Here is a 56,328-nt window from a genome sequence, read left to right as displayed (position 1 = left end):
CCAAAAAGCTATAATTTCTGCCACAATGGAAGCATGCTCAAATCAGTGGCAGTGATCGTTGTTCCCAACTTTTCCATCTTTGAGTTCGGTACCGCGTTCGAGGTGTTCGGCATCGACAGGTCGGCCCGGGGGACCGGTGTGCCGGCTTTCGACTTCCGCGTCTGCACGCCGGAACCGGGCGATATCCGGCTCAAGTCCGGGCTGTCCATGCACGTCGACCTGGGGCTGGAAGCGGCCGCCGATGCCGATCTGGTGATCATGGCTCCCTACGGCCACGACCAGGATGTCCCGGAAGAAGTGCTGGACGCACTTCGGGCGGCCCATACCCGAGGCGCCTGGGTGATGTCCATCTGTTCCGGCGCTTTCGCCCTCGCGCGTGCGGGCCTGCTCGACGGCCGGCGATGCACCACGCACTGGCACTATTCCCCGGAACTGGCCAGCCGCTACCCGGCGGCACTGGTGGACGAGAACGTCCTGTACGTCCAGGACGGCCGCATCATCACCAGCGCTGGCACCGCGGCCGGCATCGATGCCTGCCTTCACCTGGTGAGGGTGGAACTCGGAGCCGGCGTGGCGGCCAGCATCGCCCGCGACATGGTGGTTCCGCCCCATCGCGACGGCGGGCAGGCCCAGTTCATCGACCGTCCGATACCGGCCTGCGGCTCACAGCCCATGGAGGAACTGCTGCAGTGGATGGTCCGGAACCTGGAACAGGACCACACCGTCAACGAACTCGCCGCGCGGGTCCACATGTCGCCGCGGACGTTCGCGCGCCGCTTCCGGTCCGAAACGGGTGCCACCCCCGCAGCCTGGCTCAACTCCCAGCGCGTGCTGCGGGCGCAGGAGCTCCTGGAATCCACCGAGCTCAACATTGACGAGATTGCCCGCGAGTCAGGGTTCGGACACTCCGTGCTGCTCCGCCACCACTTCGGCAAAGTGCTGGCCACGAGCCCGCAATCCTACCGGCGGGCGTTCCGGGGCCACCTCGAACCTGCGGTCTAGCGCCCCGGGTCCGCCACGCCGTCCCGGGCGGCTTCGGCCGCTGCCCGGGTGTTGTCGACGAGGACCCGCCACGGGCCGGTGACGGCCTGCTCCGGAAGGGTGGCGCGGTGCTGCCCGGCCCTGATGGAATACATGAACCTGTCCGGCTGGCCGACGGCCTCCGCGGAGCGCGGAACGGCATCCCAAGGGCACGCCTCAACGAGCGGCCCCCAGCGGCTCTTGTCCGTCGGGGTGGTGGCCTGGACGCTCCATACCCTCTTGAGCGCAGCAATCCCGCCGCTGCGCTGGACAGTGATCTTCATGGCCTGGTTCCTGTGCTTCCGCTACTGCCTGGCCGCCGGCTGACCCCTCCGGCGGCGTTCCAGTTACAGCTTTACCTTCACAGTTTCCCACGCCGTCCGGACGGCGTCATGTTCCGGTGAAGCCGCACCAAACAGTTCCGCCGCCGATGCCGCCGTGGCCTTGGCGAACTTGGTGAACGTGGCGTTGGCCGGGAGGGAACCGCCGGTGAGCGTGTCATACCAAATGCGGCCCGGGGTCTCCCAGGCATTGCCGCCAAGAGCCGAGGCTACGAGGTAGAACGCCCGGTTGGGGATGCCGGAGTTGATGTGCACCCCGCCGTTGTCCGCGCTCGTACGGACATACGAGTCCATCGAGTCCGGCTGGGGGTCCTTGCCCAGCACGTCGTCGTCATAGGCGGTGCCGGGAGCCTTCAGCGACCTCAGGGCTGCGCCTTGCACCTGGTCCGTGAACAGGCCTTCGCCGATCAGCCAGCTGGCCTCCGCAGCCGTCTGCTGCGCGACGTATTGCTCCACGAGTGCGCCGAACACATCCGAAAGCGATTCGTTGATGGCACCGGCCTGGTTCCGGTAGACGAGCCCGGCGGAGTGCTGCGTGACGCCGTGTGCCAACTCGTGGCCGATGACACTCAGCGAGCGGGTGAAGCGCTGGAATATTTCGCCGTCGCCGTCGCCGAACACCATCTGGTGTCCGTCCCAGAAGGCATTGTCGTAGAGCTTGCCGAAGTGGACAGTGGCATCAAGCGGCAGTCCCTGGGCGTCAATCGAATTCCGTCCGAAGGCCTCGGCATAGAGCCGGTGGGTGTGGCCCAGGCCGTCGTAAGCCTCGTCCGCCGACGAGTCGCCCGTGGCGGGTTCCCCCTCCTTGCGCACCAGCTGCCCGGGCAGGGACTCGGAGGTCTTCGCGTCATACACCGTGCGGTTCGGCGGGCCGGGCTGGAGCTGCCGGACTCCGGACGGAACCGCGGGGAGCGGAAGCGCGCGGGTTGCCTGGATGGACCTGACATGGAGCAGTGCTTCCTTCGCCGCCCGGGCCACCTTTGACAGGCGGGGTTCGTGCTGAGCCGCAAGGCGCCGCAGCATGTAGGGCGGAATGATGGAGCAGTACATAAAATGTCCCCTTTACTCGTCGGCGATGGAAACAGCCTACGAGGGGGTGCCGACATTGCGGCGGGACACGCCTTAAACAGGAAACCCCGCCAGCTGGGCTGGCGGGGTTTGTCTGTGCCCTCGATAGGATTCGAACCTACGACCTTCTGCTCCGGAGGCAGACGCTCTATCCCCTGAGCTACGAGGGCAGTCAGGGTTCCTGCCGTTGCCGGCGGGACGTCCTAGAGCTTAGCAGGAAGGTGGCCCCCAAAGGAAAATCGGGTCGAAATCGGCACTCAGTAGCCCGCGAACGAGTCCGTGCGGATGCGGCGGGCGCCGGCACTGCGGGCGGCGGACCGCAGTGAGCGGACGCTGGCAGGCGAGCCGGACACGAACACTTCGCGCGAGGCAATGTCCGGAACAAGTTCCTTGAGAGCTGCGCCGTCGAGCGGCTCCGGCGGACGGGAAACTTTGCCGGCGTCTTCCATGAACGACGGCGGCGCGGAGCCGTCGGAGAGCCTGGCTATGACCCGTGCGCCGGACTGCTCCAGCGCATCCGCGTAGGCGAGTTCCGCAGTCGACTTCGCAAGGTACAGCAGGACCACGTCGCGGTTCCTTGCCGCGCCTGCGGCGAGCTGCGCGAGGTAGGGCGTAACGCCGATTCCGGCCGCAATCAGCAGGACCGGCCCGGTCCGGCCCCGGGGCAGCACGAAGTCGCCGCCCACCGCCGTGGCGGTCACGGAGTCGCCGGGCCGCAGGGCGAGCAGGGCGCGCTTGGCGGCGGACACCGGCTCGGCAGTACCGACGCCGATGGTCACGTCCCGGGCATCCGGGGCGCTGGTCAGGCTGAAGACCCGGCGCCTGCCCTTGCCGTCGGACGTGGCATGCGGCAGGTGCAGTTCCATATATTGTCCCGGCGCGAACCTGACCGCACGTTCGGGCCGGAAGCTGAATTCCGTCGTCGTCGGCGTGAGGGGCCGCGATTCCTGGAAGTTGAGGCGGATGCCGCCGCGCTGTCCGGCCAGGAAGGCAAGCAGGTTCCCTGCCAGCAGGGCCAGTTCGGGAGAGTTGGCCACGAAGCCCAGGTTGTAGGGGACGGCAAAGATCACGCCGACGACGGCGGCGAGCGCCAGCTGCTGCCAGCGCCGGGGCGGCAGGGTCAGCGGCTCGGTCAGCATGAAGCCCACGAAGAACAGCACGGGGCGCTGTGCGAGGGGCTGCCACAGGGCCTGGCCCGTGGACATTCCGGCCCGGAGGAGCTCAGTGGCCACGATGGATACGGAGACCGCCGTGAACACGGCCCCCATCAGTATCTTCCGGGTGCGGTAGAGGACCAGCACGATGCCGGGGACGATGAGGAAAAGCATGGCGGGAGTGGCAGCCCACCACGTGGCGATGTTGAGGCCGGTCAGTCCGGCCGCAAATGCCCCAGCGGCTGCCGGGTTGAAGATATGCCGGCCGCGCCAGGCCAGGGCGTATTTCGAGGCCGATGCCAGGACGCAGGCGATCGCGACGCCGGCAACATCCAGCGCCTTGAAACTGGGCCAGAACAGGAAGTACAGCAGCAGGCCGGTGATCAGCGAGGATTCGGAATGCGGCCGGACGTGGAAAAGGGCCGCCAGCCCGCGGTTCGAGGCGTAGGTGAGTCCCAGGCAGAGCGCCAGATGGGTGAGCATCTCCGGGATGCCGAAGGTGAGCCAGCCCAGGACATTAAGCAGCAGGCTGTACGCGGCCAGCACCGCAAGCACCCACAGCACCAGGCGGTACATAGTGAAGCGGTTCAGGGACGTGTCCACCCGCTGGATCATGGAACTCATTCGAACAGCACTCCTTCGAAACCTGCTGAGTAGGCGGCACTTCCGTCCGAGAAAACCGTAAGCCAGGAAAACGCAAAATCCTGCTGAAGCGCCTTCCCTGAGACGAAGAACAGGGCAGTGGCCAAGGCATCGGCCGTCATGGCGTCCTCGGCCAGCGCCCAGGTGGCCACCACGGTTCTGACCGGTGCCCCGGTGGTGCCGTCCAGCACGTGATGCAGCCCGTCGCCCCACGCCCGGCGGTTTGCTGCCGAGGCGCACAAGGCGCCCGTGCCCAGGCTGAGGGTGCCGATGGCCCGGCCGGGATCGTACGGATGTTCCAGTGCCACGGCCACCGGTACCGGTCCGGAATTGAGGAGGTCGCCGCTGGCGTCGATGAAGTATTCGCCTGCTCCCAGGGACCGGAGTTCCGCTGCGAGCAGATCGGCCAACTGGCCCTTGCCGGCAGCCCCGACGTCAAGTACCACGGGAGCCGTGGTGGTCAGCACGGCGTCATTCCAGTCCAGGACGTCATCCCACCGCGGAGCGGGAACCGGTGTCCCGCGGGGCCGGAGCGAATAGTCCGGGCCGTACCCCAGCTGTTCCAGGCTGCCGCCGATCAGCGGCGTCATGGCACCGTCAGTCAGCCGGTAGAGGTTCCGGTACAGGCGGCCCAGCGCGCCTGCACCGTCCGGCATCCGTAAGCGGCCGGGCTCCCTGGCCGCCTGCGCGACGATCGAGTCCGCCCTGAAACGGGACCACGCGGCGTCGTACGTCTCCACCACGTCGAGCAGCCGGCGGCGCTGGCCGCCGTCCAGGGGGCCCGGCGTTGAAATCTCCCAGCTGGTTCCGATTCCGTCGAAACTGAACGCTGCCCAGCCCGGGTGCGGCACGTTATCTCCTCTTGACGCGGTGAACGGCGGATACTGCGCCGTTCGTGCAGGCGCGGCCTACCGGGCCTCGGATTTGATCTTCTCCACGGCCTGGTTGAAGCCGCCGCTGGTGAGCGATGAGCCGGCTACTTTTGAAACATTCAGTTCGTCCAGGCTCTTGCCCACTATCTGCGCCGCGATACCGCCGGCGAACTCGCCCTGGAACTTCCGGGTATTGGGGTTGGAAGGATGCTGGGTGATGTTCACGCCGGACACTGTGCCGCCGGAAAGCGTCAGCTCAACGCCCACAGTTTCAGTGCCGTTGGGGGACACATAGTTTCCGTCGGCGCTGTAGGTGCCGTCCTTGTAGCCGGACGCGGCAGCAGGGGCGCTGCTGGTTGCGGAGCCGGCGGACGCGGCAGTGGACTGGGCTGCCGCGGATTGGGCTGCCGGTGCCTGGGCGGACGGCGCGCAACCGGCCACGGTTCCGATCAGGGACATGCCGGCGATGCCGACGAAGACGCTCTTTCGTACCGGGAAGCTCATACGGGGCTCGTTTCGTATAGTTGCGGGCAGCTGCGTGCCGGACAGGTCCCGGCACCGCTGGGACAGGATCCAGTCAGGCAGTTACAGGATGGACAACGTTGGAATCAGCGTAATGGTTCAGCCTGTGACGAACCCGATTCAATTCTGTGAGGCTTTCTATTCCTGTGCCCCTTCACAGCGTCATGGCGTTGCTGAGGATTCCGCGGGTTTCGCGGGCCACCGGTAGGCTAGATGCGTGACTCCCGAAGAACTCTCCCTCGCCATATCCGCCTGCCTGAAAGACGCCGTCGCCGCCGGCGAAATCACTCTTTCCGCATCAGCCGTGCCGGACGAGGTGCGCGTGGAGCGGCCAAAGAACCGGGACCACGGCGACTGGGCCACCAACATTGCCCTCCAGCTGTCCAAGCAGGCCGGCGTTAATCCCCGGGAATTCGCCACTATCCTCAGCGCACGGCTCAAGGGCATTGACGGCGTTTCGGCCGTGGATATCGCCGGTCCGGGCTTCCTGAACATCACGGTGGACGCCGCGGCTGCAGGCGCCCTGGCCAAGGCCATCGTCGAAGCGGGGCCGGCGTACGGCACCAACTCGGCGCTCGCCGGACACGTGGTCAACATGGAATTCGTCTCTGCCAACCCCACCGGCCCGCTGCACATCGGCCACACGCGCTGGGCCGCGCTGGGCGACTCGATCGCCCGCGTCCTCCGGGCCTCCGGCGCGACGGTCACCGCCGAGTACTACATCAACGACGCCGGGTCGCAGATGAACGTCTTCGCCCATTCCGTGCTGTCCCGGCTGCACGGCCGTGGCGTGCCGGAGGGCGGTTACCCCGGCCAGTACATTTCCGACCTGGGCCACCATGTCCTGGCGGACCACCCGGACATCCGGGAACTGACCGACGTCGCGGCGCTGCCGGTCATCCGGAGTGCGGCGTACAAGGCGCAGATGAAGGACATCAAGGACACCCTTGCCGACTTCGGCGTCGCCTTCGACGTCTACTTTTCCGAGCAGGAACTGCACGACGCCGGCGCCATCGAAAGTGCCGTCGCGCGCCTTCGCGAGCAGGGCCACGTGTTCGACGACGGCGGCGCCGTCTGGCTGCGCACCACGGACTTCGGGGACGACAAGGACCGCGTGATGATCCGCGCGAACGGCGAACCGACCTACTTCGCCGCCGACGCCGCCTACTACCTGTCCAAGAAGGACCGTGGCTTCGACCAGAAGATCTACCTGCTGGGAGCGGACCACCACGGCTACATCCACCGGCTCAAGGCCATCGCGGCAGCGGCCGGCGACGACCCCGAGGCCAACATCGAGGTGCTGATCGGCCAGCTCGTGTCGGTGAACGGTGCCAAGCTGTCCAAGCGCGCGGGCAACATCATCGAGCTCAAGGACCTTATTTCCTGGCTGGGCAAGGATGCCGTCCGTTATTCGCTGGCGCGTTTCCCGGCGGACTCCCCGCTCACTCTGGACCCCGATCTCCTGAAGAAGCACAGCAACGAGAACCCGGTCTTCTACGTCCAGTACGCGCACGCACGGTCCCGCGGCACTGCCCGCAACGCCGTGGCAGCCGGAGTGGAGCGCAGTGTTGACGGGAAGGACGTGTTCGACGCCGCCCTCCTGGACCACGCCACCGAGAACGAACTGCTGTCCTACCTGGGCAGCTACCCCTCCATCGTGGCCAAGGCCGCCGAGTTGCGCGAACCGCACCGCGTGGCCCGCCACCTGGAAGTTATCGCCGGCGCCTACCACCGCTGGTATGACGCCTGCCGCGTGGCGCCGCAGGGCGATGAGCCCATCACGGACGTCAACCGCACCCGCCTGTGGCTCAACGACGCCACCAGCCAGGTGCTGGCCAACGGACTGGAACTGCTTGGCGTTTCGGCGCCGGAACGGATGTGACGCAATGACAGGGAATTCTTTGAACCACGCATCCCCCCTGGCACCGGAGTGGCTTGCCGTCCCGGCAGACCTCAATAGGCTCCACGAGCCCCTCTGGGCGGCCGGCGTTGCCCGGAACGACGCCGGTGAACTCGCCATTGACGGCATTCCGGTCAGTGAGCTCCAGCGCCAGTTCGGCACGCCGCTGTTCGTGATGAGCGAAAACGACTTCAGGGCACGTGCCCGGGCCTTCAGCGACGCCTTCAACGACGCTTTCGCCGACATCTGCGGGGGAGTGGATGTCTACTACGCCGGCAAGTCGTTCCTGTGCACCGCCGTGGTCCGCTGGGTGGAGGAAGAAGGGCTGCGCCTGGACACCGCTTCCGGCGGGGAACTTGCCGTCGCGGACCGCGCCGGCATACCGGGCGCCGATGTCGCCCTGCACGGCAACAACAAGTCCGACGCCGAGATCCACCGTGCGCTGGACATGAAGCTGGGCCGGATTGTGGTGGACAGCCTTGTCGAGCTGGAGCGCGTCGCCAAGATCGCGTCCGAACGCGGCGAAACCGCCAAGGTGATGCTGCGGCTGACACCCGGAGTGCATGCGCACACCCACGAGTTCATTGCCACCGCCCATGAGGACCAGAAGTTCGGCCTGTCCATGGCGGAGGACACCACGGACCAGGCAGGCCTGTCCGCGGCCGAGGAAGCCGTGGCCGCCGCCACGAGTTACCACAGCATTGAGCTCCTTGGCCTGCACTGCCACATCGGCTCGCAGATCTTCGAACCGGACGGCTTCGCGCTGGCCGCAGTGAAACTGCTCAATTTCCTTGCGGCCATGCAGGAGAAATACTCCATTGTCCTGCCCGAACTGGACCTCGGCGGCGGATACGGCATCGCGTATACGCCAGTGGACACACCGCGCCCGCCGGCGGAGATCGCGCAGGCGATGGCCGCCGTCGTGCGTTCCACCTGCGCCGAGCTGGGCATCACGTCTCCCCGGATCTCGATTGAGCCGGGACGCGCCATCGTAGGCAGCACCACGTTCACCCTTTACGAGGTGGGAACCCTCAAGACCGTCCGCGTGGACGCTGCCGCCGCTGAAAATGCAGGGAATGCCGGGGAAAACGTTACGTACCCGCGCCGCTATGTGTCGGTGGACGGCGGCATGAGCGACAACGCCCGCCCGGTGCTCTACGACGCGGATTATTCGGCGATTGTGGCGTCGCGGACCTCTGAGGCCGCACCGCAGCTGTCCCGCGTAGTGGGCAAACATTGCGAGAGCGGCGACATAGTTGTTAGAGATGTATATCTGCCCGAGGACGTGGCAGCCGGTGATCTGCTCGCTGTACCGGGGACCGGCGCCTACTGCTGGGCCCTCTCCAGCAACTACAACTATCTGGCCCGGCCGGGCGTTGTCGCTGTGCGCGACGGATCAGCCCGGCTGATTGTCCGCGGGGAAACCGAACAAGATCTGCTGAACCGCGACATGGGAGTCTGAATGACTGAATTGCGAACCCTGAAAGTAGCCCTGTTGGGCTGTGGCAACGTTGGGGCTCAGGTGGCGCGGATTCTGATTGATGACGCCGAAGCACTGGCCGCCCGCGCCGGAGCCCGCCTGGAGCTGACCGGCATCGCCGTGCGCACCATCGATGCGCCGCGTGACGTCGAGCTGCCGCGGGAACTGTTCACCACGGATGCCGACACCCTCGTCAAGGACGCCGACCTCGTCATCGAACTGATGGGCGGCATCGAACCTGCCCGTACCCTGATCCTCGCCGCCATCCAGAACGGCGCCTCTGTGGTCACCGGAAACAAGGCGCTCCTGGCCCAGGATGGCCCCACCCTCTACGCAGCAGCGGACAAGGCCGGCGTCCAGCTATCCTACGAGGCAGCCGTGGCCGGCGCGATCCCCATCCTGCGCCCCATCCGCGACAGCCTTTCCGGGGACCGCATCACCCGGGTGCTGGGCATCGTGAACGGCACCACCAACTTCATCCTCGACCAGATGGACACCACGGGTGCTCAGTTTGAGGACGCCCTCGCCGAGGCGCAGCGCCTTGGCTACGCAGAGGCTGACCCCACTGCCGACGTCGGAGGCCTTGATGCCGCGGCCAAGGCGACCATCCTCGCCTCGCTGTCCTTCCACACGCGCTTCGACCTGGAGAACGTCCACTGCGAAGGCATCACCGGAGTCAGTGCTGCGGACATCGCCGCAGCGAAGGACGCCGGGTTCGTCATCAAGCTGCTGGCCATCGCCGAGAAACTGACCGCCGCAGACGGCAGCGAGGGCGTGTCCGTCCGCGTACACCCCACTCTGCTGCCCCGCGAGCACCCGCTGGCCGCCGTCCACGGCGCCTTCAACGCCGTGTTCATCGAAGCCGAGAACGCCGGCGAGCTGATGTTCTACGGCCAGGGCGCCGGCGGAACCCCCACGGCATCGGCCGTCCTGGGCGACCTCGTCTCCGCCGCACGCCGGATCGTCCTGGGTGGCCCCGCGCAGACCGAGACCACCAACGGCCAGGTGCCCGCGCTGCCCATCGACGCCGTCAACACCAGCTACTACATCGGCCTCGACGTTGCCGACCAGCCCGGCGTGCTTGCCAAGATCGCCCAGCTGTTCGCTGAGCACGGCGTGTCCATCGAGATCATGCGTCAGACTATCCACCGTGACGCCGACTCCAATGTGGAATCTGCCGAACTGCGGATCGTCACCCACCGCGCAACCGAAGCTGCACTGGCAGCGACCGTCCGGGCCGTGAAGGGCCTGGACGTCATCAATTCAGTTACATCCGTACTGCGGGTAGAAGGAGTCTAAGTGGCTCACCAATGGCGCGGTGTCATCCGCGAATACGCTGATCGTTTGCCCGTAACGGAAAGCACGAAGGTCATTACCCTCGGTGAGGGCGGTACGCCGCTGGTCCACGCGCAGAAGCTCTCCGAGCTGACCGGGTCCACCGTGTACCTGAAGGTCGAAGGCATGAACCCCACCGGCTCCTTCAAGGACCGGGGCATGACTATGGCCATGACGGCCGCAGTGGCCTCGGGTGCCAAGGCAGTGGTGTGCGCCTCCACCGGCAACACGTCAGCGTCCGCAGCGGCCTACGCCACGGCAGCCGGCCTCCAGTGCGCCGTGCTGGTGCCGGAGGGCAAGATCTCCATGGGCAAGCTGAGCCAGGCGATCGCCCACGGCGCCACCCTCCTGCAGGTGGACGGGAACTTCGACAACTGCCTCGACATCGCCCGGAAGCTGGGGGAGTCCTACCCCGTGTTCCTGGTGAACTCTGTCAACCCGGCCAGGATCCAGGGGCAGAAAACCGGTGCCTTCGAAGTTGTGGATGCGCTCGGCGACGCCCCGGACATCCACGTCCTCCCGGTAGGCAATGCCGGTAACATCACCGCGTACTGGAAGGGCTACAAGGAGTACTCCGCCCCGTTCGAGTCCGAGACCGCCGGCACGCTGCCCGCCGTGTCCACCAGGACCCCGCAGATGTGGGGCTTCCAGGCCGCCGGCGCTGCGCCGTTCGTCGCGGGCCACCCCATCACGGAGCCGGACACCATCGCCACGGCAATCCGGATCGGAAACCCGGCCTCCTGGGACGGTGCCATCGCCGCCCGTGACGAGTCCGGCGGATTCATCGACGCCGTGACGGACGATGAGATCCTCGCGGCGCACCGCTGGCTTTCCGCCAAGGAGGGCGTCTTCGTGGAACCCGGTTCCGCCGCAGGCGTCGCGGGCCTGATCAAGAAGCACGCCGCGGGGCAGGTTCCCACCGGCAAGATTATCGTGATCACCGTGACCGGCCATGGCCTGAAGGACCCGCAGTGGGCGCTGCGCACCGAAGACGGCAGCGAAGTCCAGCCCGTCAAGGTGTCCAACGACGTGGTCACCGTGGCTGCCGAACTTGGCCTGGAAGAAAAATAGCCTTGGAAACCACCCTCACCGTCCCGGCTGAGTCAGCTGCCGGCGCGCCGGCGGTTCCGGCCGGGCAGCTGGTGACCATCCGCGTGCCCGCCACCAGCGCCAACCTCGGCCCCGGCTATGACAGCCTGGGACTCGCACTCTCGCTGCACGACACGCTGACCGTTGAAACCCTGGGCAGCGGCGAGCTCGAGTTCGAACTGAGCGGCGAGGGTGCGGAGACGCTTCCGCGCGACGCGAGCCACCTGGTGGTCAAGGCCATCACCGAGGCCCTGCACCGGCTGGGCTTCCGGCATCAGGGCCTGAAGATCACGGCCGACAACGTCAACCCCCACGGACGCGGCCTAGGTTCTTCGGCCTCGGCCGTGGTGGCCGCGGTTACGGCCGCGAATGCGCTCGTGCCGGAGCCGTCCCGCCGCGGCAAGGACTGGATCCTGCAGCTGACCAGCGAAATGGAAGGCCATCCTGACAACGTGGCACCGGCCATATTCGGCGGTCTGGCGCTGTCATGGCAGGACAGTGACCAGTACAGCAGCACCTGCGCCACGGTGTCGGATTCGGTGATTCCAGTCGTCGCCGTACCTGACTATGAGCTGTCCACCGAAGCGGCACGCGCACTCCTGCCGGCATCGGTGGGCCATCATGCTGCCGCCATGAACTCCGGCCGGGCCGCGCTGCTCATCCATGCCCTCACCAGCAAGCCGGAATTCCTGCTCGCCGGCACGGAGGACTACCTCCACCAGAGCTATCGCGCGGAGGCCATGCGCCCCAGCGCGGACCTGATCCGTGCGCTGCGCTATGCAGGACACGCTGCCGTTGTATCCGGCGCCGGGCCAACTGTCCTGGTGCTCGCCAACGGGGAAGAAGAGGCAGCCGCAGTGGTGGGTTTCATCGAGGCCTACACCCGGGCCAACACGCCGGATGTCGGATGGCGTGTGATGAAGCTGGCGGTGGACGTTGAAGGTGCTAAAGTGGGAGTGCACCGGCGGTAATCCCGCAGGCAGTCAAAACGAACCCGATGTTGGCCATGGCGCCTGTCTAATCGTTTGCTGCTCTGAACTTCAACTGCGCAATAGTCTCCGGTGCCGCCTGCTTTGGTCTGTCGCAGGAATCTGCAGAATCGCTCTGCACCCCTGAACCGTCAGTCCGCCATTCCGTTCTCTTCCTGGAATGTTCGAGGCGTATCAGTATCCGGCCCTGCTGGCCGAATTCCATCCGGCAAGGCCGAAATCCGGCTGCAGATCTGAACTGCAGCCCAGATCAAATCATCGCGTCCAGCTCCCAGTCTGGACGCCGTCGAGGGGGAAGGATCCTTCGTGACCGAAACCACTGAGCTGTCTCCAGCTGTGGACATATCTTCTGCTACCGACTTGTCGGCAGCACCCGCCAAGAGCAGCGGCCTTGCCGGCCTTAAGCTCGCCCAGCTGCAGGCTCTCGCCAGCCAGCTCGGTATCTCCGGCGGATCCCGCATGCGCAAGGGCGATCTGGTGACCGCCATTTCCGCCCACCGCGCAGGCACTTCAGCCACCAAGGCTCCGGCCAAGGGCGCTGATAAGACCGGCGAAAACATCTCGGCACGGGCAACCGCGCCGGCAGCTGCCGCCCCTGCTGCTGAAGCTGCAGAGGCTCCCGCCGCGGAAGGCACCCGTGCCCGCCGTGGTCGCAGCCGCCGTGCCGGCAGCGACGGCGTTGTCACCGCTCCCGCCACCGAGGCACCCGCCCCGGAAGCCGCACCCAGCGAAGCGCCCGCGGCTCCTGAAGCCGCTCAGGCCGCCGTGTCCGAAGGTGCTGCACCGGAAGCTGCGGAGCGCCGCCAGCCCCGCACCCGCAACCGCCGCCGCGGTGAAGCAGCCGCCCAGGCGACGGCCCCCGCCGCCGAGGGTGAGGCCCCGGCGCAGGCGCCGGCGCCGGCCGAGCAGCGTGTTTCTGAACAGCGCGTCTCCGAACAGCGTGTTTCCGAGCAGCGCACGGAACAGCGTGGCGGTGAGCAGCGTGAACAGCGCGGCGCAGACCAGGCCGGCGAAGCAGCCGAAGCCGGTCAGCGCAACGAGCGCCAGACAACCCGCACCCGTGGCGGCCGCGACGGCGGCGAAACCGCCGGTACGCGTGAAACAACCCGTCGGGACGACACCCGCGAAAGCGACGATGCGGACGGCGGAAGCCGCCGTAACCGCCGCAACCGCCGTGACCGCAACGACAGGACGGGAGGCCAGGACAACAGCCGGGACAACCGGGATAACTCTCGCAACGACCGCTTCCGCGACCGTAACGATCGCCGTCGTGGACGCGCCCAGGGTCCGGACGTCGACGACGTCGAGGTCACCGAGGACGATGTCCTGCTGCCCGTCGCCGGCATCCTGGACGTGCTGGAGAACTACGCGTTCATCCGCACCTCCGGCTACCTGCCGGGTCCGAACGACGTCTACGTGTCCCTCGCCCAGGTCAAGAAGTACAACCTGCGCAAGGGCGACGCCGTGGTCGGCGCCATCCGCGCACCCCGTGAAGGCGAAGACCGCAGCCAGCAGTCCGCCCGCCAGAAGTTCAACGCCCTGGTCCGCGTCACCTCCGTCAACGGCAAGACCCCCGAGGAACTCAAGGACCGGGTCGAATTCGCGAAGCTCGTCCCGCTGTACCCCTCGGAGCGCCTGCGCCTCGAGACGGACCCCAAGAAGATCGGCCCCCGCGTCATCGACCTGGTTGCCCCGATCGGCAAGGGCCAGCGCGGCCTGATCGTTTCGCCGCCGAAGGCCGGCAAGACGCTTATCCTGCAGTCCATCGCCAACGCCATCACCACCAACAATCCTGAGGTCCACCTCATGATGGTGCTCGTTGACGAACGTCCCGAAGAAGTCACGGACATGCAGCGCACCGTGAAGGGCGAGGTCATTGCCTCCACCTTCGACCGTCCCGCCGACGACCACACCACCGTGGCCGAGCTCTCCATCGAACGCGCCAAGCGCCTCGTGGAAATGGGCATGGACGTTGTGGTGCTCCTCGACTCCATGACCCGCCTGGGCCGTGCCTACAACCTGGCAGCACCGGCTTCCGGCCGTATCCTGTCCGGTGGCGTCGACTCCGCAGCGCTGTACCCGCCGAAGCGCTTCTTCGGTGCAGCCCGCAACATCGAAAACGGCGGCTCACTCACCATCCTGGCCACCGCGCTCGTTGAGACCGGTTCCAAGATGGACGAGGTCATCTTCGAAGAGTTCAAGGGCACCGGCAACATGGAACTGCGCCTGTCCCGCCAGCTCGCGGACAAGCGCATCTTCCCGGCAGTGGACGTCAACGCGTCCGGCACCCGCCGCGAAGAAAACCTGCTTTCCCCCGAGGAAGTCAAGATCATGTGGAAGCTGCGCCGTGTCCTTTCCGGACTCGAAACGCAGCAGAGCCTTGAGCTGCTGACCAACAAGATCCGGGAGACCCAGAGCAACGTCGAGTTCCTCATGCAGGTTCAGAAGACGACGCTTGGTGCGAAGTCGGATAACGACAAATAGTTTCACCAGGGGCGGGGCCGACGCATTTTGCCGGCCCCGCCTTTGTCGTTCGGATTTTGCCGCCCCCGCCCCTACGCTGGGCGGCTTCGATCTTCGATCGTTCGCCGCCCGGCTCCGGCAGGCCCGATGCCACTCCCGGGGCGGCAAAATCCGAACGCCATGCAGTTATCTCACCAAATGCGGGCTAGCGCCCGGACGTGCGGTCAGTCTCCGCATGGCAGTCATTAGACTTGTACAAGTCGAAAGAGGTTTTGAAAATGTTTGAGTCCGTACAGGGCCTGCTTGATGAGCATGATGCCATCCAGGCACAGCTGGGGGATCCCGCTGTTTATGCTGACCAGCGGCTTGCCCGGAAGCTGGGGCGGCGGTCTGCTCAGTTGAATGGCATTGTTGAGGCCTACCACCGCTGGGAGGCCATCCGTGATGACCTCGCGGCTGCCAAGGAAATGGCGGACGAGGACCCCGAGTTTGCCGCGGAGGTGCCCGAGCTGGAGGCTTCGCTGGAGACCGCGGCCGCCAAATTGCGCCGGCTCCTGATCCCGCGGGACCCGGACGATGCACGCAACGTGATTCTCGAGGTCAAGGGCGGCGAAGGCGGCGACGAGGCCGCGCTGTTCGCTGCGGACCTGCTGCGCATGTACACCCGCTACGCGGAATCACGAGGCTGGAAGACCGAACTCATTTCGGCCACAGAATCGGACCTGGGCGGCTACAAGGACGTCCAGATGGCCGTCAAGGGCAGCTCGAACGATCCCGCCGAGGGCGTTTACGCGCGGCTTAAGTTCGAAGGCGGCGTGCACCGTGTGCAGCGTGTCCCCGTGACGGAATCCCAGGGCCGGATCCACACCTCGGCCGCCGGCGTGCTGGTGCTTCCCGAAGTTGACGAGCCCGAAGAGCTCGAGATCAACCAGAATGACCTCAAGATCGACGTCTACCGGTCCTCAGGGCCGGGCGGCCAGTCGGTCAACACCACCGACTCCGCGGTCCGCATCACCCACCTTCCCACCGGGATCGTGGTGGCCATGCAGAACGAGAAGTCCCAGCTGCAAAACCGTGAAGCCGGCATGCGCGTGCTTCGGGCCCGCATCCTGGCGCACCAGCAGGAACAGATCGACGCCGAGAACTCGGCCCAGCGCAAGTCCCAGATCCGCACCATGGACCGTTCCGAGCGCATCCGCACCTACAACTACCCGGAAAACCGCATCGCGGACCACCGGACCGGTTACAAGGCCTACAACCTGGACCAGGTCATGAACGGCGACCTGGAGCCCGTGATCCAGTCGGCCATCGAGATGGACGAACAGGCCCGCCTGGACGCCATCGGCGAATAGGCTTCGGCGGCACGCACGATGACACTCGGAACAGGGCTGAGCCTGGCGGAAGCCGTCCGCGAGGCGACCGCCATCCTTCGCGACGCCGGGGTTCCCAGCCCTCGCGTGGATGCGGAGCTGCTGGCGGACCACCTCCTGGGCGTCGGCCTGGGTAGGCTGCGGGCCATGCTCCTGGCGGATTCGTCTCCGGAGCCGGACGGCTATGCCGAACTGGTGGCCGAACGCGCACAGCGGGTGCCGCTGCAGCACATTACCGGTGTGGCCCACTTCCGCTACCTGCAGCTGGCCGTGGGGCCCGGAGTCTTCATTCCCCGGCCGGAGACCGAGTCCGTGGTCCAGCTGGTCATCGACCGGCTCAAGGATCCGGCCCAAGGCACGCGCCGTGCCAAGGTGGTGGACCTGGGCACGGGCTCGGGAGCCATCGCCGGCTCCATCGCCCTCGAAGTCCCCGGCGCGGACGTCTACGCCGTGGAGTTCAGCGAATTTGCCCATGCCTGGGCCGAACGCAACCTTCGGCCGCTCGGCGTCACGCTGCTCCGCGGAGACCTCCGCGACGCACTGCCGGAACTCAACGGCACGTTCGACGTCGTTGTTTCAAATCCGCCGTACATTCCCGCTGAGGCGATTCCCAACGAACCTGAAGTGGCCTTGCACGATCCGCCTGAAGCGCTGTACGGCGGGGGAGCGGACGGCATGGAACTTCCGACGGCGGCAGCGGCGTCCGCCGCCCGGCTGCTGGTTTCCGGCGGCTACTTCGTTATGGAACACGCCGAAGTCCAGGCAACATGGATCGCAGCCATGCTGAAGACCTCGGGCCTCTGGTCCGACGTGATGACGCACCTGGACCTCAACGGCAAGGAGCGCGCCACGAGTGCAGTCCTTGCCGCACCGTCGGACCGTTAAACCGATCAGCCCCTGAAGTGATGAAAGAATAGGCCAGTGACCACAACCTACGACTGCACGGCAGCTGACCAGCGGGCTGAAGGGCTGGAGAATGCCCAGCGGGCCATCCGCCAACACAAATGCGTGGTATTCCCGACCGACACGGTGTACGGGATCGGTGCTGACGCGTTCTCACCCCAGGCTGTCAATATGCTGCTGGCGTCCAAGGGCCGCAGCCGGAAGATGCCGCCGCCGGTCCTCATTCCGCGGCTCAACGCCCTGGACGGGCTGGCAACCGACGTCCCGGCAGAGGCACGCAAGCTTGCCGAGGCCTTCTGGCCGGGCGGCCTCACCATGATCTTCCATGCGCAGCCGTCGCTCGACTGGGACCTGGGCGAGACCAAGGGCACCGTGGCGTTGCGGATGCCGGCCGACGACGTCGCCCAGGACCTGTTGACACTGACCGGGCCCCTCGCGGTGTCGTCAGCAAACCGCACCGGCCAGCCGGCAGCCAGGACGGCCGCCGAGGCCTTGACCCAGCTCGCCGAATCCGTTGAGGTCTACCTCGAGGGGGGACTGCGTCCGGAGGGCGGCACGGACATGGATGCCCTGCCCTCAACCATTATCGACGCCACTGCACTGCCCCTCAGGGTGGTGCGCCAGGGTGCCCTCGCCCTCGAAAAACTGCGCGAGGTTGTTCCCGGACTTCTGGACATTGACGGCAATGCCGCCGACGTGCCGGCTGCTGACGCCCGGACTGCCGATGTCCCGGCCGCTGACGCCCGGCCAGCCGGACCGGCAGCCGGGGACGGATCCGTGACGGGACCCGGCGTCGAATGATTCTCACCCGGCAGCACATCCCTGTCCTCGGTGTCGACGCGACGCCACTGACAGTTCAGGGGATGACAGCCACCCTCAACCGCTTTGTCGCCGAAGGCAGCACCCGCACGGTGGTAGGCCACAACCTGCACAGTGTGACGCTCTTCCACTCCGATCCGGAATTCCGGGCCCTCTACGAAAACAGCGATGTTGTGCTGCTCGACGGCGCCCCGGTGCTGTGGCTGTGGGGACGATCGGGGGATGCGGACGGGCCCGTCATGGACTACCGTCTGGGTTCCACCGACTGGATCCCTGCCCTCGGCAATGTGGAAGGCCTTGAGCGAATTGCCGTGCTCGGCGCCGGAGCGGAAGCCAACGCCAAGGCTGTGACGCGGCTGGCCGGGATCGTGCCGGGTGCGAAAGTGGCCGGCATGCCGGGCGAAGGCTGGAACGGCGCCCTTGAAAATGAAGCTGTCGCCTGGCTGCAGGAGCTGCGTCCGCAGCTGGTGCTGCTGGGACTCGGCATGCCATTGCAGGAAATGGTCCTCCGCCGGAGGCTGGACTCCCTTCCCCCTGCCGTGTATTGCGCGGTGGGCGGTGCCATCGAACAGATCGCCGGAATCCAGAAGCTTGCTCCGCGCTGGCTGGGACGGCTGGGCCTGGAATGGGCCTGGCGGCTCATGCTGCATCCCCGCAGGGTGGCCTATCGCGTCTTCGGTGAGCCGTGGGTGCTGCTGGCCCTCCTGGTCCGGAGACGACTCAGGCAGGACGGCTAGGACCCGCCGTCCTCCAGGCTAGAACTTCTGGTCCTTCAGGGGACCGAAGCCCTTGCCGCGGAGACCGGTGGAAAACGCCCGGAACCAATCCGCCAGGCCGCGGAAGTCGCCGCGTCGCAGGAAGTAGCCGAGATAGCCGCCAACGTCCGCCACCAGCGACTTCGCCCGGAAGTGGCGGCGGATCAGGTAGCCGCGGTTCCGGTAGTAGTAGTAGCGCTTGAACGCCGTCTCGGGAACAATCACGTGCCATCTGGCGCCGAAAACGTGCTGTGTCTCGGCAAAAGCGTGCGGATGCGTGATGGCGGTGGTGGTCACCGTGCCAAAGCGGATGCCCGCCTTCCGGAGCCTGATGGTGAAGTCCACCTCGTCGCCGCGGATGAAAAGCCGCATGTCGGGCAGGCCCACTTTGAAGAAGACGTCCGAACGGATCAGCGCTCCGTTGAAGAAGTGGCCGTCGTCGGGCAGGAAACCGAGCTTCTCCACTTCCGCACGGTCGTGCGTTACTTTGCCGTCGAGGCGGAAGAAAAAGGACAGCCGGTCCGGGTGGCCCGGCGCGGCAACCAGCGGGACCACGGCATCCAGGCCGCGCGCTTCGGCTTCCCGGAGCAGCGTGGCGAGGCACTCCGGGTCCCCGGGCTCGGCGTCGTCGTCCATCATCCAGATCCAGTCAGCGCCGCTGGCAACCGCCTTCAGGATGGCCAGGGAGAATCCGCCGGCGCCGCCAAGGTTCGCTTCCGACCGGACGTAGTCCACGTTGGCGTGCTGGTCCGCCACCTCTTTGGCGGGCACGGTGCCGCTGTCCACGAGGCAAATGGAATGGACCGGAGAGCTCTGCCGGTTGATGGCATTCAGCAGGACGGCGAGCTCGCGGGGACGGTCAAACGTCACGGCGGCAACTGCAACCGAGGGGGACATCGCTGGTTCCTTTCAACACGGCCGCCGGTGGATTTCCCGCCGGCAATGGGCCGTGTGACGCGAAGCCAGCCAGCCGTTGGCATTAGTATCTTGACTAGAGTCCACTGTAATACAGCCCTGTCAGGCACCAAGCACTGCCTGCCGCGCGCACGGCGACGGAGAAGTTTCATTTATCGAAAGTCAGTTCCACAGCAATCGAACCCTAGCTATCCCTGCCGCCGGGCACTGACCGGGCAGCAGGGATACACACTGTCGAGGGTTGGTTCCGTCAACAGCGCGGGGAAGGTGGCTTCCCCATGATCATGTACCTGCTGATGATGCTGACGGCCGCAGGCGTATCCTTCGCCGCCACCTGGGGTGCACGGCTGATCGGCAACAGGCTTGAGCTTTTCTCGCCGATCCGCAGCCGCGACACCCACTCCCACAAAGTCTCCAGGCTGGGAGGCCTGGGCATTTACGCGGGATTCCTGGTGGCCCTGATCGTTGCGAGCCAGTCTTTCTTCGTCAAGGACATCTTCCGCGGCAACGCCTCGCCCTGGGGGGTCCTCGCCGGCGCCACGCTGATCGTCATCGTGGGTCTCGCCGATGACCTCCTGGACCTGCGGTGGTGGGTGAAACTGATCGGCCAGAGCGCTGCGGCCATGGTGGTGGCCATCTGGGGCGTGAGGATGAGCATCCTGCCGTTGATACCCGAGCCGATCCTGCTTGAGAATGAGGTCGTCCGCATCGTCCTCACCGCCGGGCTGATCGTCACCACCATGAACGCCTTCAACTTCATCGACGGGCTGGACGGGCTCGCCGCCGGCGTGGCCATCATCGGCGGCGCGGCGTTCTTCCTGACTGCCTACTGGGTGCACCGGTCGGCAGTCCTGCTCGACTATTCGGATCTCGCCACGCTGCTCACCGCAGTAGTGGTTGGAAGCTGCGCCGGCTTCCTGCCGCACAACTGGTTTCCTTCGAAGATCTTCATGGGGGACTCCGGCGCCATGCTGATCGGACTCCTCCTGGCCTCCGCCGGCATTGTCTCAACGGGCCAGATCACCTCCGGGCTCTACGACCGGGCCAACGGTATACCGACGATCATCCCCATCCTCCTGCCGTTCGCGGTGCTGTTCCTGCCGTTGCTGGACCTCTGCCTGGCGGTCGTGCGGCGGACGGCGCTGGGGCGTTCGCCCTGGTCCGCGGACCGCGGACACCTGCACCACAAGCTGATGGACATTGGCTACTCCCACCGCGCCTCCGTCATCCTGATGTACGCCTGGACCTGTGTGCTGGCCTTCGGGGGCCTGGCCTTCGCCATCTTCCCGTGGCAGCTTGTGCTGGCTGCGGACGTCGCAGCGGCCGCCGTTATGGCCGTGGTCACGGCATGGCCGTACCTTCGCGACAAGGCACCCGGACCGGGGCCACGGTCGGAAGCGGAGTACGAGGCCGAGGCGGAAGCGGCGGGGCAGGAGTGAGCCTTGGACACCCTTTTCCGAATAATTTCTATCTCATGTAGAATTTCAGTGCAGCTCTTCGCCGCACCCTCCTTTGCCAGCCCGCAGTACACGACGATTGGGATCTGATGACCTCCAACGCCGAACCCGGACACAGATCCGGTAACGGACCCGTTGGTGTCTCCGGCCCCACAAAGTCACTGTGGCTGGGGCTCCTGAAGTTGAGCGCAGGTGCGGCCCTGGCCGGCCTCGTGCTCGCCGGAATACCGGCCGCGATCCTCAACGGCGGCGGGGGAGCGCTCTCTAGCACTTTCGGCGGCCTCCTTGTTATGGCGTTCTTCGGAATTAGCCTCCTTGTGGGCCATTTTGTCGGACGGAACAATCCCTCCGGCGCCATCGGGGTCTTTGTTGTCACCTACTTCGTCAAAGTTGTGGGATTCGCCGTGGTGCTTTTCGTTATCGGAGCACCCGAATGGCTCCACGCCCGCTGGTTCCTGATCGGCGCCGTCACCGCCGTCGTGTTCTGGCAGGCGGCCGAGATCTACGGATTCAGCAAGGCCCGCCTCCGTATCTATAACGACCCCGAACCCGTGAAGGACGGCAACCATGAACAGCCGTAATTCGAAGCGAAAAAACATGCGGGAAATCCCCAAATCCACCCACGGTTCCGTAGGCGTATCTTCCGACGGCGGGGACGGCGGATACAACGCCGGCATCGCCGTCTTTAGCTACATAATTGGCGGAATCATCGTCTGGAGTTTGATAGGGTGGGGTCTGGATTATCTGTGGGGAACCCGCTGGATTGTGCTCCTAGGCGCTCTGCTTGGAGCTGCGGGAGGGTTCTATCTTTCTCATATGCACGGACTCACCAGTAACAGAACGTCACCTGGTGAAGACAGTGCAGCCAGCGGCCCGTCCAAGGACGAGGAACAGTAATGCCTAACAATTTCACAAGGGGAAGGGCGGACATGAAGATCGCCGGACCCTCACCAACGCCCAATGATGGACACTGCAGAGAGGAAACGCGTTGATCGCGCTTGCGCTCCCGGCCCAAGATTCAGGAGAGTTCAACCCTCCTGGAATTGAAGAAATGCACCTGCCGGCAATCCTGCCGTGGGGTGCGGCAGACGGATTCTCCAAGCAGATGCTGCTGGTTATCCTGTCGGTCGTCATTATCGCTACATTCTTTCTGCTAGCTGCGCGGAAGCAGCAGCTTGTTCCCGGCAAACTGCAGTTTGCAGGTGAAGCTGCCTACGGCTTCGTCCGCAACAGCATCGCCAAGGACATCATTGGCGGCAAGGACTTTATTAAGTACGTCCCGCTGTTGTTCAGCCTCTTCTTCTTCATCCTGGTGAACAACATCTACGGCGCCATCCCGCTGATCCAGCTTCCGAGCTTCTCGCACGTCGGCGGCGCCTATGTGCTGGCAGCCATCGTCTACCTGACCTGGATCGGCATCGGCGTCAAGAAGAACGGTCTCAAGTACTTCAAGCTGGCCACCGTTCCCTCGGGCGTGCCGGTGTACATCCTCCCGATCGTTATTCCGATCGAGATCATTTCCAACTTCCTGGTCCGCCCTGTCACCCACAGCCTCCGTCTGTTTGCCACCATGCTGGCCGGACACTTGATTGTGATGATTGCCGGATCCGGCATCGAGTACCTGGTCATGCAGGAGAACATCCTCCTGAAGGGCACCTCGGTACTGGTTCTCGTCGGCGCCATCGCCATGTACATGCTGGAAGCGCTGATCATGGCGCTGCAGGCTTACGTTTTCACGCTGCTGACTGCCATCTACATTGAAGGCGCTCTGCACGCGGACAGCCACTAGGCACCCACATACTTCCCCTTCGCGGGGATGAAGCAACCCAAACAACCTGCCACACGGGTGGCATCTTGAAAGGAAGAAAAATGGAAGGCTCCATCAACGGCTCCCTCAACCTCATCGGCTACGGCCTCTCCGCTATCGGCGGTGGTATCGGTGTGGGTCTCGTGTTCGCGGCTTACATCAATGGTGTGGCACGTCAGCCGGAAGCCCAGCGCGTCCTGCAGCCGATCGCATTCCTCGGCCTTGCGCTGACTGAAGCACTCGCCATCCTCGGCCTGGTCTTCGCTTTCGTTCTCTCCTAAGCGTTAGAACTTAGCGAACATCCAGAAACCGAGTAGATAAGGACGGGTGAAATATGAATCAGACGATCATCTCAGCCGCCACCGAAGGCACTAATCCGCTCGTTCCCAACCCTTGGGAAATGGGCGTAGTCCTGGCCGGCTTTGCTGTCCTCTTTTACATCGTGGTCAAGTTCGTTGTCCCGATGTTCGAGAAGACGTTCGCGGAGCGTGCCGAGGCTATTGAAGGTGGCATCGCCAAGGCTGAAAAGGCCCAGGCAGAGGCTTCTGCTGCACTCGAAGAGTACAAGCAGCAGCTCACCGACGCCCGTGCAGAAGCCAACCGCATCCGCGAGGAAGCCCGTGCCGAAGGCGCCCAGATCCTCGCGGACCTGAAGGAAAAGGCAGCTGCAGAGTCTGCCCGCATCACCGCGCACGCCCACGCTCAGATCGAATCCGAGCGTCAGGCGGCCGTTGTGTCGCTGCGCGCCGAAGTCGGCACGCTGGCCACCACGCTGGCAAGCCGCATCGTCGGCGAGTCACTGAGCGATGATGCACGTGCAGCCCGCGTGGTTGACCGTTTCCTGGCAGATCTGGAGAACCAGAACGCAGGTGCAGCTAAGTAATGGCAGGTGTATCGAGCGAATCGCTGACCGCGGCGCTGGTGGCATTGGAAGCCAAGCTTCCCTTCGCTTCGCTGCAGTTGGCAAAGGAACTCTTCGGAATCCTGGGAACGGTGGACAGCTCGGCTGGCTTGCGCCGTGCCCTGACTGACCCGTCCCGCAGCGGTGACGAAAAGTCGGCACTGGTCAAGCAGCTCTTCGGTGGAAAAGTCTCCACTGATGCTGCGGAAATCGCGAGCGGACTGGCCAGTTCACGCTGGGCGTCGGCTCGGGATATCGGCGATGCACTCGAGACTCTTGCCGCTTCGGTGGTAATTGCCGTTGCTGAGAACAAGTCGGCCGTCTCTGCCTCAGGGATCAACGGACTGGAAACGCTGGAGAACGATCTGTTCTCCTTCAACCAGGCCGTCGGTTCCAGCCACGAGGTACAGCGTGCTCTGTCCGAGCCGCAGGCGAGCCCGGCTGCCAAGATTGCCCTCGCCGAGAAGCTCGTTCCCCACGCAAGCGAGGAAGCGAAAGTCCTTATCGGACAGGCAGTTTCGCAGCCGCGCGGTCTCAAGGTGACCAACCTTGTGCGCCGTTTCGCAGAGCTTGCAGCCAAGCGCCAGCAGCGCTGGATCGCAACGGTCAGCGTCACCCGTCCGCTGACGGAGACGCAGACCAGCCGGCTTCAGGCAGCGCTGAACGCGCTGTACGGGCGCGAGCTCAAGATCAACATGAACGTTGACCCGGCACTGATTGGTGGTATCCGGATCCAGGTCGGTGATGAAGTGGTAGACGCTTCTGTACTGAACCGCCTGGGCCAGCTCCAGCGTCAGCTTGCCGGCTAACCGGACAAGCACAACTTAACTGATAGAAACCCCGGTCATCGTGACAACGATGATCACGAAAACAGGAGAGCAGGGACTGCAGATGGCCGAATTGACCATCAACGCCGACGACGTCCGTATTGCGTTGAACGAGTTCGCGGCGTCCTACGAACCCGGAAACGCAGAGCGCGTAGAGGTCGGCCGTGTGACCACCGCAGGTGACGGCATCGCCCGTGTTGAGGGCCTTCCCTCGGTCATGGCGAACGAGTTGCTTCGTTTCGAAGACGGCACGCTGGGCCTGGCCCAGAACCTCGACGTCCGCGAAATCGGTGTCATTATCCTCGGTGACTTCACCGGAATCGAAGAAGGCCAGGAAGTCCACCGCACGGGACAGGTTCTGTCCGTGCCGGTTGGCGATGCCTTCCTCGGCCGCGTGGTTGACCCGCTGGGCCAGCCGATCGACGACCTCGGCGAAATCAAGGCTGAAACCACCCGTGCACTGGAACTCCAGGCGCCCGGCGTGACCCAGCGCAAGTCGGTGCACGAGCCGATGCAGACCGGTCTGAAGGCTATCGACGCCATGATCCCGATCGGCCGCGGCCAGCGTCAGCTGATCATTGGTGACCGCCAGACCGGCAAGTCGGCAATCGCCATCGACACGATCATCAACCAGAAGGCCAACTGGGCTTCCGGAGATGTCACCAAGCAGGTGCGCTGCATCTACGTGGCCATCGGCCAGAAGGCGTCCACCATCGCGGCTGTTCGCCAGACGCTCGAGGACAACGGCGCACTGGAATACACCACCATTGTGGCTTCCCCCGCGTCCGACCCCGCAGGCTTCAAGTACCTTGCTCCTTACGCCGGTTCGGCCATCGGCCAGCACTGGATGTACGGCGGCAAGCACGTCCTCATCGTGTTCGATGACCTTTCCAAGCAGGCCGAGGCCTACCGTGCAGTGTCGCTGCTGCTCCGCCGCCCGCCGGGACGCGAAGCCTACCCGGGCGACGTCTTCTACTTGCACTCCCGCCTCCTGGAGCGTTGTGCCAAGCTCTCCGACGAGCTGGGCGCCGGCTCGATGACCGGCCTGCCGCTCATCGAGACCAAGGCAAACGACGTCTCCGCCTACATCCCGACCAACGTGATCTCCATTACCGATGGCCAGATCTTCCTGCAGTCGGACCTCTTCAACGCCAACCAGCGTCCCGCCGTCGACGTGGGTGTCTCCGTTTCCCGCGTGGGTGGCGCAGCGCAGGTCAAGTCCATGAAGAAGGTCTCCGGTACCTTGAAGCTGGAATTGGCCCAGTACCGCGACATGCAGGCATTCGCAATGTTCGCGTCGGACCTCGACGCCGCATCGCGCCAGCAGCTGACCCGTGGCGCACGCCTGATGGAACTGCTCAAGCAGGGCCAGTACTCGCCGTTCCCGGTCGAGAACCAGGTTGTGTCCATCTGGGCCGGTACCAACGGCTACCTGGACGACGTTCCGGTTGAGGACATCAACCGCTTCGAGACTGAGTTCCTGGAGCACCTGAAGCACAAGTCCTCCATCCTGACGACGCTGGCACAGACCAACGTCATGGACGATGACACCGCAGAAGCACTGAAGACCTCGATCGTGGCCTTCAAGAAGGGCTTCTTCGGCGAGGGCGACAGCCTCCTGGTTGGTGCAGGGCACGAGGAGCACGCCCCCATCGACGAGGCGCAGGTCGACCAGGAAAAAATCGTCAAGCAGAAGCGCTAGTTTCGCTGGCAGGGACTGCCGGGACCCCGACGGGTTCCGGCAGTCCCGGCCACCGGGATCTTAGGAAAGGATAAGTATGGGAGCCCAGATTCGGGTCTACCGCCAGAAGATCAGCTCGACGACGTCGATGCGCAAGATCTTCAAGGCGATGGAACTGATCGCTACCTCGCGCATCGGCAAGGCCCGCGCACGCGTAGCGGCTTCACTGCCTTACGCAAACGCGATTACGCGTGCCGTTTCTGCTGTCGCTAGCCAGAGTGAAATCGACCACCCGCTGGTCACCGAGCCCGAGCAGATCCGCCGTGCCGCCGTCCTGGTCATCACCTCGGACCGTGGCCTTGCAGGTTCCTACTCGGCAAGTGTGCTCAAGCAGGCGGAAGGCCTCACGGAGCTGCTTCATGAGGAAGGTAAGGAAGTCAAGACGTACGTTGTCGGCCGCAAGGCCCAGGCGTACTTCGACTTCCGCAACCGTCCTTACGCACGGGTATGGACCGGCAACACGGATTCACCGGAGTTTGCGACCGCGCAGGAAATCGGCGCAGCGCTGCTGGAGGATTTTGCCACCGCGTACGAAGAGGATGGCGTGGACGAGATCCACGTCGTCTACACACGCTTCAAGTCCATGGTGACGCAGGAACCTACGGTCATCCGACTGCTTCCCCTCGAGGTCGTCGAAGAGCAGGCACAGTCCGAATCGGACCTCCTGCCGCTCTATGAGTTCGAGCCGGAAACGGAGCAGGTGCTTGATGCACTGCTGCCGCGCTACATCGAATCACGTATCTTCGCCGCCATGTTGCAGGCAGCAGCTTCCGAGCTTGCAGCCCGTCAGCGGGCGATGAAGTCTGCCGGTGACAACGCCACGGACCTCATCAAGAAGTACACGCGTCTGCGCAACACTGCCCGCCAGGCTGAAATTACGCAGGAGCTTTCCGAAATCGTGGCCGGTGCCGACGCCTTGAGTGCGTCCTAGCCAGCACGGTTCCGGATCCAGCTGTACCTGCACCAAAAGATAAACTTAACCCCCACGCCATCTACTGAGTGAAGTGAGAGAGATGACTGCCACCGCTACCGAACACGTAGCCGCAACGTCCGGTGCTACCGGCCGTATTGCACGTGTTATTGGCCCGGTTGTCGACGTCGAATTCCCGGCTGACGCAATCCCCTCGATTTACAACGCACTCACCACGGAGATTACTCTCAACGGTGAGACCAAGACCATCACGTTCGAGGTTGCCCTCCACCTGGGTGACAACCTCATTCGCGCCATCTCCCTGCAGGCTACTGACGGACTCGTCCGCGGTACCAACGTTGTGGACACCGGCTCGCCCATCACCGTGCCTGTCGGCGACGGCGTCAAGGGTCACATCTTCAACGTCCTCGGCAAGCCGCTTGACGTTGACGAGTCCGAGATCCAGGCTTCGGACCACTGGGCCATCCACCGCAAGGCTCCCGCCTTCGCGACCCTCGAGGGCTCCACCGAGATGCTGGAAACCGGCATCAAGGTCATCGACCTCCTCACCCCGTACATCAAGGGTGGAAAGATCGGCCTCTTCGGTGGTGCCGGTGTCGGCAAGACCGTGCTGATCCAGGAAATGATCACCCGTGTTGCCCGCAACTTTGGTGGCACCTCGGTGTTCGCCGGCGTCGGCGAGCGTACCCGTGAAGGCAACGACCTCTGGGTTGAAATGGAAGAGGCAGGCGTCCTCAAGGACACCGCCCTTGTATTCGGCCAGATGGATGAGCCGCCGGGAACGCGTCTGCGCGTTGCGCTGTCCGCACTGACCATGGCGGAGTACTTCCGCGATGTGCAGAACCAGGACGTGCTGCTCTTCATCGACAACATCTTCCGCTTCACGCAGGCAGGTTCCGAGGTTTCCACCCTTCTCGGCCGCATGCCGTCCGCCGTGGGTTACCAGCCGAACCTTGCTGACGAGATGGGTCTCCTCCAGGAGCGCATCACGTCCACCAAGGGCCACTCCATCACCTCGATGCAGGCCATCTACGTTCCCGCGGATGACTACACCGACCCGGCACCGGCCACCACGTTCGCACACCTCGACGCGACCACGGAACTTTCCCGTGAAATCGCTTCGCGTGGTCTGTACCCGGCCGTGGATCCGCTGACGTCGACTTCCCGTATCCTGGACCCCCAGTACATCGGCAAGGACCACTACAACACGGCTGTCCGTGTGAAGCAGATCCTGCAGAAGAACAAGGAACTCCAAGACATCATCGCCATCCTCGGTGTTGACGAACTGTCTGAAGAGGACAAGATCGTCGTGTCGCGTGCACGCCGCATCCAGCAGTTCCTCTCCCAGAACACCTACACCGCCAAGCAGTTCACCGGCGTCGAAGGCTCCACCGTTTCCATCAAGGACACGGTTGAAGGCTTCACCGCCATCTGCGACGGCGAGCTTGACCACGTTGCAGAGCAGGCGTTCTTCAACGTCGGTGGCCTGGACGACGTTGAGCGCCAGTGGGCCAAGATCCAGGAACAGACCAAGTAATATGGCTGAGCTTGAGGTTGAGATTGTCGCAGCGGATCACTTCGTGTGGTCCGGAGCGGCCAAGATGGTCAAGGCCCGCACCAGCGATGGTGAAATCGGAATCCTGCCCGGCCACTCGCCCCTGCTGGCGATTCTGGCCGAAGGTGAACTGGCCATTGAGCCTGTTTCCGGTGAGCGCATTGCTGTGGTTGTCGACGGCGGATTCTTCTCCGTCGACAACAACAGGGTGGTCATAGTTGCTGACAACGCCCAAATGGGTGAAGCGGCTACCGCGGGGATCCGCTAGCACTACCTTGATGAACGATCCTGGTTTTCCGTTCATCGCGTTGGCAACAGTCTTTGCGTTGCTGATTTTTGCACTGTGCCTGTCCGGGGTGCGCCGCTTTAACCTGCGGCGTGCCCTGGGCACAGTGGACGCCTCCATTTGCACGGCTGGAAAAAGCTGGCAGATGGGGGTTTGTCGTTATCAGGACAACGACCTTGAGTGGTTCAAGCTGCTCTCGCTCAGTGTCCGACCCAAATACACTTTCCGGCGCAGCTCGCTGGAACTGGTGGGCCGCCGCCAGCCCACCGAGGCGGAACTCGTGAAGGTCCAGCCCGACTCCGTCATCGTGGAACTCCACTACGAAGGCCAGGAAGTCCTGCTCGCCATGAAGTTCGATGCCTACACAGGACTGTCCTCGTGGCTTGAAGCCGGGCCGGTCATCGGTGTGGGCACCTGGCGTTAACGCCGGTGGACCTTATCGCTGACGTCCATCTGACCGATGGGCCCCTGCTCTGGGTTGCCTGGACCGCCGGTGCTGTCGGCCTCGGATGGCTGCTGTGGGCCCGCGGACGCCGCTGGGTCCTGAGTGCCGGAGCCGCCCTCCTGCTGGCCGCCGGCGCCGTCGCCGTGGTGCACTGGCTGCTTTTGTACACGTTTTCGACCCTGCCCGAGAGCCTCCCGCGCGAAGTGCTCGCGTGGTTTGTGGCTATGGTCTTTGCCCTTTTCCTGTGGGTGCTCCGGCTGTGGAAACTCCGGCAGCCTTCCCCTTTGAAGAGCCGCGGTGCGTGGCGGGGGAGGACCACCGCAACGGCAGCCATGCTCGGCGTCTGCCTGCTCGGCGCTGTCCAGATCAACGCCTACTTCGGCCTCAACCATACGGTCAGTGACCTCATGGGCACCGCCGTGGCGAGGATCCAGCCACTCGAAGCCGGACTGAAGCGCCAGCCTGTGGCCGCTGCCCCCGTCGCCCTCAACGCCTGGCAGCCACCGGAGGGAATGCCGTCGGACGGCGCCGTGAGGAAAGCCGTCATCCCGGGCACCGATTCGGGTTTCAGCAGCCGCGAGGCCTACATCTACCTCCCCCCCGCCTACCAGGCCACACCCCGTCCCGCCCTTCCGGTGCTCGTCCTCTTTTCCGGGCAGCCCGGCGGGCCTTCGGACTGGCTCACAGGAGGGGCCCTGCGCAGCCGGATGGACCGCTTCGCAGAGGACCACGAGGGTGTGGCCCCGGTTGTGGTGGTAGTGGATCCGAACGGTACCGCGTCGGCCAATACCCTCTGCATGGACAGCCGCATTGCCAACGCCGACACGTTTCTTGCCCGGGATGTTCCCCGTTGGATCGAGCAGACCCTTGATGTTGATCCGGACCACCGGCAGTGGGCTGCCGGGGGCTTTTCCTTCGGGGCTACCTGCGCCCTGCAGATGGGCACCCGCCATCCCGACGTCTACGCCTCGGTCCTCGCTTTTTCCAGCGAACGTGAGCCCGCACTGGCCAAGGAGCGGCAGAAGACTGTTGACGCGGCGTTCGGGGGCGACGTGGCAACCTTCGACCGACTGACTCCCTTGAGCATCATGCAGAATACGCGGTTTGAGGGTCATGCCATATATTTCGGCGCAGGTTCCCGGGATCCGGAATTCCTTGCCTACATGGATGAACTTTCGGCTGCGGCCGGCCGGGCCGGCTTCACTGTGCAGGCGCAACCGGTGGTCAACACGGGCCATTCCTGGGAGGCCGCTTCCAAGGGCCTTCCTGCTGCCCTCGACTTCGTGGCGGCCCGCTGGGGAATCCGGCCATGACGAACCAGCGGGAGGCCGTCCCGGAAACAGGCAGGAACGCTTCCGCGGCAGCCGGCAGCGTCACCTGGACTGACGTCATAATGGCGGCGCTGCGCCGCGTGCGGCAGCATTTCAAAGCCGTGCCCTTCACCCTCGTTGTCCTGGGCCTTTTCCTTGGGGCGGGTGCGGCCACCAACAGCTTCCTGTCCGGTCCGCCGGAGGCCCTCCTTGACGTCGCATCCGTGCACGTCGGCGCCCTGAAGGACGGCCGCTGGTGGTCCATGTTCACCTCGCTGTTTTTCGCCACGAACCCTGCGGCCTATCTCACTGCCGGACTCATGATTCTGTTGTTGCTGGGGCTCGCCGAACGCAGGCTGGGCACGCTGCGGACGGCCTGGTTCTTCTTCGGCGGCCAGTTCGCGGCTGTCTCGCTGTTTCTGCTGCTCACGCAGCTCGCCCGCTATGCCGGCGACGGATGGCTGGGGCTCATGGTGGACGCCCGGCTCATCGGGCCGTACGCCGCTGTCCTCGCCGCAGTCCTTGGGGCAAGCGGGCTCCTGGCTACCCTCTGGCAGCGGCGCCTTCGCACGGGCATAGTTTCAGCCTCGCTGCTGCTTGTCCTCTATGTAGGGCATCCGGAGACAGTGGTCGGATTCCTGGGTGCGCTGGCCGGACTTGCCGCCGGCTGGTGGATCCAGAGCGACCACGGAACCCTCCACCGGCACCGTTCCACCGGCCGCGAGACGCGCAACCTCCTGTCCCTGATCGTCGGTATTTTCGCCGTCGGGCCCATTCTGACGGCCGCCGTCCGCAGCCCAACCGGGCCGCTGGCGCTGCTGCGGGACGTCGTCCTGAATCCGTTGCCCACCCTCAGCCAGCTGGAGCAAAACTGCGGCGGCACGGTGGACGTGAACTGCCTGGAGATCGGGCGGACGGGATTCGCGGGACCGCTGGGCCTTGCCCTGGCAGTGGTGCCCGTGCTGCTCCTGCTGATCTGCGCGGACGGGCTGCGCCGCGGACGCCGGCTTGCCTGGCGGATCACGATCGGAGTCCAGCTGGCCGTCACCGCGTTGTCCGCCGTCTACCTCACCCTGTTTGCCCGCATCCCGCACTACCCGCAGCGGCCGCACACGGCCGTCATGGGCTCAGGGTTCGTCCACGTCCTCCCGCTCGTGGCAGTTCCGCTGCTGCTCGTGGTGCTGCTGTGGATCAACAGGCGGCAGTTCCGCGTGGAAACGTCGGTAGGGGCACGGCGCAATCTGACCAGGGTGCTGGCAGGGACCTGGGCGGCACTTGCCGGCAGCTACACGGTCGCCTGGCTGGGAGCCGGCGGAATGGCGCGCGACGGCGGACTGTCCGGTCTGGCGGCCGAACTGGCACGCCAGTACCTGCCGGTGCCCATCCCCAGCCTGTACAACCGGATCTTCCAGGACCGGCAATCGGTTGAGGCCTTCCTGTTTGCCTACTCCGGCATTGTGTTCTGGGCCGTCGCACTGGCCGGCGTGTGGGTGGTGCTCCTGGGGCAGCACCACGGTGCCGGTGCCGGCGCTGAGGCGAGGGACGTGGCCCGCCGCCTGGTGCGGCGGGGCGGCGACTCCCTGTCCTGGATGGCGCTCTGGGAACCGAACAAATACTGGTTCACCCCCGCCCTGGACGCAGGGGTTGCCTACCAGCAACATGGCAGCGTGGCCTTGACGCTGGGCGGCCCATTCGGTGATGCCGCGTTGCGGGAAGAAGCCGCTGCCGGCTTCATGCGGTACTGCGCCGAGCACGCGATGGTTCCCTGCTTCTATTCCTGCACTGACGGGCTGTGGCCCCTGCTCCAGTCGCGGGGGTTCAGCCGGGTGGCTGTGGCGCAGGAGACCCGGCTGGCGGTCAGGGAGCTTGAATTCAAGGGCAAGGAGTGGCAGAACGTCCGGACTGCGCTGAACCGTGCACGGAAGACCGGCGTCACGGCGGTCTGGGGACGGTACAGCGACTTTCCTGCGGCCCTGCGGGCCCAGCTGCTGGAAGTATCCGAGGAATGGGCTGCGCAGAAATCCGTTCCGGAGATGGGCTTTACGCTCGGCGGCATGGACGAACTGATGGACGACGACGTGCTGTGCTGCGTCGCCGTCGATGCCGGCGGCCTGGTGCACGGCGTCACCAGTTGGCTCCCGGTATTTGATGAGGGGCGCGTGGTCAGCTGGACGCTCGACTTCATGCGCCGGCGGGAGGACGGATTCCCCGGTGCCATGGAGTTCCTCATTGCCTCCGCCGTGCTTGAGCTGCGCAGCTCGGTTGAAGTCATTTCCCTGTCCGGCTCGCCGCTGGCCAAGGAGCCTGCTGACGGGGCGGCGTCCGGCGCAGCGCAGGATCCGTCGGAGGGCCCGGGCAGTGAAGCCGAACGGGAGCCAGCGCGGGAGCCCGACGCCCTCACGTCCATCCTTGACGTGGTGGGACGGGCACTGGAGCCGGTGTACGGATTCCGCTCCCTGGCCACCTTCAAATCACGGTTCAAACCCGATTACCGCACGCTCTACCTCTATTACCAGGACCCCCTGCAGCTGCCTGCCATTGGCCGGGCGCTGAGCCGCGCCTACCTGCCCGGCCTCTCGGTTCGCCAGAGCGCCCGGCTCCTGAGGACCTTGGTCGGCTAATTGCGCACGGCGGCGTAACTATTATCGGCGCCATGTTTTCAGATTCAGAAAACATTTGTGACAAGCAACAATGCGTCGTCGGATGAATGGATACAAAAAAATGATCCCCGGCACTAATGCCGGGGATCATTGATTCGCAGGACGCCGCCGGCAGGCGGCGATCCGAAGCGGGACTAGACCAGAGTTACGCCGGTAGCCTGGGGACCCTTGGCGCCCTGGCCGATCTCGAACTGAACGCGCTGGTTCTCGTCGAGAGTCTTGAACCCACCGGTCTGGATCTCCGAGTAGTGAACGAAGACATCGCCATCGGAGTCGTCCGGGGTGATGAAGCCGAAGCCCTTTTCAGCGTTGAACCACTTGACGGTTCCCTGTGCCATGTATATCTCCTCATTGTGGAACTTGCTTAAGCCCGGCACACTTCGTGCCGCACTTGGTCACTCCGCGAGAAGAATCCTGGCTTGCCGCCCGGTGGAACCGGACACTAGCTGACGAAGCTTCGCGCTCGCAACATGTCTTGCGAGCATGAAAAACACCTACACAAAGACTCAGATAAGAATTTCATGTGGGGTGCGTCAGGTCAACGGGTAAAAGGGGGAATTCGATAAATTTTGCGTAAAGCCGACGTGAACCGCTTCGTTATGGCCGTGCACCCGGCTATTGACCGGACTGCTTATTTGGAAGGGCCCGTCAGAAGAGGCGTGATTCGCTGTCGTCAACGCCGCGCATGGCGTCGTAGTCCAGGGTGACGCAGTCGATCCCGCGGTCGTTGGCCAGGACCTTGGCCTGCGGCTTGATCTGCTGGGCGGCAAAGATGCCCCGGACGGGTGCCAGCAGGGGATCCCGGTTGAGCAGCTCCAAGTAGCGGGTCAGCTGTTCGACGCCGTCGATGTCGCCCCGCCTTTTGAGCTCGATGGCCACCGTGGCGCCGTCGGCATCCCTGGCCAGGATGTCCACCGGACCGATGGCGGTGAAGTACTCGCGCCGGATCAGGGAAAAGCCGGTGCCGAGGCGTTCGATCTGGTCGGCCAGCAGCCGTTGCAGGTCAGCTTCCACACCGTCCTTGATGAGGCCGGGATCCTGGCCGAGCTCATGGGAAGTGTCGTGCAGCTGCTCGTGGATATTGATGATGAGCCGGTCATCGGTCTTGGCGGACTGGACGGTCCACTGCTCGGTGACGCCGAGCTCCAGGTCCACTTCATCCGGCAGGGAAACCCGAAGGCTGGCCGGCGGGCTCATCCAGTTCAGCGGCTTGTAGGAGCCGCCGTCGGAGTGCACCAGGACGGACCCGTCAGCCTTGACCAGCAGGAGCCTGGTGGCAAGGGGGAGATGGGCCTTGAGACGGCCTACATAATCAACAGAACATCGGGCTATGACTAAACGCACCCGGTAAACACTACCGTCTGGGCGCAAGGCAGGAACAGCGCGGCGCCTGAGCCTGGGGCAGAATGGAGGCATGCCCCGTTCCAACCGCCCCCGCCGTGCCGCCTCCGGAAAACTGGGACAGGCCAGCCGCAAGCACGCCGGCGGCCCCGTGCCGGAACTGGACCTGGAGCGGGCGAGGTCGGGGATTTCACGGCGGGAGAGCGCCCCCGACGGCGAGTGGATGGTGCGCACCATGACGGCTAAGCGGGCCGAAAAGTCCTACATCTGCCCGGGCTGCTCGACGGCGGTCCTGCCCGGCGTCGAACACCTGGTGGTCTGGTCCGAGGACCACCTGTTCGGTGCGGCCGCGGGACTGTCGGAGCGGAGGCACTGGCATTCCAACTGCTGGACGTCACGCACGTACCGCTATCGCTAAGCTGTTAGTCATGACTTTTGACCCGGCGTCGTTCGTTTTCAGCCAGTCTTCCGAAGCCACCGCTATCCGGGCTTCAACAGTCCTGCCGGCGCGCCGGGAGAACGTGGAAATACAAACGGAGGACGGCTGCGTCCTCGTCGGCGAACTCGCCGTGCCGGAATCGGGCGAAATCGCCGCCACGCTGATCACGCTCCACCCGCTGCCCACCCACGGCGGTTTCATGGATTCGCATGTGTACCGCAAGGCTTCCTTCCGATTGCCCGCCCTCGCCGGCGTCGCCGTCCTCAGGTTCAACACCAGGGGGACCACCTCGCCGCGCGGCACCAGCGGCGGCCGTTTCGAAGAGGGCATCGGCGAGCGGCTGGACGTCGAGGCGGCCGTCCGCTTCGCGGCATCCCGGAACCTTCCCAACCGCTGGCTGGTGGGGTGGTCGTTCGGCACGGAGCTGGCGCTCATGTACGGGGCGACGGAGCCGGTCGCCTCCGAAGTGGAGGGCGCCGTCCTCCTGTCACCCCCGCTGCACCGTGCCACGGACGCGCACCTGCTGGAGTGGGCCGCCTCAGGAAAGCCGCTGAAGGTGCTGGTTCCCGAACACGACGACTACCTCCGGCCGGAGGCCGCCGCCGAGCGCTTCGGTCTGGTGCCGCAGGCTGACGTTGTGGGCGTCGACGGCGCCAAGCACCTTTGGGTGGGGGAGAAGTACGCCGCCCGGGTGCTCAACGAAATCGTCGATGAGATCACGGCGCAGGGGGCGGGCCCCGAGGGCCTGCCCCAGGACTGGAACGGACCCGTGGCCTCCGCGGCCCCCTAAGGGCGCTGGTCCGGTAGCAGCCCGGTTCGCTAGTGCTTGTCCTGGCGGACGATGAAGATTTCCTTCACCAGCAGCATGACCGCCGCTGCGGTGGGTATGGCGATGAGCGCTCCGAGGACACCCAGGAGGCTGCCGCCTGCGATCACGGAGATAACGGCCACGGCGCCGGGCACGGCCACGGCCTTCTGCATGATGCGGGGCGAGATGAAGTACGCCTCGAACTGCAGGTAGGCAAAGTAGCAAATGCCGTACACCAGGGCGGTCTGCCAGCCCGCGGTGAGGGCGATCAGCGTCACCAGCACACCCGCGATCATGCCCCCGACCAGGGGGATGAAGGCGAGGAGCGCCACGACGAACGCCAGCAGAACGGCAAAGGGGACTCCGACAATCGACATCACGATGAACGCAAAGGTCGCGTTGAGCAGGGCCACGCAGGCCTGGCCGATGACGTAGTTGCCCACGGAGCCGGTGATCTCCTCCGACAGGGCTTCAACCCGGACACGGCGCGAACGCGGTGCCAGCCGGTAGCCCCACTTTTTCATGGCGGGAAGGGCAGCGAGGAAGTAAAGGCTGAGCACGAGGACTATCAGGGTTCCGAAGAGCCCGTTGGCCACCGTGGATCCGAAGCCGACGACCCCTCCGAAGATGCCGCCCATGGCATCCGGATTGTTGACGAACTTTTCCAGCTCCTGCGTGATGCGTTCCCGGACGCCGAACTGGTCGTCCACGCTGCGGAAGAAGTCCGAATCGATGAAGTCCTGGATCCAGCGGGGTGCTTCCTGCACGACCTGGGTGACCTGCTGGACGATGGTGGGGATCAGCGTGGCAAAGAATCCGGCAACAGCCGAGACGAGGACCGTGACGGAGACCAGGATGCCGACGGGCCGCGGAAGCTTGCGTCCTTCCAGCCAGCGCACCACCGGGTCCAGGCCCAGGGCGATGAAGAGTGCAGTCACGATCCAGAGCAGGAGCTGCGTGGTGTTGGAACCGATCCAATAGACGAGCAGGGCAAGGCCCACGCCCACGGTGCCCATAAAGCCCATATATAAGGGATGCTGGGACGACATGCGCGGTCCGGGATGTCCAAAGCGGGTGCTGGTCTCGGTCGCAGGCTCGGCGGAGTCCTCGGCGGATTCGGGGGGCATCTCGAAGCGGAGCCTGGGCTGTGCGCCGGGAAGGGGCGTCCGGAGCCTGCGCACCACCGCCGCGGCCAGGCCCGGCAACAGCGGTTTGTGTTCGTGCCGCGTACCGGCCGGTACACTTTCCTGGGCACCGGATCCGGTCGAGTCGTTATGTCCTGGGGCGGACGAATCCGTGTGTTCAGTCACTGCGTTTTGAGGCCCTTTACCTTCTGTGGCGCCGCTGCTGCGGACCATGTGATGATCATCGCAAACACTATCAGCCGGCTTGTCAGTGCCCGGTTTTACTCCCGGCGCGGCCGGTTGCCCTAGGCTGTGATCCGGGTCCCGACCTGACTCATTGGTAACAAAATGGTTACTATTGAAAGTAAACCCCCGCTGATGATAGGTATCCCTTTGCGTTTCAAGACTGCAGTTGCACTAGTGCTGCTCGGCCTCCTGACACTGCTGGCCGGCGTAGGACAGAAGACCATCTGGGCCCCGGCCGAGACATTTACGGCCACGGCGCCCGCCGACGGCACCGCCGCACCACTGACCGTTATCGACCAGAAGTTGCGGACCCTTCACGGGGGTACGGTCAAGATCAATGTCAAGGGCGAAGGCAGCTTCATGCTGGCAGCAGGCCGCCCTGATGACGTGGACGCCTGGGTTGGCAAGACGGCCCACAACACGGTCTCCGGAGTTTCCGAAGACAATAAGTCGCTGCAGCTCGCGCACGCGGAGGGCGAAGCCGCCGCTCCCTCGCCGGCCGGTTCCGATCTCTGGGTTACCACCGAGAATGCCAGCGGTGAACTGAACTACACCTGGAGCGCCCCGGCGGACGGCGAATGGTCGCTCCTGCTGGCCTCGGACGGCACCAAGCCGGCGCCGTCGTCCATCTCCATGACGTTCCCCAACGACACGTCCACACCGTGGGCCGTGCCGTTCATGGTGCTGGGCGGCCTGCTCATGCTGGCCGGACTGGCCCTGCTGGTGCTCAAGCCCAAGAGCGGCCAGCCCGGAGTCGGCGGGGACGATACCGGCGAGTCCATCACGGACGAATCCATGAAGGACAAGCTGATCCGCCGTGCCCGAGCAGTCCGTCCGGCCGACAAGCCGGCGCCTGCCGCTCCCGTGCAGCCGCCCGTTGAAAAGCGGCCCGGGACTTCCGCCTTCACCGCGACGGTAACCGCAAAGCGGGCGGGCGTGGCCATGGTTGCGCTCGCCGCCACGATCGTGGCCGGAACGGGTGTGGCTGCGCAGGCGGCCACGACGCCCGCTCCGTCGCCGTCAAGCAGTGAAACCGCCGGGGCCGACACCGCCCCCGATTCACCGGTGCTCCTGGACGCCCAGTTCCGCCGGATCCTGGAACAGGTTTCCAGCACGGTGGACGCCGGCGACGCCGCCAAGGATGCCGCGAAGCTCAAGTCCCGGGTGGACCGCACCGAACTTGAGGTCCGAACGCAGAACTACAAGATCCGCTCACAGGTGGGCGCCTACGAGGCGCGCATGCCGGTCCGCGCCACCAAGCTGCTGACCACGGTTGTCACCAGCAAGCGCGCCTGGCCGCGTTCGGTGATGGCCGTTACCCAGGGCGAAGGCAATGTTGTGCCCCAGCTCCTGACCCTCGTGCAGAAGTCGCCCCGCGAGAACTACAAGCTGGTGCAGACCACGCCGCTGCAGCCGGGCACCACGTTCCCGGCCATCGGACGCACCGGAACGGAAACCCTGGCCGCAGACGACAAGTCAGGCTTGCTCTACAGCGGGGCGGAAGCCCTGGCCGGGCTGGGGGACCGCCTGACGAAAGCCGATTCGACTTTCAAGGACAAACTCGTGGAGGGCCAGTCGTCGCCGTACATCGCCGACACGCTGGCGTACCAGGCCGATGTGGCCAAGACCGGCGTGAACGGCAACTTCAGCTTCACGCATAAGGTGTCCCCCGAGGACACCGTGGTGTTCCGCACCGCCGACGGTGGCGCCTTGGTCATGGGCAAGTTGAACTTCGCCTTCGACGGCACGCCCAAGGCCGAGGGCGACAAGCTGGCCATCGGGGACGACGCAGCCGTGCTGGCCGGCGGCAAGGAAACGAGCACGGGCATGGTGCTCAACTTCGCCGAGTCCATGGCGGTCTACATCCCGCCGACCGGCTCGAAGGATCCGATGAAGCTCGTTGCCGCCACCCGCGGACTCGTGGGAGCCAGCTTCAAGTAGCCCGCTCCGCGTATGACCGGCAGCGGCCTGAGTGGCTAGAGTGGAGGCTATGAGTTCGCCAGCCTCCCGTCCAGTCCCTCCGGCCGCTGCCAGCCAGCTTAACCTGCGCGGCGCCGTCGACCTTTCCAGCCTGAAACAGCGCACGGCGCCACCGGCCGGGCAGTCCTCTGCAGCCCCAACTGCCGGGCCGGCGGGCGCAGCCCCGCCGTCAGCAATGGCCCAAGGGGCCCCGGAGACGGGCGGCCAGCCGCTCCGGGTCGAGGTCACCGAGGCCAACTTCCAGCAGCTCGTTGAGCTTTCGGCGCAGGTGCCCGTGGTGTTCGGCCTGTGGGCCAGCTACTCGCCCGCTTCAGGCGAGCTGCTCAACGTCCTCGAAGACATCATCAACAGCTACGGCGGACGCCTGGTCTTGGGCGCCGCGGACATCGACGCCTTCCCGCAGCTTGCGCAGGCGTTCCAGGTACAGGCTGTTCCCACCGCGGTGGCAGTGGTGAAGGGCCAGCCGGTGCCCCTGTTCCAGGGCGGAGCCGACGAACAGCAGGTGCGCAGCCTGCTGGATGAACTGCTGAAGGTCGCCGCAGCCAACGGAGTCACCGGGAGCCTGGGTGGCGCCGGAAACGCCCCCGCCGAGGCCGAGCCGGCCCCGCTGCCGCCGCTGCACCAGGCCGCCTACGACGCCATCGAAGCAGGAGACTTCGCCGCCGCGGCCGCGGCCTACCGGCAGGCCCTGCTGGAGATGCCCGCGGATGCCGAGGCCAAGGCCGGACTCGCCCAGGTGGAGCTGATGGACCGGCTGCAGGCCCTGACCGGTCCCGACGGTGAAGCGCTGCGCCAGCTCGCCGCCGAGCAGCCGGACAACCTTGATGCCCAGCTGGGCGTGGCGGACCTGGACATCGCCGGCGGCCACATTGACGACGCCCTGGGCCGGATCGTCGGCTTCATCGGCCGGAACTTCGGCCCGGAACGAGAGACTGCCCGGGTACGGCTGCTGGAGCTCTTCGAGGTGGTGGGCCCGTCCGACGAACGCGTCGCCAAGGCGCGGCAGGGGCTGGCACGGGTGCTGTTTTAATGTCGTCGGCGCTTTTCTCGCCGCTGGAGCTGCGCTCACTGACGCTCCGCCACCGCGGCTGGGTTTCCCCCATGTGCCAGTACAGCTGCGGCCCGGACACCGGGGAAGGCGTTCCGCACGACTGGCACCTCATGCACCTGGGTTCCTTCGCCACCGGCGGAGCCGCGCTGATCCTCACCGAGGCGGCCGCAGTGAATGCGGCCGGCCGGATCAGCCCGCTCGACGCCGGTCTCTACAACGACGAGCAGGCCGCAGCCTGGGAGCGGATCACGGTGTTTGTGCACCGCTACGGCGCCGCTGACGCCAAGATCGGCACCCAGCTGGCGCACGCCGGCCGGAAGGCTTCGACGTACTGGCCCTTCTCGGGGAAACGCGGGTCAGTGCCGGCGTCCGACGGCGGCTGGCAGACCATGGGTCCCGGCACCGGCGCGTTCGACGGCTATGCGGCACCCGCCGCCATGACCGAGGCGGAGATTGACGGCGTGATTGCCGACTTCGCAGCGGCCGCCGTCCGGGCGGTCGACGCAGGGTTCGACACGATCGAAATCCACGGTGCGCACGGCTACCTGCTCCACCAGTTCCAGAGCCCGCTCATTAACGACCGGACGGACGCCTGGGGAGGGGACGAAACCGGACGGAACCGGCTCACCCTGGCCGTGGTGGACGCCGTTCGCAACGTCATTCCCGACTCCATGCCGCTGCTGTTGCGGATCTCCGCCTCGGACTGGGCCGACGGCGGGATCGACGCCGCCGCCTCCGTCCGGCTGGCCAGCGCCGCCGCCGAGCACGGGGTGGACCTGGTGGACGTCTCCAGCGGCGGCGCCGTGGCGCACCAGCAGATTCCGGCCGGTCCCGGCTACCAGACCGGGTTCGCAGCCCGGATCAAGCGCGAGGCGGGCATCCGCACCGGCACCGTGGGACTCCTGACCTCGGCCGGGCAGGCGGAACACGCCGTAGCCACGGGACAGGCTGACGCAGTCTTCATTGCGCGGGCCGCGCTCCGCGACCCGCATTGGTGGCTGCGCGCGGCCTTCCAACTCGGCCACGAGATGCCATGGGTCCCGCAGTATGAGCGTGCGGTTCCCCGCCATTCGTTCTAGGAAGTAACCCCTACGGACGATCCTCCCCGCGCGGACGGGAGGCTACGCTGGCACCATGACTGAACCGCAACCCGGTCTGCGTCCGTCCGCCGGCCCCCAGGACCACCCTGTTCCGGCGCTGTCCATCCGCGGCCTCGCCAAACGCTTCGGCGGGAAGATCGCTGTGGACGGCCTCAGCCTCGACGTGCCGGCAGGGTCCTTCTACGGGATCGTGGGTCCCAACGGCGCCGGGAAGACCACCACGCTGTCCATGGCCACGGGGCTGCTCCGGCCGGACTTCGGCACGGCCCTGGTGCACGGCACCGACGTCTGGGCACGGCCGCTCGAAGCCAAGAAGCTCATGGGCATCCTCACCGACGGCGTGCGGCTGTTTGACCGGCTGACCGGGGAGCAGCTGGTGAGCTACGCGGGCCTGCTGCGTGGGATGGACAAGGACGTCGTGTCCGCCAGGGTGGCGGAACTCCTGGCGGCGCTTGATCTGAGTGCCGACGCCGGAACCCTCGTTGTGGACTATTCGGCCGGCATGACCAAAAAGATCGCCCTCGCATCAGCACTCATCCACGCGCCCAGGCTGCTGGTGCTGGATGAACCCTTCGAATCGGTGGACCCGGTTTCCGCGGCGAATATCAGGGACATCCTGGACCGCTACGTGGGTTCCGGCGGAACGGTGATCGTCTCCAGCCATGTCATGGACCTCGTGCAGCGGATGTGCGACCACGTGGCGGTTGTTGCTGCGGGCAGGCTGCTGGCGGCCGGCACGGTGGAGGAAGTCCGGGCCGGCGCCTCGCTGGAGGACCGCTTTGTCCAGCTAGTGGGGGGCCGGAGCCAGACGGAGGGGCTGGAATGGTTGCGCACCTTCTAAGGCTCAAGCTGACGCTTCTGCGCAACAGCCTCCGGCGGAGCCCGTGGCAGCTCCTGGGACTGATCATCGGCGGGCTGTATGCCCTGGGAATTGCCGGCTTCTTTGGAGTGGCGCTCGTCCTGCTCCGGAGGGCCGACCTGGAGCTCGCCCAGACCGTGGTGGTGCTGGGCGGTTCCGCGGCGGTCCTGGGCTGGGGAGTGGTCCCCGTCATTGCGTCCTCGGCGGACATGACCCTGGACCCGGCACGCTTCACCACGGCGGCAGTCCCCATGCCGCAGCTGCTCACCGGCCTGGCCCTCGGCGGACTGATCGGGATCCCCGGCATCGCCACGGCGCTGGTGGCGCTTGCCACGGTGGGCACGTGGAGCAGGGGAGCGCCGGCCGTTGCGGCCGCCATAGCGGGCGCCGTGCTCGGCGTGCTGACGTGCATTGTCCTTTCCAAAGTGGTGACGACGGCGACTGCCGGCCTGGCATCCTCCCGGCGGTTCAAGGATGTCAGCGCGCTCGCCTTTATGGTGCCCCTGATGCTCATGGGACCGATCGTGGCCTTCGTGGCCCAGGGAGCCGCAGGCTCCGCCGGATTCCTGACTGATCTGGCCCGTTTCCTGGCGTGGACGCCTGCCGGTGCCGCATGGTCACTCGGCGGCGACGCGGCGGCGGCCCGGTATGGACCGGCCGGGCTCAAGTTCCTGATCGCGCTGGCAACACTGGCAGGCCTCGCCTGGTGCTGGAAGGTGCTCCTGCAGCGTGCCCTGGTCACGCCGCCGTACGCAGCGGGCAGCAGGAAGCGCGGCGGCCGGATGGGCCTCTTCGGTGTGCTGCCGGCCACGCCCGTCGGCGCTATTACGGCCAGGGCCCTCACGTATTGGATCAGGGACCCCCGTTATTCGGGGTCGCTGGTGGTCATCCCGCTCCTGCCCGTCCTGATGTTCTTCCAGGCGAGCCAGACCGGTGATTACGGAGTGCTGGCGATCATCGGTCCGCTGGCGGCTTTCCTGCTGGCATGGTCGATTTCAGCGGACGTGTCCTACGACAACACAGCGTTTGCCCTCCATTTGTCCAGCGGCGTCCGCGGCGTCCACGACAGGCTGGGGCGCGCCCTGGCCTGCCTGGCGTTTGCGCTACCCATCGTGCTGGTTTTCAGCGTCGGCCCGTTCTTCTTCACCGGGAACTGGGAGTGGCTGCCGGCGCTGCTGGGCCTCGCCCTGGGGGTCCTGTTCACCGGGCTCGGCCTGGCATCCGTGATCTCGGCACGGTACACGGTGGCGGTACCCCTCCCCGGCGACAGTCCGTTCAAGAAGCCGCCCGGAAACGTTGCCCAGACCATGGCGGTCCAGTTCGGCGGGATGGGCGTGCTGATGGTGCTGGTGCTGCCGGAGGCGGCCCTGGTCATCACGCAGTCCGTGACAGGCAGCATGGTGCCCGGCTGGATCAACCTGGTGCTCGGCCCGGTGCTGGGCCTCGTCCTCTTTGCGGCAGGGGTCCGCCTTGGCGGGAAATGGCTCGACGCCCGCGGCCCGGAACTTCTGGCACAGCTTTCAGTCAACCGCTAGGCCGGTTGGGCCATGATTAGTAGTACTGGATGCGGAAAGGCGGTACGCCATGGAAGTGGTTATTCTTCCGGGGAGCAAACAGATCGGGTCCCTTGCGGCCGACGCCGTCGAGGCCCTGCTGCGCCGTAAGCCCGACGCGGTGCTCGGTCTGGCAACGGGGGTGTCCCCGTTGCCCGTCTATGACGAACTCGCCCGCCGTCATGACGACGGCGGCCTCGACTTCAGCCGTGCCCGCGCTTTTGCACTGGACGAATACGTGGGCCTGGAGCAGGGGCATCCCCAGTCCTACCGGGAGGTCATCCGCCGGGAGTTCACGGACCGGGTGAACATTGCACCGGAAAACGTACACACTCCCGACGGCCTGGCGGCTGACATCCCGGCGGCCTGCCAGGCCTACGAGGACGCCATCAGGGCAGCCGGCGGGGTGGACCTCCAGCTACTGGGTGTAGGCACCGACGGTCACATCGGATTCAACGAGCCCGGCTCGTCGCTGGCGTCCAGGACGAGGATCAAGAGCCTCATCGAGCAGACACGCCGGGACAACGCCAGGTTCTTCACCAGCATCCATGATGTTCCCCACCATGTGATCACCCAGGGGCTGGGCACCATCATGGAGGCCCGCCATGTGATCTTGATAGCCACCGGTGCCCAAAAAGCGCAGGCTGTCCGGGACTTCGTTGAAGGGCCGGTGGCTGCCATCTGCGCCGCGTCCGTCCTGCAAATGCACCCCCACGTCACCGTCCTGGTGGACGAGGCCGCCGCGTCATCGCTCAGGCTGGCCGATTACTACCGCCACACGTATGACAACAAGCCCGCTTGGCAGGGCCTGTAGTTCGGAGGTCCGGTTTTTTGTCCGGCACAACGGCTAAGATGGATGCCATGACTAGCATGACGGACCCCCTCGAAAACGACCCGATGCGCGAGCTTTCCGGACCAGGAACGTCCACGGCCACTATCGAGCGCGAGGAAGTGCGCGAGGAAGTTGAACCCGGTGACCGGGAACGGTTCTCCCACTACGTGCGCAAAGAGAAGATCATGGAATCAGCCATGACGGGCGAGCCGGTCATCGCACTGTGCGGCAAGGTGTGGACTCCCGGCCGCGATCCGCAGAAGTTCCCGGTCTGCCCGGAGTGCAAGGAGGTCTATGAAGGCCTGCGTCCCGGCAAGGACGGCGGCAAGGGCTCCGACGGCGATTCCGGCAAATAGGGCCGTTCACCGGTCATCTGGCTTAGGCCAGTGACCGGCCCGCCCGGCCGGGGCGGGGCAAGACAACCATGGGGCGCAATCTCTGCTGCGCAAGTCCCGTGACCACGATGATTTTGATGACCGGAGCAGTGCGGCTCCTCCGGAACAGATTGGTGTTTATGTTTATGTGTCTTTCGCTCACGGCTGCCGCAATGCGGGGAATTGAGGGCTCTGCGTGACCGAGACACTCTTTGGCGGGCCAACTCTGCCGCCGGCCTATCCCGAGCGGGCGGCGTGGGGGACCGCGCAGAAGCTCCGTGCGTGGCAGCAGGAAGCGCTCGACCGCTATTTTGCCACCGGCCCCAGGGACTTCCTGGCGGTGGCAACGCCCGGCGCAGGCAAGACCACCTTCGCCCTGCGTGTGGCGTCGATGCTGATCGAGGCCGGCACTGTGAACCGTGTGACCATCGTGGCGCCCACGGACCACCTCAAACGGCAGTGGGCTGACGCAGCGGCCCGCGTGGGCATCGCGATCGACCCCAACTTCAAGAATGCGGACGGGCAGCACGGCCGCGGCTTCATCGGCGTGGCCGTGACTTATGCCCAGGTTGCCAGCAAGCCCATGCTGCACCGCGCGAAGACCGAGGCAGCCCGTACCTTGGTGATCCTGGACGAGATCCACCACGGCGGCGAAGCCCTGTCCTGGGGTGACGGCCTCCGCGAGGCCTTCGATCCGGCCGCACGCCGGCTTTCACTCACGGGTACTCCCTTCCGCTCCGACACTTCGCCCATTCCGTTCGTGGAGTACGCCGAGGACCGGGACGGCATCCGCCGCTCCAAGGCTGACTACACCTACGGCTACGGCAACGCCCTGCGCGACCACGTGGTCCGTCCTGTCATGTTCATGGCCTACTCGGGCCAGATGCGCTGGCGCACCAGCGGCGGCGAGGAGATGGCGGCGTCCCTTGGCGAGTCGGCCGTCACCAAGGACATCATTTCGCAGGCTTGGAGGACAGCGCTCAACCCCGCAGGCGAATGGATCCCGGCCGTGCTGGCTGGAGCGGACAAACGCCTGAGCGAGGTCCGCCGGACCGTACCCGATGCCGGCGGCCTGGTGATTGCCACCGACCACGAGGACGCACGCGCCTACGCCGGCCAGCTGAAGAAGATCACGGGTGAATCACCCACCGTGATCCTTTCCGATGACGTCAAGGCATCCAGCAAAATCGAGGAATTCACTGCCAGCGATAAGCGCTGGATGGTGGCGGTCCGCATGGTGTCCGAAGGCGTGGACGTTCCCCGGCTGTCGGTGGGCGTCTATGCCACGTCCACGTCCACGCCGCTGTTCTTCGCCCAGGCCGTCGGCCGCTTTGTCCGCGCCCGGAAGCGCGGCGAAACGGCGTCGGTGTTCCTGCCGTCGGTTCCGCAACTGACCGCGCTGGCGAACTCGATGGAGGCTGAACGCGACCACGCCCTGGACCGGCCGGAGAAAGAAGACCCGGACGGCCTGTTCAATCCCGAGGACTCGCTCATGGACGAGGCCAACAGGGAGGACAAGGCATCCGACAGCCTCACCAAGGGCAAATTTGAGGCCCTCGACTCGCAGGCATCATTCGACCGCGTGCTGTTCGACGGCGGCGAGTTCGGCACCGGCGGCGACATCGGATCCGACGACGAACTGGACTTCCTGGGCATTCCGGGACTTCTGGACGCCGAACAGGTGGGTACGCTGCTGCGCCAGCGCCAGCATGAACAGCAGAGCCGGAAAAAGCTCCGGTCGGTTGAATCTGCTGCCTCGCAGGCGGCCCCCGCCGTACCCGATCACCGGATGCTTATGGACCTGCGCAACGAACTGGCCAAGAACGTGGCCGCATGGTCCGCGCGGACCGGAACCCCGCACGGGGTGGTGCATACGAAACTCCGAACTGTGTGCGGCGGCCCGCCGGTGGCGCAGGCCAACGAGGAACAGTTGCAGGCCAGGCTGCGGAAGCTTCAGGACTGGTTCATCGGCCGGAAATAGCGCCCGGACCAGCTAAGCCCGGCACCCGCCGGCAACGCGGACGCGGCTCAGGCCACGTGCACGCCAAGGGAAGTCCACGTCAGGCCAGGTCCACTCCGCCGAGTTCCATCTCGGCGTAGGCGTCGTCGAGGTCGGCTGCGATTCCTGCCGTGAGGTTCCGGACCACCGTCACGGAATAGCCGGCCTGGACGGCGTCCAGGGCCGTGGCCATAACGCAGTAGTCGGTGGCGATGCCCACGATCACCACATCCTCTACATCGTGGCTCTGCAGCCAGTCGTCCAGGCCGATGGCGTCCTCGTCGGCGAATGAACTGGCGGTGAATGCCTCCGTGTCCTCCGGCAACGGCAGGGCGCCGGGATTCCGGTCACCTGTGGGAACCGCGTCCTCGGGGGCAAGAATGCCTTCAAAGCCGGAGTAGGCGGCAGTGAACTGGCCTTTGCGGAAATAGGCCTGGATGTACTCCGTGTCCAGGTCCGGGTGCAGTTCCGCCCCGCGCGTCCCGGCAACGCAGTGCGGCGGCCACGAGTCAATGAAGTCGGGGCTCTCCGCGAAGTGGGCGCCGGGCTCGATGTGCCAGTCCTGGGTGGCCACGATGTGGTCGAACTGGCCGTGGTGGGCGTCCACGTATTCGCTGATGGCCCCCGCTACGTCCGCCCCGCCTTTGACAGCCAGCGAGCCGCCTTCGCAGAAATCGTTCTGCACATCAACAATGATCAGGGCGCGTGACATCAGTTCTCCTCGTAGACGGTGGGGATGGCCGGCTCGCCGCGTTGCAGGCGGTTGACGACCGCCGGAAGTTCCGCCATGGAGTCAATGTGCCGCTGGCGGGCGCGGAACACGCCCTCGGTGCCGGTCCAGCCAGGGAGCAGTTCGCCGTTCTTGATGAACTGCTGCAGCAACTGGCGGTCATTGCCGTCGTCCCCGGGCGCGTGGCCCACTCCCACCATCTCGTGGGTGGCGACGCCCCGTTCGTTGAGCCTGCGCAGCGCGTATTTCCGGCCGCCCTTGCTCGTCTTGTTCTTGGCAGCTTTGGCTACTGACACGAATTCCCCGGAGTCGTCGGTTCGGCTGACGAGTTTGTAGACCATGCTTGCGGTGGGGGCGCCGGACCCGGTGACCAGCGAGGTGCCCACGCCGTAGGAGTCAACCGGTGCGGATTGCAGCGCCGCGATGGCGTATTCATCCAGGTCCGAGGTGACCACGATCTTGGTGTTCTCGTTGCCGAGTTCGTCCAGCAACCGGCGGACCCACTGGGCCTGCGCCACGAGGTCTCCGGAGTCGAGCCGGACTGCCCCCAACTTGGGACCCGCGAGGTCCACAGCCGTGCGGACGGCCGCTTCGACGTCGTACGTGTCCACCAGCAGCGACGTTCCGGCGCCGAGCGAGGCGATCTGCGCCTCAAAGGCTTCCCGTTCAGTGTCGTGCAGGAGCGTGAAGGAGTGGGCGGCGGTGCCCACCGTCTTGATGCCGTACCGGCGTCCGGCTTCAAGGTTGGAGGTGCTGTCAAAGCCGGCGATGACGGCTGCGCGGGCGGCCGCGGCCGCGGATTCCTCCTGGGTACGCCGGGATCCCATTTCGATGCAGGGCCGGTTGCCGGCCGCGGTGATCATGCGCGACGCAGCGGAGGCAATGGCGCTGTCGTGGTTGAGTACCGAGAGAACATAGGTCTCGAGGATGCAGGCTTCGGCAAACGTGGATTCCACAATCAGGATGGGGGAGTTGGGGAAATAGGCTTCGCCCTCGGCGTAGCCCCAGATGTCGCCGGTGAAACGGAAGCCGGCCAGGTAGTCCAGGGTCTCGGCGTTGACCACGCCGGAGCGGCGGAGGAAATCCAGTTCGGGTCCGCCGAAACGGAAGTCCGCGATGCCCTCCAGCAGCCTGCCCGTTCCCGCCACAATCCCGTAGCGGCGGCCGTCGGGGAGCCTGCGGGCGAACGCCTCAAACACTGACTCCCGGTGTGCGGCACCTGAATGAAGCGCCGCCTGGAGCATGGTCAGCTCGTAGTGGTCGGTGTACAAGGACGTGCGGGGATGATCCCAGCCAGCAGGGGTACTCACGAATTCACTCTAGTGCGCATCGCCCTAGAATGGACAGATGACCTTAAGCGTTGCGCTCGGCCCTGACACCCAGGAGAGCACCCAGACCGGAACAGTGACGTCCACCGACGCCCTGACGGCCCCGGACATTCCCTGGAACCTGGTGATCTGGAACGATCCCGTCAACCTGATGAGCTACGTGAGCTACGTTTTCCAGAGCTATTTCGGCTATTCGGAGCCCAAAGCCAACAAGCTCATGATGGAGGTCCATAAGAAGGGACGTTCCATCGTGGCGCACGGCAGCAAGGAACAGGTGGAGCAGCACGCCGTCGCCATGCACGGCTTCGGCCTGTGGGCAACGGTGGAGAAAGCCACCGGCGGCGGCAAAGACGGCGGATCCGGCAAGGGCAAAGGCAAACGTGGCTAAGGCATTCAAATACGGGCTCAAAGGCATTACCGGATATCTGGAACCGGCGGAACGGGAACTGCTGCGGAGCCTGATCGACGACGTCATCTCGATGCTCGAACCGGCCGAAAGCGCCAGCGAAGATCCGCTGACAGCCCTGATCGGGCTGGACATGAATGTCCAGGAACCGTCGGACCGGGCGCTGCGGCGGTTGTTGCCGAACGTCACCAGGAACGACGACGCCGCCGCCCTGGAGTTCCGCCAGCTCACCGAACGCTCACTGCGGGAAAACAAGATCGGCGCCCTACGGGCGGCGGCGTTGGGTCTGGACACCAACGAAGTGGTCCTTTCGCCCGCCGACGCCCGGCACTGGTCGCAGGCGCTGAACGATGTCCGGCTTGTCCTGGCCGAACGGCTCGACATCCGGGACGACGCCGACGCCGAACACGTCCACACCATGCAGGACTGGTCCCAGGCCGAAGACGTGGAAAGCTACCTGGCACTGGTGTACAACTTCACCACGTGGCTGCAGGAATCGCTGGTGCAGGCCATGCTCCAGTCCATGGAGCAGCGGGGCTGAACGGACCGGCGTGCGGGCCGGAGCGGCCGGACGCCAAAATATGTGACTTATCCAACATGAGTCGGGCGACACAATGTGATGGCCGCACCAACAGGGAAGCCCTATCCTCGAATAATCATGACTTCAGCATCGAGCATGGATCCGGCAGCGGACGCTGTGGCGGATTCCCCAGCGAGCAGCACCGACGACAGCCCCATGGGCTCACGGCCCATCGGCATCTTCGACTCCGGAGTCGGCGGACTGACCGTGGCGCGGTCCATCATCGACCAGCTGCCCAACGAATCGATCCTCTATGTAGGCGATACCGCGAACGGCCCCTACGGCCCGCTGCCCATCGCCGAGGTCCGCGCCAATGCCCTCGGCGTGATGGATGAGCTGGTGGATTCCGGCGTCAAGCTGCTGACCATCGCATGCAACTCCGCCTCCGCCGCTGTGCTCCGGGATGCCCGTGAAAGGTACACGGCCCGCTACGGGATTCCCGTGATCGAAGTGATCCAGCCCGCAGTGCGTCGGGCCGTGGCTGCCACCCGGAGCGGCCGGGTGGGCGTCATCGGCACCTCCGCCACCGTGGGTTCCCGGGCCTACGAGGACACCTTCGCCGCCGCCCCGGACCTGCACATCACGTCCGTGGCCTGTCCGGCGTTCGTCAGCTACGTGGAGGCCGGCATCACCACGGGTCCGGAACTCCTGGCCGTTGCCCGGGAGTACCTTGAGCCACTGCGCACCGCCGGCGTGGATACTGTTGTGCTCGGCTGCACGCACTACCCGCTGCTCACCGGTGTGATCTCCTACGTCATGGGGGAGGACGTCACCCTTGTCTCCAGTGCTGAGGAAACCGCCAAGGATGTCTATCGGGCGCTCGTCTCACACGATCTTCAGCGGACCGTCGAGGCGCCGCCCCAGCACCACTTCATCGCCACCGGCGAAGCCAGCCAGTTCGAAACCCTGGCCAGGCGCTTCCTGGGGCCCGAGGTGCTCAGCGTGAAGCACGTGGACCACGTCGCCGCGCAGTACCCCACCGGCAGCCTGGCGAAAATAACTCCGGAAATGATCGCGGCAGCCCAGGCCGGCGCCGCCCGGCCACGGATTTCCAACTTCGTCGGCGGATCCGCGGCCGGGGGTTCCCGCCTGTGAAACTGACCATTGTTGGCTGCACCGGTTCCTTCCCGGGTCCGGGCTCCCCGGCGTCGTGCTACCTGCTGACCGCCCACGACGGCGAGCGGACCTGGAAGGTCGTGATGGACCTCGGCAGCGGGGCCCTCGGGGCGATCCAGCGGTACACGGACCTTGAAGACATCGACGCGATCTTCCTCACCCACCTGCACCCGGACCATTGCATGGACCTGTGCGGCCTCCACGTGGCCGTGCGCTGGAAGCCGGGCGGCTGGGGCCGGGACCGGATTAAGGTCTGGGGCCCCGCCGCCACGGCGGACCGGATGGCCACGGCGTACGGTCTGGAGCTGGACCCGGGCATGCACGAGGAATTTGACTTCACCAACTGGACCGAACGGCAGTCCGTTACGGTCGGGCCCTATACGGTGACGCCGTTCGCGGTGAACCACCCCGTGGAGGAGGCCTACGCCCTCCGTGTCGAGGTGACGGAGCCGTCCGCAGGCGGCGCTCCGGTCACGCGCGTCCTCACGTACTCGGGGGACACCGACTCGTGTGCCGGGCTGGAAGAAGCCGCGAAGGACGCCGACCTCTTCCTGTGCGAGGCAGCCTTCGAGGAAGGCCGCGACGACGACATCAAGGACGTGCACCTGACGGGCAAACGTGCCGGCGAGGCTGCAGCCGCGGCAGGGGCACGCCGGCTGCTCCTCACCCACATTCCGGTGTGGACGTCGCAGACAAAAGTCATGGCCGAGGCCAAGCCCGTGTTCAGCGGCGACGTCGCAGTGGCCGTGGCCGGAGTCCACTACACCGTCTGAACTGCCGGCGGTGCGGGCTGACGCCGGTCCTGGTAGCTGCCGGTCCGGCGGGTCCGTGCGGGTCGATAAGCTAAAGGCATGACTTCTGAAGCAATTGCAACCCCCGTCATTCGTGCCGACGGCCGTACCCCTGATCAGCTCCGCCCGATCAGCATCACCCGCGGCTGGTCCAAGCAGGCCGAAGGCTCGGCCCTGATCGAGTTCGGCAACACCCGGGTCCTGTGCACGGCTTCCCTGACCGAAGGCGTGCCGCGTTGGCTCAAGGGGGAGGGCCGCGGCTGGGTCACGGCCGAATACGCCATGCTTCCCCGCGCCACGAACACCCGCTCCGACCGCGAGTCCGTCAAGGGCAAGATCGGCGGCCGCACCCACGAGATTTCCAGGCTGATCGGCCGCTCGCTGAGGTCCATCATCGACACCAAGGCGCTGGGCGAGAACACCATTGTGCTGGACTGCGATGTTTTGCAGGCCGACGGCGGCACCCGTACCGCCGCCATCACCGGCGCCTACGTGGCGCTCGCCGAAGCCATCCGCTTTGCCCGCGAAAACAAGATCATCTCCAAGAACGCACAGCCCCTCATCGACACAATCGCTGCCGTGTCCGTCGGCATCATCGACGGCATCCCCATGCTGGACCTGCCGTACGTCGAAGACGTCCGCGCCGAGACCGACATGAACGTCGTGGTCACCGGGTCGGGCAAATTCGTGGAAGTCCAGGGCACGGCCGAGGGCGCCCCCTTCGACCGCGACGAGTTGAACCAGCTGCTGGACCTTGCCCTGCTGGGTACGGAGCAGCTCGCGGCCATCCAGCGCGAAACGCTGGCGGAGGCCCCGTGACGGACGCCGCCGTCCCCGTGCTGGTCCTCGCGACCCACAACAAGGGCAAGCTCCGCGAACTGCGTGAGCTGCTGCGCGGGCAGGTGCCAGGGCTCGACGTCGATACCCAGGTGGTGGACGCCGGTGCCGTCGGCGCCCCGGACGTCGCAGAAACCGGTGTGACCTTTGCGGAGAACTCGCTGCTGAAGGCGCGCGCCGTGGCCGAGGCCACGGGGCTGGTGGCCATTGCCGATGATTCGGGCCTGTCGGTGGATGTCCTCGGCGGGGCACCGGGAATCTTTTCGGCCCGGTGGAGCGGCCGCCACGGTGACGATGCTGCCAACCTTCGGCTCCTGCTGGACCAGCTGTCCGATGTCCCCGACGAGTACCGAGGCGCCGCTTTCGTCTGCGCGGCTGCGCTCGCAGTGCCGGGCGCGGCCACGGATGGCGGACGCGAGGTGGTGGAGTACGGCCAGCTCGAAGGATCGCTGTTGCGCGAACCGCGGGGCGAAGGCGGCTTTGGCTATGATCCGGTGCTCCAGCCAAGCGGCCTGGACCGCAGCTGCGCCGAATTGAGCCCCGAGGAAAAGAATGCCATCAGCCACCGGGGCCAGGCGTTCAGGGCGTTGCTGCCGGCCATTGTTGAGGCGTTGGCCGAACACCGCCCGCAGAGCCGGTCCTAGCCGGCTGATTAACGAGTGAAGGCGCCCCGCAGTGCGGGGCGCCTTCATTTTTTGTCGTGCTACATGTTCGTCTTGCGCTCTTCTTCGGGTTCGTGCTCTTCGATGAACTCCTCCACCGCGTCCGTGCCGAAGTGTGCGGCCTGGCGCTTGGCGGACAGCCCGCGGAGTACTTCGATGCCGATGGGGATCACGGAGACCAGCACGATGATGATGAAGATGATGTCCAGGTTGTCGCGGACCCACGGCACGCGGTCGCCCAGCAGGTAGCCGAGCAGGGTGACGCCGCCGCCCCAGAGCACGGCGCCGATCACGTTGAAGAGGAAGAACTTGCGCTTGCTCATCTGCGCCACGCCCACGATGACCGGCACGAAGGTGCGGATGATCGGAACGAAACGGGCCAGGATCAGCGCCTTGCCGCCGTGCTTTTCGAAGAACGCGTGCGCGCTTTCGACGTTTTCACGCTTGAACAGCTTGGAGTCCGGCTTGTTGAAGATGGCCGGGCCGGCTTTGGAACCGATGAGGTAACCGGTCTGGTTGCCGATGATGGCCGCAACGATGATCAGTGCCGAGAACAGCCAGATGTTGAACTTGATGGTGTCCGTGGCCACCAGCAGTCCGGCAGTGAACAGCATGGAGTCGCCGGGGAGGAAGAAGCCGATCAGCAAGCCCGTCTCGGCGAAGATGATGCCGCAGACCAGCAGCACAACCCAGGGGGCCAGGGCCGGATCGGCCAGGAAGATCTGGGGGTTGAGCCAGTCGGGGAGGAACGAGGCCAGGTGCGGCTGCACCGGTCCCGCACCCCCGAGGGTGGACACGGCAAAGTCACTCATCGCATGTAGGTTCACCCCTCAAGGTTACTGGACCCCCGGTGCCGGGCCTTCCTGCAGGGACGTTGCGTGACCATCGACACCCGCGACAAGCCGGGCTGGCGTGCCGGGGCACGGGCTGGCCGGCGGTAAAGTTTGACCCGTGGGTTTGGACTTTACGGCGATCGACTTCGAGACAGCCAACGGCTTCCGCGGTTCGCCGTGCGCCGTCGGGCTGAGCAAGGTCCGCGGCGGGGTAGTGGTGGAGGAAGCCTCCTGGCTGATGCGCCCGCCCGAAAACCATGACCGGTTCGATTACCACAATGTGCGGATCCACGGCATCAGGGCCGAGGATGTGGCCGGCCTGCCGCGCTTCGGCGAGCTCTTCCCCGAGATTGGTGCCTTCATTGGCGGCGATGTCCTGGCTGCCCACAATGCCGCCTTCGACCTGGGCGTGATCCGGTCCGGGCTGGAAGTGTCCGGACTGCCGGGTCCTGCCTACGACTATGTGTGTACCGTGATGCTCTCCCGCCGGTGCTATTCCCTGGTGTCCAATTCGCTGCCCTATGCGGCCGAGGAAGCCGGCGTTCCGCTGGTTAACCACCACGACGCAGCTGAGGATGCCAGGGCGTGCGCGGGAATCCTGATAGACATTGCCCGGCGCAACGGCGCCGGCAGCATTGCGGAACTCTTCCTGTCCCTGGGACTGGAGCTCCCGCATCAACAGGCATTCGATCCCGCCCGTGACGGCCTGTCCAAGGCCACGCTGACTGCCCTGGGGGCAGCCGGCGGAACCGGAACAGCCGCGGCGCGGCCGTTCAAATCGGGCTGGCCCGAGGAAGGGGCCAACCCCGTGCCGAATTCCGACGCCGATCCCGGCCACCCGTTGTTCGGGCAGACGGTCGTGTTCACGGGGGAGCTCGCCATGCCCCGGCCCGAGGCCAAGGTCCTGTCGGCCGAATACGGCGCGCAGCCCGAAAGCAGGGTGACCGGACGGACCACGGTGCTGGTGGTCGGCGACGGCTTTGTGGCCTCGGACCTCCGCTCCGGCCGCCTGACCGGCAAAGCCCGGCGGGTCCTGGAACTCCACGAGCGTGGGCAGGCCATCGAGGTGCTGTCCGAAGGTGAGTTCCTGCAGATGGTGGGCGGGCAGGTGCCGGCAACCGCCGCCCTGATCTAGCCAGCGGTCATACGGCGCAACAATCCTTCCGGTGCCGGAGGCGGACTCCTAGCCTTGCACCATGGGTAAACTCCAGATCGACTCCCCGGCCGACGCCGTTCCTACTGCTGCCACTGCAGCGGGCAGGCGCACCGGCGTCGACTGGCGCACGGTGTTCGCATTCCCCAACCCGGTCAACGAGTATGCTGCCAGGATCACCGCAGCCCTGGTGGTGGTACTTGCCGCCGCCACGCTGTTGACCGGATGGGGTTGGGGACTTGCCGTAATCGCCGCCGGCTTCTGGCTGCGTGTGCTGTTCGGTCCCAGGATTTCACCCCTGGCCCGGCTTTCCGTCAAGGTTCTGGCCCCGCGTCTGGGCCGGGCCAAGCTGGTTCCGGGGCCGCCCAAGCGCTTCGCGCAGGGCATCGGTGCAGCCATGTCCACCGCCGCGGCGCTACTGCTCGCGGCCGGGCTTGCTCCCGCTGCCTGGACGCTCCTGGCTGTCCTTATTGTGGCAGCCTCGCTGGAAGCATTTGCAGGGTTCTGCCTGGGTTGCGCGATCTTCGGCTTCCTTCAGCGCCGCGGACTCATTCCGGCGGACATCTGCGAAGCCTGCAACAACATCTCCCTGAAGCGGCCGTGACTCAGGCGATGGTCACCGAGATCAG

56 protein-coding genes and 1 tRNA gene (1 of these 57 cut by a window edge) are annotated in these 56,328 nt (G+C 65.6%); 43 read left to right on the top strand and 14 right to left on the bottom strand.

The window, feature by feature from the left end; translation table 11 throughout:
• The first annotated feature begins 33 nt into the window (after positions 1-33).
• A complete protein-coding gene (locus tag ASF98_RS01040; protein WP_055796278.1) occupies positions 34-1,002 on the top strand; it encodes a GlxA family transcriptional regulator in 969 nt (322 codons plus the stop codon).
• Here the strand turns inward: ASF98_RS01040 and ASF98_RS01035 are convergent.
• The 6 genes from ASF98_RS01035 to ASF98_RS01010 form a co-directional block, all read right to left on the bottom strand.
• On the bottom strand, positions 999-1,304 hold the full coding sequence (locus ASF98_RS01035; protein ID WP_055796275.1) for a protealysin inhibitor emfourin: 306 nt from the start codon (positions 1,302-1,304) through the stop codon (positions 999-1,001). The two genes, ASF98_RS01040 and ASF98_RS01035, sit on opposite strands and share 4 nt — an antisense overlap.
• A gap of 63 nt (positions 1,305-1,367) precedes the next feature.
• Complete coding sequence (locus ASF98_RS01030; protein WP_200939270.1) at positions 1,368-2,411, bottom strand: M4 family metallopeptidase; 1,044 nt, start codon at positions 2,409-2,411, stop codon at positions 1,368-1,370.
• Between the two features lie 115 nt (positions 2,412-2,526).
• A tRNA-Arg gene (locus tag ASF98_RS01025) sits at positions 2,527-2,599 on the bottom strand.
• 87 nt (positions 2,600-2,686) lie between these two features.
• Positions 2,687-4,198 carry an FAD-dependent oxidoreductase gene (locus ASF98_RS01020; RefSeq protein WP_156372257.1) on the bottom strand — a complete coding sequence of 504 codons (1,512 nt, stop codon included), beginning with the start codon at positions 4,196-4,198 and terminating at the stop codon, positions 2,687-2,689.
• A gap of 5 nt (positions 4,199-4,203) precedes the next feature.
• Positions 4,204-5,076, bottom strand: coding sequence for an FAD:protein FMN transferase (locus ASF98_RS01015; protein WP_055796271.1), 873 nt, complete (start codon positions 5,074-5,076; stop codon positions 4,204-4,206).
• Positions 5,077-5,133: 57 nt separating this feature from the next.
• Complete coding sequence (locus ASF98_RS01010) at positions 5,134-5,601, bottom strand: FMN-binding protein (RefSeq protein WP_055796269.1); 468 nt, start codon at positions 5,599-5,601, stop codon at positions 5,134-5,136.
• Positions 5,602-5,836: 235 nt separating this feature from the next.
• On the opposite strand from ASF98_RS01010, the gene argS reads away from it, so the two are divergent.
• The 10 genes from argS (at position 5,837) to ASF98_RS00960 (ending at position 18,704) form a co-directional block, all read left to right on the top strand.
• On the top strand, positions 5,837-7,501 hold the full coding sequence (gene argS, locus ASF98_RS01005; RefSeq protein WP_055796266.1) for an arginine--tRNA ligase: 1,665 nt from the start codon (positions 5,837-5,839) through the stop codon (positions 7,499-7,501).
• Positions 7,502-7,505: 4 nt separating this feature from the next.
• The gene (gene lysA, locus ASF98_RS01000) at positions 7,506-8,981 is read left to right on the top strand and encodes a diaminopimelate decarboxylase (protein ID WP_055796260.1); all 1,476 of its coding nucleotides are present in this window, start codon (positions 7,506-7,508) and stop codon (positions 8,979-8,981) included.
• Positions 8,982-10,298 carry a homoserine dehydrogenase gene (locus ASF98_RS00995; protein WP_055796257.1) on the top strand — a complete coding sequence of 439 codons (1,317 nt, stop codon included), beginning with the start codon at positions 8,982-8,984 and terminating at the stop codon, positions 10,296-10,298. It abuts the gene before it with no gap.
• Positions 10,299-11,405, top strand: coding sequence for a threonine synthase (gene thrC / locus ASF98_RS00990; RefSeq protein ID WP_055796255.1), 1,107 nt, complete (start codon positions 10,299-10,301; stop codon positions 11,403-11,405). It begins immediately after the preceding gene.
• Positions 11,406-11,407: 2 nt separating this feature from the next.
• Positions 11,408-12,394, top strand: coding sequence for a homoserine kinase (gene thrB, locus ASF98_RS00985; protein WP_055796253.1), 987 nt, complete (start codon positions 11,408-11,410; stop codon positions 12,392-12,394).
• Between the two features lie 324 nt (positions 12,395-12,718).
• Positions 12,719-14,896, top strand: a complete 2,178-nt coding sequence (rho, locus tag ASF98_RS00980; protein WP_055796250.1) for a transcription termination factor Rho — start codon at positions 12,719-12,721, stop codon at positions 14,894-14,896.
• A gap of 257 nt (positions 14,897-15,153) precedes the next feature.
• Complete coding sequence (prfA, locus tag ASF98_RS00975) at positions 15,154-16,227, top strand: peptide chain release factor 1 (RefSeq protein WP_055796247.1); 1,074 nt, start codon at positions 15,154-15,156, stop codon at positions 16,225-16,227.
• Between the two features lie 18 nt (positions 16,228-16,245).
• Complete coding sequence (gene prmC, locus ASF98_RS00970; RefSeq protein WP_055796244.1) at positions 16,246-17,130, top strand: peptide chain release factor N(5)-glutamine methyltransferase; 885 nt, start codon at positions 16,246-16,248, stop codon at positions 17,128-17,130.
• A 36-nt stretch (positions 17,131-17,166) separates the two neighbouring features.
• On the top strand, positions 17,167-17,949 hold the full coding sequence (locus tag ASF98_RS00965) for an L-threonylcarbamoyladenylate synthase (protein ID WP_055796241.1): 783 nt from the start codon (positions 17,167-17,169) through the stop codon (positions 17,947-17,949).
• The gene (locus tag ASF98_RS00960; RefSeq protein WP_055796238.1) at positions 17,946-18,704 is read left to right on the top strand and encodes a WecB/TagA/CpsF family glycosyltransferase; all 759 of its coding nucleotides are present in this window, start codon (positions 17,946-17,948) and stop codon (positions 18,702-18,704) included. Before ASF98_RS00965 ends, ASF98_RS00960 begins: the two co-directional genes overlap by 4 nt.
• Before the next feature lie 18 nt (positions 18,705-18,722).
• Here the strand turns inward: ASF98_RS00960 and ASF98_RS00955 are convergent, their stop codons facing one another.
• Entirely contained in the window at positions 18,723-19,619 is an 897-nt protein-coding gene (locus tag ASF98_RS00955; RefSeq protein ID WP_055796235.1) for a glycosyltransferase, read from the bottom strand.
• 296 nt (positions 19,620-19,915) lie between these two features.
• On the opposite strand from ASF98_RS00955, the gene ASF98_RS00950 reads away from it, so the two are divergent.
• The 14 genes from ASF98_RS00950 (at position 19,916) to ASF98_RS00890 (ending at position 33,518) form a co-directional block, all read left to right on the top strand.
• Complete coding sequence (locus ASF98_RS00950) at positions 19,916-21,076, top strand: MraY family glycosyltransferase (RefSeq protein WP_055796233.1); 1,161 nt, start codon at positions 19,916-19,918, stop codon at positions 21,074-21,076.
• 107 nt (positions 21,077-21,183) lie between these two features.
• The gene (locus ASF98_RS00945) at positions 21,184-21,675 is read left to right on the top strand and encodes a hypothetical protein (RefSeq protein WP_055796230.1); all 492 of its coding nucleotides are present in this window, start codon (positions 21,184-21,186) and stop codon (positions 21,673-21,675) included.
• 16 nt (positions 21,676-21,691) lie between these two features.
• Positions 21,692-21,991 carry a hypothetical protein gene (locus ASF98_RS23545; protein ID WP_082506659.1) on the top strand — a complete coding sequence of 100 codons (300 nt, stop codon included), beginning with the start codon at positions 21,692-21,694 and terminating at the stop codon, positions 21,989-21,991.
• 91 nt (positions 21,992-22,082) lie between these two features.
• Positions 22,083-22,883: a F0F1 ATP synthase subunit A gene (gene atpB / locus ASF98_RS00940; RefSeq protein ID WP_028270094.1), complete on the top strand. Its 801-nt coding sequence runs from the start codon at positions 22,083-22,085 to the stop codon at positions 22,881-22,883.
• A gap of 80 nt (positions 22,884-22,963) precedes the next feature.
• Entirely contained in the window at positions 22,964-23,182 is a 219-nt protein-coding gene (gene atpE, locus ASF98_RS00935) for an ATP synthase F0 subunit C (protein ID WP_011692451.1), read from the top strand.
• A gap of 53 nt (positions 23,183-23,235) precedes the next feature.
• Positions 23,236-23,784, top strand: coding sequence for a F0F1 ATP synthase subunit B (locus ASF98_RS00930; RefSeq protein ID WP_011692450.1), 549 nt, complete (start codon positions 23,236-23,238; stop codon positions 23,782-23,784).
• Positions 23,784-24,611 carry a F0F1 ATP synthase subunit delta gene (locus tag ASF98_RS00925; RefSeq protein ID WP_055796227.1) on the top strand — a complete coding sequence of 276 codons (828 nt, stop codon included), beginning with the start codon at positions 23,784-23,786 and terminating at the stop codon, positions 24,609-24,611. Before ASF98_RS00930 ends, ASF98_RS00925 begins: the two co-directional genes overlap by 1 nt.
• Before the next feature lie 82 nt (positions 24,612-24,693).
• The gene (gene atpA / locus ASF98_RS00920; RefSeq protein ID WP_055797222.1) at positions 24,694-26,331 is read left to right on the top strand and encodes a F0F1 ATP synthase subunit alpha; all 1,638 of its coding nucleotides are present in this window, start codon (positions 24,694-24,696) and stop codon (positions 26,329-26,331) included.
• A gap of 76 nt (positions 26,332-26,407) precedes the next feature.
• Positions 26,408-27,301 carry a F0F1 ATP synthase subunit gamma gene (locus tag ASF98_RS00915; RefSeq protein ID WP_028270091.1) on the top strand — a complete coding sequence of 298 codons (894 nt, stop codon included), beginning with the start codon at positions 26,408-26,410 and terminating at the stop codon, positions 27,299-27,301.
• An 82-nt stretch (positions 27,302-27,383) separates the two neighbouring features.
• Positions 27,384-28,838, top strand: coding sequence for a F0F1 ATP synthase subunit beta (atpD, locus tag ASF98_RS00910; protein ID WP_011692446.1), 1,455 nt, complete (start codon positions 27,384-27,386; stop codon positions 28,836-28,838).
• A gap of 1 nt (position 28,839) precedes the next feature.
• A complete protein-coding gene (locus tag ASF98_RS00905; protein WP_011692445.1) occupies positions 28,840-29,124 on the top strand; it encodes a F0F1 ATP synthase subunit epsilon in 285 nt (94 codons plus the stop codon).
• 10 nt (positions 29,125-29,134) lie between these two features.
• Complete coding sequence (locus tag ASF98_RS00900) at positions 29,135-29,566, top strand: DUF2550 domain-containing protein (RefSeq protein ID WP_028270090.1); 432 nt, start codon at positions 29,135-29,137, stop codon at positions 29,564-29,566.
• A 5-nt stretch (positions 29,567-29,571) separates the two neighbouring features.
• Positions 29,572-30,900 carry an alpha/beta hydrolase gene (locus tag ASF98_RS00895; protein WP_055796224.1) on the top strand — a complete coding sequence of 443 codons (1,329 nt, stop codon included), beginning with the start codon at positions 29,572-29,574 and terminating at the stop codon, positions 30,898-30,900.
• Positions 30,897-33,518, top strand: a complete 2,622-nt coding sequence (locus tag ASF98_RS00890) for a bifunctional lysylphosphatidylglycerol flippase/synthetase MprF (RefSeq protein WP_055796220.1) — start codon at positions 30,897-30,899, stop codon at positions 33,516-33,518. Before ASF98_RS00895 ends, ASF98_RS00890 begins: the two co-directional genes overlap by 4 nt.
• Positions 33,519-33,691: 173 nt before the next feature.
• On the opposite strand, the gene ASF98_RS00885 is transcribed toward ASF98_RS00890, so the two are convergent.
• On the bottom strand, positions 33,692-33,895 hold the full coding sequence (locus ASF98_RS00885; protein ID WP_011692441.1) for a cold-shock protein: 204 nt from the start codon (positions 33,893-33,895) through the stop codon (positions 33,692-33,694).
• A gap of 310 nt (positions 33,896-34,205) precedes the next feature.
• Positions 34,206-34,901, bottom strand: coding sequence for an endonuclease NucS (gene nucS, locus ASF98_RS00880; RefSeq protein ID WP_028270087.1), 696 nt, complete (start codon positions 34,899-34,901; stop codon positions 34,206-34,208).
• Between the two features lie 70 nt (positions 34,902-34,971).
• Between nucS and ASF98_RS00875 the strand changes: the two genes are divergently transcribed.
• Both ASF98_RS00875 and ASF98_RS00870 read left to right on the top strand, forming a co-directional pair.
• The gene (locus ASF98_RS00875) at positions 34,972-35,316 is read left to right on the top strand and encodes a hypothetical protein (protein ID WP_028270086.1); all 345 of its coding nucleotides are present in this window, start codon (positions 34,972-34,974) and stop codon (positions 35,314-35,316) included.
• 10 nt (positions 35,317-35,326) lie between these two features.
• A complete protein-coding gene (locus ASF98_RS00870) occupies positions 35,327-36,127 on the top strand; it encodes an alpha/beta hydrolase (protein ID WP_055796215.1) in 801 nt (266 codons plus the stop codon).
• Between the two features lie 29 nt (positions 36,128-36,156).
• Here ASF98_RS00870 and ASF98_RS00865 read toward each other — a convergent pair whose 3' ends face one another.
• Positions 36,157-37,455 carry an AI-2E family transporter gene (locus ASF98_RS00865; RefSeq protein WP_055797219.1) on the bottom strand — a complete coding sequence of 433 codons (1,299 nt, stop codon included), beginning with the start codon at positions 37,453-37,455 and terminating at the stop codon, positions 36,157-36,159.
• A 192-nt stretch (positions 37,456-37,647) separates the two neighbouring features.
• Here ASF98_RS00865 and ASF98_RS00860 point away from each other — a divergent pair, with 192 nt between their 5' ends.
• The 8 genes from ASF98_RS00860 to ASF98_RS00825 all read left to right on the top strand — a co-directional run bounded on the left by ASF98_RS00860 (position 37,648) and on the right by ASF98_RS00825 (position 47,245).
• Positions 37,648-39,456 (top strand): hypothetical protein, encoded by a 1,809-nt coding sequence (locus ASF98_RS00860; RefSeq protein ID WP_055796212.1) that lies wholly within the window; start codon positions 37,648-37,650, stop codon positions 39,454-39,456.
• A gap of 49 nt (positions 39,457-39,505) precedes the next feature.
• Positions 39,506-40,525: a tetratricopeptide repeat protein gene (locus tag ASF98_RS00855; RefSeq protein WP_055796209.1), complete on the top strand. Its 1,020-nt coding sequence runs from the start codon at positions 39,506-39,508 to the stop codon at positions 40,523-40,525.
• On the top strand, positions 40,525-41,625 hold the full coding sequence (locus ASF98_RS00850; RefSeq protein ID WP_055796207.1) for an NADH:flavin oxidoreductase/NADH oxidase: 1,101 nt from the start codon (positions 40,525-40,527) through the stop codon (positions 41,623-41,625). Before ASF98_RS00855 ends, ASF98_RS00850 begins: the two co-directional genes overlap by 1 nt.
• A 55-nt stretch (positions 41,626-41,680) precedes the next feature.
• Positions 41,681-42,487, top strand: a complete 807-nt coding sequence (locus ASF98_RS00845; RefSeq protein ID WP_055796205.1) for an ABC transporter ATP-binding protein — start codon at positions 41,681-41,683, stop codon at positions 42,485-42,487.
• Complete coding sequence (locus ASF98_RS00840) at positions 42,469-44,040, top strand: hypothetical protein (RefSeq protein ID WP_055796202.1); 1,572 nt, start codon at positions 42,469-42,471, stop codon at positions 44,038-44,040. Before ASF98_RS00845 ends, ASF98_RS00840 begins: the two co-directional genes overlap by 19 nt.
• Positions 44,041-44,089: 49 nt before the next feature.
• Entirely contained in the window at positions 44,090-44,872 is a 783-nt protein-coding gene (gene nagB / locus ASF98_RS00835) for a glucosamine-6-phosphate deaminase (RefSeq protein ID WP_055796199.1), read from the top strand.
• Positions 44,873-44,910: 38 nt separating this feature from the next.
• Positions 44,911-45,246 carry a DUF3039 domain-containing protein gene (locus ASF98_RS00830; RefSeq protein ID WP_055796197.1) on the top strand — a complete coding sequence of 112 codons (336 nt, stop codon included), beginning with the start codon at positions 44,911-44,913 and terminating at the stop codon, positions 45,244-45,246.
• 214 nt (positions 45,247-45,460) lie between these two features.
• The gene (locus ASF98_RS00825) at positions 45,461-47,245 is read left to right on the top strand and encodes a DEAD/DEAH box helicase (protein WP_055796194.1); all 1,785 of its coding nucleotides are present in this window, start codon (positions 45,461-45,463) and stop codon (positions 47,243-47,245) included.
• A gap of 79 nt (positions 47,246-47,324) precedes the next feature.
• On the opposite strand, the gene ASF98_RS00820 is transcribed toward ASF98_RS00825, so the two are convergent.
• Both ASF98_RS00820 and ASF98_RS00815 read right to left on the bottom strand, forming a co-directional pair.
• A complete protein-coding gene (locus ASF98_RS00820) occupies positions 47,325-47,975 on the bottom strand; it encodes an isochorismatase family protein (RefSeq protein WP_055796191.1) in 651 nt (216 codons plus the stop codon).
• Positions 47,975-49,303 (bottom strand): nicotinate phosphoribosyltransferase, encoded by a 1,329-nt coding sequence (locus ASF98_RS00815; protein ID WP_235505565.1) that lies wholly within the window; start codon positions 49,301-49,303, stop codon positions 47,975-47,977. The genes ASF98_RS00820 and ASF98_RS00815 overlap by 1 nt, the downstream gene beginning before the upstream one ends.
• Positions 49,304-49,340: 37 nt before the next feature.
• Between ASF98_RS00815 and clpS the strand changes: the two genes are divergently transcribed.
• From clpS to rdgB, 6 genes are all read left to right on the top strand, one after another.
• On the top strand, positions 49,341-49,709 hold the full coding sequence (gene clpS, locus ASF98_RS00810; RefSeq protein ID WP_028270073.1) for an ATP-dependent Clp protease adapter ClpS: 369 nt from the start codon (positions 49,341-49,343) through the stop codon (positions 49,707-49,709).
• Entirely contained in the window at positions 49,702-50,268 is a 567-nt protein-coding gene (locus ASF98_RS00805; protein ID WP_055796185.1) for a DUF2017 domain-containing protein, read from the top strand. Before clpS ends, ASF98_RS00805 begins: the two co-directional genes overlap by 8 nt.
• 78 nt (positions 50,269-50,346) lie before the next feature.
• The gene (murI, locus tag ASF98_RS00800; RefSeq protein WP_082506658.1) at positions 50,347-51,402 is read left to right on the top strand and encodes a glutamate racemase; all 1,056 of its coding nucleotides are present in this window, start codon (positions 50,347-50,349) and stop codon (positions 51,400-51,402) included.
• On the top strand, positions 51,399-52,196 hold the full coding sequence (locus tag ASF98_RS00795; protein ID WP_055796180.1) for an MBL fold metallo-hydrolase: 798 nt from the start codon (positions 51,399-51,401) through the stop codon (positions 52,194-52,196). Before murI ends, ASF98_RS00795 begins: the two co-directional genes overlap by 4 nt.
• A gap of 78 nt (positions 52,197-52,274) precedes the next feature.
• Positions 52,275-53,033: a ribonuclease PH gene (gene rph / locus ASF98_RS00790; RefSeq protein WP_028270069.1), complete on the top strand. Its 759-nt coding sequence runs from the start codon at positions 52,275-52,277 to the stop codon at positions 53,031-53,033.
• Positions 53,030-53,695 carry an RdgB/HAM1 family non-canonical purine NTP pyrophosphatase gene (rdgB, locus tag ASF98_RS00785; RefSeq protein WP_055796178.1) on the top strand — a complete coding sequence of 222 codons (666 nt, stop codon included), beginning with the start codon at positions 53,030-53,032 and terminating at the stop codon, positions 53,693-53,695. The genes rph and rdgB overlap by 4 nt, the downstream gene beginning before the upstream one ends.
• A 59-nt stretch (positions 53,696-53,754) precedes the next feature.
• Here rdgB and ASF98_RS00780 read toward each other — a convergent pair whose 3' ends face one another.
• Entirely contained in the window at positions 53,755-54,525 is a 771-nt protein-coding gene (locus ASF98_RS00780; protein WP_055796175.1) for a VTT domain-containing protein, read from the bottom strand.
• 139 nt (positions 54,526-54,664) lie between these two features.
• On the opposite strand from ASF98_RS00780, the gene ASF98_RS00775 reads away from it, so the two are divergent.
• On the top strand, positions 54,665-55,681 hold the full coding sequence (locus tag ASF98_RS00775) for an exonuclease domain-containing protein (RefSeq protein WP_055796171.1): 1,017 nt from the start codon (positions 54,665-54,667) through the stop codon (positions 55,679-55,681).
• Positions 55,682-55,742: 61 nt separating this feature from the next.
• A complete protein-coding gene (locus ASF98_RS00770; protein ID WP_082506657.1) occupies positions 55,743-56,303 on the top strand; it encodes a DUF4395 domain-containing protein in 561 nt (186 codons plus the stop codon).
• Position 56,304: 1 nt separating this feature from the next.
• On the opposite strand, the gene ASF98_RS00765 is transcribed toward ASF98_RS00770, so the two are convergent.
• Positions 56,305-56,328, bottom strand: partial view of an ADP-ribosylglycohydrolase family protein gene (locus tag ASF98_RS00765; protein WP_055796168.1) — the 3' end only. 1,122 nt of this gene lie beyond the right edge of the window; the window shows 24 of its 1,146 coding nt (coding positions 1,123-1,146); its start codon lies beyond the right edge, outside the window — the gene reads right to left on this strand; it ends in the stop codon at positions 56,305-56,307.

The organism is Arthrobacter sp. Leaf337, from assembly GCF_001423745.1.
GTDB lineage: Bacteria > Actinomycetota > Actinomycetes > Actinomycetales > Micrococcaceae > Arthrobacter.
This window is presented reverse-complemented; position numbering and strand designations above follow the sequence as displayed.

What these genes read in the sequence shown, in the direction of transcription:
- ASF98_RS00840 (WP_055796202.1), top strand. Translation starts at nt 42,469, where the DNA reads ATGGTTGCGCACCTTCTAAGGCTCAAGCTGACGCTTCTGCGCAACAGC.
- ASF98_RS01020 (WP_156372257.1), bottom strand. Translation starts at nt 4,198, where the DNA reads ATGATCCAGCGGGTGGACACGTCCCTGAACCGCTTCACTATGTACCGC.
- ASF98_RS00900 (WP_028270090.1), top strand. Translation starts at nt 29,135, where the DNA reads ATGAACGATCCTGGTTTTCCGTTCATCGCGTTGGCAACAGTCTTTGCG.
- ASF98_RS00870 (WP_055796215.1), top strand. Translation starts at nt 35,327, where the DNA reads ATGACTTTTGACCCGGCGTCGTTCGTTTTCAGCCAGTCTTCCGAAGCC.
- ASF98_RS00770 (WP_082506657.1), top strand. Translation starts at nt 55,743, where the DNA reads ATGGGTAAACTCCAGATCGACTCCCCGGCCGACGCCGTTCCTACTGCT.
- ASF98_RS00860 (WP_055796212.1), top strand. Translation starts at nt 37,648, where the DNA reads ATGATAGGTATCCCTTTGCGTTTCAAGACTGCAGTTGCACTAGTGCTG.
- prmC (WP_055796244.1), top strand. Translation starts at nt 16,246, where the DNA reads ATGACACTCGGAACAGGGCTGAGCCTGGCGGAAGCCGTCCGCGAGGCG.
- ASF98_RS01035 (WP_055796275.1), bottom strand. Translation starts at nt 1,304, where the DNA reads ATGAAGATCACTGTCCAGCGCAGCGGCGGGATTGCTGCGCTCAAGAGG.
- lysA (WP_055796260.1), top strand. Translation starts at nt 7,506, where the DNA reads ATGACAGGGAATTCTTTGAACCACGCATCCCCCCTGGCACCGGAGTGG.
- ASF98_RS01030 (WP_200939270.1), bottom strand. Translation starts at nt 2,411, where the DNA reads ATGTACTGCTCCATCATTCCGCCCTACATGCTGCGGCGCCTTGCGGCT.
- rph (WP_028270069.1), top strand. Translation starts at nt 52,275, where the DNA reads ATGACTTCTGAAGCAATTGCAACCCCCGTCATTCGTGCCGACGGCCGT.
- murI (WP_082506658.1), top strand. Translation starts at nt 50,347, where the DNA reads ATGGCCGCACCAACAGGGAAGCCCTATCCTCGAATAATCATGACTTCA.
- ASF98_RS00955 (WP_055796235.1), bottom strand. Translation starts at nt 19,619, where the DNA reads ATGTCCCCCTCGGTTGCAGTTGCCGCCGTGACGTTTGACCGTCCCCGC.
- atpA (WP_055797222.1), top strand. Translation starts at nt 24,694, where the DNA reads ATGGCCGAATTGACCATCAACGCCGACGACGTCCGTATTGCGTTGAAC.
- nagB (WP_055796199.1), top strand. Translation starts at nt 44,090, where the DNA reads ATGGAAGTGGTTATTCTTCCGGGGAGCAAACAGATCGGGTCCCTTGCG.
- ASF98_RS00890 (WP_055796220.1), top strand. Translation starts at nt 30,897, where the DNA reads ATGACGAACCAGCGGGAGGCCGTCCCGGAAACAGGCAGGAACGCTTCC.
- ASF98_RS01010 (WP_055796269.1), bottom strand. Translation starts at nt 5,601, where the DNA reads ATGAGCTTCCCGGTACGAAAGAGCGTCTTCGTCGGCATCGCCGGCATG.
- ASF98_RS01040 (WP_055796278.1), top strand. Translation starts at nt 34, where the DNA reads ATGCTCAAATCAGTGGCAGTGATCGTTGTTCCCAACTTTTCCATCTTT.
- atpD (WP_011692446.1), top strand. Translation starts at nt 27,384, where the DNA reads ATGACTGCCACCGCTACCGAACACGTAGCCGCAACGTCCGGTGCTACC.
- ASF98_RS00995 (WP_055796257.1), top strand. Translation starts at nt 8,982, where the DNA reads ATGACTGAATTGCGAACCCTGAAAGTAGCCCTGTTGGGCTGTGGCAAC.
- ASF98_RS00960 (WP_055796238.1), top strand. Translation starts at nt 17,946, where the DNA reads ATGATTCTCACCCGGCAGCACATCCCTGTCCTCGGTGTCGACGCGACG.
- ASF98_RS00950 (WP_055796233.1), top strand. Translation starts at nt 19,916, where the DNA reads ATGATCATGTACCTGCTGATGATGCTGACGGCCGCAGGCGTATCCTTC.
- clpS (WP_028270073.1), top strand. Translation starts at nt 49,341, where the DNA reads ATGACCTTAAGCGTTGCGCTCGGCCCTGACACCCAGGAGAGCACCCAG.
- prfA (WP_055796247.1), top strand. Translation starts at nt 15,154, where the DNA reads ATGTTTGAGTCCGTACAGGGCCTGCTTGATGAGCATGATGCCATCCAG.
- ASF98_RS00875 (WP_028270086.1), top strand. Translation starts at nt 34,972, where the DNA reads ATGCCCCGTTCCAACCGCCCCCGCCGTGCCGCCTCCGGAAAACTGGGA.
- ASF98_RS00820 (WP_055796191.1), bottom strand. Translation starts at nt 47,975, where the DNA reads ATGTCACGCGCCCTGATCATTGTTGATGTGCAGAACGATTTCTGCGAA.
- ASF98_RS00830 (WP_055796197.1), top strand. Translation starts at nt 44,911, where the DNA reads ATGGATGCCATGACTAGCATGACGGACCCCCTCGAAAACGACCCGATG.
- ASF98_RS00915 (WP_028270091.1), top strand. Translation starts at nt 26,408, where the DNA reads ATGGGAGCCCAGATTCGGGTCTACCGCCAGAAGATCAGCTCGACGACG.
- ASF98_RS00845 (WP_055796205.1), top strand. Translation starts at nt 41,681, where the DNA reads ATGACTGAACCGCAACCCGGTCTGCGTCCGTCCGCCGGCCCCCAGGAC.
- ASF98_RS00885 (WP_011692441.1), bottom strand. Translation starts at nt 33,895, where the DNA reads ATGGCACAGGGAACCGTCAAGTGGTTCAACGCTGAAAAGGGCTTCGGC.
- ASF98_RS00855 (WP_055796209.1), top strand. Translation starts at nt 39,506, where the DNA reads ATGAGTTCGCCAGCCTCCCGTCCAGTCCCTCCGGCCGCTGCCAGCCAG.
- ASF98_RS00850 (WP_055796207.1), top strand. Translation starts at nt 40,525, where the DNA reads ATGTCGTCGGCGCTTTTCTCGCCGCTGGAGCTGCGCTCACTGACGCTC.
- atpE (WP_011692451.1), top strand. Translation starts at nt 22,964, where the DNA reads ATGGAAGGCTCCATCAACGGCTCCCTCAACCTCATCGGCTACGGCCTC.
- ASF98_RS23545 (WP_082506659.1), top strand. Translation starts at nt 21,692, where the DNA reads ATGCGGGAAATCCCCAAATCCACCCACGGTTCCGTAGGCGTATCTTCC.
- ASF98_RS00930 (WP_011692450.1), top strand. Translation starts at nt 23,236, where the DNA reads ATGAATCAGACGATCATCTCAGCCGCCACCGAAGGCACTAATCCGCTC.
- ASF98_RS00780 (WP_055796175.1), bottom strand. Translation starts at nt 54,525, where the DNA reads ATGAGTGACTTTGCCGTGTCCACCCTCGGGGGTGCGGGACCGGTGCAG.
- ASF98_RS00905 (WP_011692445.1), top strand. Translation starts at nt 28,840, where the DNA reads ATGGCTGAGCTTGAGGTTGAGATTGTCGCAGCGGATCACTTCGTGTGG.
- ASF98_RS00945 (WP_055796230.1), top strand. Translation starts at nt 21,184, where the DNA reads ATGACCTCCAACGCCGAACCCGGACACAGATCCGGTAACGGACCCGTT.
- ASF98_RS00925 (WP_055796227.1), top strand. Translation starts at nt 23,784, where the DNA reads ATGGCAGGTGTATCGAGCGAATCGCTGACCGCGGCGCTGGTGGCATTG.